This is a genomic window from Bradyrhizobium sp. 1 (assembly GCF_023073315.1).
GTDB lineage: Bacteria > Pseudomonadota > Alphaproteobacteria > Rhizobiales > Xanthobacteraceae > Bradyrhizobium.
Genome location: NZ_JADPJH010000037.1, coordinates 220,642 through 272,237 on the forward strand (window position 1 = coordinate 220,642; position 51,596 = coordinate 272,237).

The 51,596-nt window shown below is 63.0% G+C and carries 70 protein-coding genes, 2 tRNA genes and 1 pseudogene (2 of these 73 only partly in view); 42 read left to right on the top strand and 31 right to left on the bottom strand.

What is annotated here, in order from left to right; all coding sequences use genetic code 11:
- Together IVB29_RS35375 and IVB29_RS35380 are read left to right on the top strand one after the other, a co-directional pair.
- Positions 1-61, top strand: the end of a protein-coding gene (locus IVB29_RS35375; protein ID WP_247508050.1) for a lysine-2,3-aminomutase-like protein. The gene continues 1,034 nt to the left of window position 1, outside the view; only the last 61 of its 1,095 coding nucleotides appear in the window; its start codon lies beyond the left edge, outside the window; the stop codon is at positions 59-61.
- Positions 62-100: 39 nt separating this feature from the next.
- Complete coding sequence (locus IVB29_RS35380) at positions 101-352, top strand: hypothetical protein (protein ID WP_247508051.1); 252 nt, start codon at positions 101-103, stop codon at positions 350-352.
- 55 nt (positions 353-407) lie between these two features.
- On the opposite strand, the gene IVB29_RS35385 is transcribed toward IVB29_RS35380, so the two are convergent.
- The 8 genes from IVB29_RS35385 to IVB29_RS35420 form a co-directional block, all read right to left on the bottom strand.
- A complete protein-coding gene (locus IVB29_RS35385; protein WP_346731325.1) occupies positions 408-1,493 on the bottom strand; it encodes a 3-deoxy-7-phosphoheptulonate synthase in 1,086 nt (361 codons plus the stop codon).
- A 236-nt stretch (positions 1,494-1,729) separates the two neighbouring features.
- On the bottom strand, positions 1,730-2,308 hold the full coding sequence (locus tag IVB29_RS35390; RefSeq protein WP_247508052.1) for an HdeD family acid-resistance protein: 579 nt from the start codon (positions 2,306-2,308) through the stop codon (positions 1,730-1,732).
- Positions 2,309-2,377: 69 nt separating this feature from the next.
- On the bottom strand, positions 2,378-3,418 hold the full coding sequence (locus tag IVB29_RS35395) for a PrsW family glutamic-type intramembrane protease (protein WP_247508053.1): 1,041 nt from the start codon (positions 3,416-3,418) through the stop codon (positions 2,378-2,380).
- Positions 3,419-4,031: 613 nt separating this feature from the next.
- Positions 4,032-4,289 (bottom strand): hypothetical protein, encoded by a 258-nt coding sequence (locus tag IVB29_RS35400; RefSeq protein ID WP_247508054.1) that lies wholly within the window; start codon positions 4,287-4,289, stop codon positions 4,032-4,034.
- Positions 4,290-4,384: 95 nt separating this feature from the next.
- On the bottom strand, positions 4,385-5,398 hold the full coding sequence (locus IVB29_RS35405) for an acyl-CoA desaturase (protein ID WP_247508055.1): 1,014 nt from the start codon (positions 5,396-5,398) through the stop codon (positions 4,385-4,387).
- Positions 5,399-5,521: 123 nt separating this feature from the next.
- On the bottom strand, positions 5,522-6,148 hold the full coding sequence (locus IVB29_RS35410; RefSeq protein ID WP_247508056.1) for a PilZ domain-containing protein: 627 nt from the start codon (positions 6,146-6,148) through the stop codon (positions 5,522-5,524).
- Between the two features lie 165 nt (positions 6,149-6,313).
- Positions 6,314-6,961, bottom strand: a complete 648-nt coding sequence (locus IVB29_RS35415) for a hypothetical protein (protein WP_247508057.1) — start codon at positions 6,959-6,961, stop codon at positions 6,314-6,316.
- Between the two features lie 100 nt (positions 6,962-7,061).
- Positions 7,062-7,136, bottom strand: a tRNA-Glu gene (locus tag IVB29_RS35420).
- A gap of 227 nt (positions 7,137-7,363) precedes the next feature.
- On the opposite strand from IVB29_RS35420, the gene IVB29_RS35425 reads away from it, so the two are divergent.
- Genes IVB29_RS35425 through IVB29_RS35435 form a run of 3 tightly spaced genes read left to right on the top strand, consistent with a single transcriptional unit; the run spans position 7,364 to position 8,082 of the window.
- Complete coding sequence (locus tag IVB29_RS35425; RefSeq protein WP_247508058.1) at positions 7,364-7,618, top strand: PilZ domain-containing protein; 255 nt, start codon at positions 7,364-7,366, stop codon at positions 7,616-7,618.
- Positions 7,619-7,663: 45 nt separating this feature from the next.
- On the top strand, positions 7,664-7,909 hold the full coding sequence (locus IVB29_RS35430; RefSeq protein ID WP_247508059.1) for a hypothetical protein: 246 nt from the start codon (positions 7,664-7,666) through the stop codon (positions 7,907-7,909).
- 5 nt (positions 7,910-7,914) lie between these two features.
- Positions 7,915-8,082: a hypothetical protein gene (locus IVB29_RS35435; protein ID WP_247508060.1), complete on the top strand. Its 168-nt coding sequence runs from the start codon at positions 7,915-7,917 to the stop codon at positions 8,080-8,082.
- A gap of 128 nt (positions 8,083-8,210) precedes the next feature.
- On the opposite strand, the gene IVB29_RS35440 is transcribed toward IVB29_RS35435, so the two are convergent.
- From IVB29_RS35440 to IVB29_RS35450, 3 genes are all read right to left on the bottom strand, one after another.
- Complete coding sequence (locus IVB29_RS35440; RefSeq protein WP_247508061.1) at positions 8,211-8,849, bottom strand: glutathione S-transferase; 639 nt, start codon at positions 8,847-8,849, stop codon at positions 8,211-8,213.
- Positions 8,850-9,151: 302 nt separating this feature from the next.
- Positions 9,152-9,604 carry a VOC family protein gene (locus IVB29_RS35445; protein WP_247508062.1) on the bottom strand — a complete coding sequence of 151 codons (453 nt, stop codon included), beginning with the start codon at positions 9,602-9,604 and terminating at the stop codon, positions 9,152-9,154.
- 437 nt (positions 9,605-10,041) lie between these two features.
- Positions 10,042-10,440 (bottom strand): VOC family protein, encoded by a 399-nt coding sequence (locus tag IVB29_RS35450; protein ID WP_247508063.1) that lies wholly within the window; start codon positions 10,438-10,440, stop codon positions 10,042-10,044.
- 338 nt (positions 10,441-10,778) lie between these two features.
- Between IVB29_RS35450 and IVB29_RS35455 the strand changes: the two genes are divergently transcribed.
- The gene (locus IVB29_RS35455) at positions 10,779-10,985 is read left to right on the top strand and encodes a hypothetical protein (protein ID WP_247508064.1); all 207 of its coding nucleotides are present in this window, start codon (positions 10,779-10,781) and stop codon (positions 10,983-10,985) included.
- A 512-nt stretch (positions 10,986-11,497) separates the two neighbouring features.
- Here the strand turns inward: IVB29_RS35455 and IVB29_RS35460 are convergent.
- Positions 11,498-11,707: pseudogene (locus tag IVB29_RS35460) on the bottom strand (VOC family protein); the annotation flags it as partial.
- A gap of 193 nt (positions 11,708-11,900) precedes the next feature.
- Between IVB29_RS35460 and IVB29_RS35465 the strand changes: the two are divergent.
- From IVB29_RS35465 to IVB29_RS35490, 6 genes are all read left to right on the top strand, one after another.
- Complete coding sequence (locus IVB29_RS35465; RefSeq protein WP_247508065.1) at positions 11,901-12,326, top strand: hypothetical protein; 426 nt, start codon at positions 11,901-11,903, stop codon at positions 12,324-12,326.
- Between the two features lie 290 nt (positions 12,327-12,616).
- Complete coding sequence (locus IVB29_RS35470) at positions 12,617-13,093, top strand: hypothetical protein (RefSeq protein ID WP_247508066.1); 477 nt, start codon at positions 12,617-12,619, stop codon at positions 13,091-13,093.
- A gap of 5 nt (positions 13,094-13,098) precedes the next feature.
- Complete coding sequence (locus tag IVB29_RS35475; protein ID WP_247508067.1) at positions 13,099-13,362, top strand: hypothetical protein; 264 nt, start codon at positions 13,099-13,101, stop codon at positions 13,360-13,362.
- Between the two features lie 365 nt (positions 13,363-13,727).
- Complete coding sequence (locus tag IVB29_RS35480; RefSeq protein ID WP_247508068.1) at positions 13,728-14,033, top strand: hypothetical protein; 306 nt, start codon at positions 13,728-13,730, stop codon at positions 14,031-14,033.
- A gap of 157 nt (positions 14,034-14,190) precedes the next feature.
- Positions 14,191-14,397, top strand: a complete 207-nt coding sequence (locus IVB29_RS35485; RefSeq protein WP_247508069.1) for a hypothetical protein — start codon at positions 14,191-14,193, stop codon at positions 14,395-14,397.
- A 6-nt stretch (positions 14,398-14,403) separates the two neighbouring features.
- Positions 14,404-14,568: a hypothetical protein gene (locus tag IVB29_RS35490; protein WP_247508070.1), complete on the top strand. Its 165-nt coding sequence runs from the start codon at positions 14,404-14,406 to the stop codon at positions 14,566-14,568.
- 38 nt (positions 14,569-14,606) lie between these two features.
- On the opposite strand, the gene IVB29_RS35495 is transcribed toward IVB29_RS35490, so the two are convergent.
- The gene (locus IVB29_RS35495; RefSeq protein ID WP_247508071.1) at positions 14,607-14,909 is read right to left on the bottom strand and encodes a hypothetical protein; all 303 of its coding nucleotides are present in this window, start codon (positions 14,907-14,909) and stop codon (positions 14,607-14,609) included.
- A gap of 341 nt (positions 14,910-15,250) precedes the next feature.
- Between IVB29_RS35495 and IVB29_RS35500 the strand changes: the two genes are divergently transcribed.
- From IVB29_RS35500 to IVB29_RS35520, 5 genes are all read left to right on the top strand, one after another.
- Positions 15,251-15,547, top strand: coding sequence for an HU family DNA-binding protein (locus IVB29_RS35500; protein ID WP_092031633.1), 297 nt, complete (start codon positions 15,251-15,253; stop codon positions 15,545-15,547).
- Positions 15,548-16,037: 490 nt separating this feature from the next.
- Entirely contained in the window at positions 16,038-16,175 is a 138-nt protein-coding gene (locus IVB29_RS35505) for a hypothetical protein (RefSeq protein WP_247508072.1), read from the top strand.
- 364 nt (positions 16,176-16,539) lie between these two features.
- Positions 16,540-16,680, top strand: a complete 141-nt coding sequence (locus IVB29_RS35510; protein WP_247508073.1) for a hypothetical protein — start codon at positions 16,540-16,542, stop codon at positions 16,678-16,680.
- Positions 16,681-16,907: 227 nt separating this feature from the next.
- Positions 16,908-17,303 (top strand): hypothetical protein, encoded by a 396-nt coding sequence (locus IVB29_RS35515; protein WP_247508074.1) that lies wholly within the window; start codon positions 16,908-16,910, stop codon positions 17,301-17,303.
- Positions 17,304-17,435: 132 nt separating this feature from the next.
- Positions 17,436-17,633, top strand: coding sequence for a hypothetical protein (locus IVB29_RS35520; RefSeq protein ID WP_247508075.1), 198 nt, complete (start codon positions 17,436-17,438; stop codon positions 17,631-17,633).
- Here the strand turns inward: IVB29_RS35520 and IVB29_RS38460 are convergent.
- Both IVB29_RS38460 and IVB29_RS35525 read right to left on the bottom strand, forming a co-directional pair.
- Positions 17,630-17,755, bottom strand: a complete 126-nt coding sequence (locus IVB29_RS38460) for a hypothetical protein (RefSeq protein ID WP_256466931.1) — start codon at positions 17,753-17,755, stop codon at positions 17,630-17,632. The genes IVB29_RS35520 and IVB29_RS38460 overlap by 4 nt on opposite strands.
- 89 nt (positions 17,756-17,844) lie before the next feature.
- Positions 17,845-18,075 carry a hypothetical protein gene (locus IVB29_RS35525; RefSeq protein WP_247508076.1) on the bottom strand — a complete coding sequence of 77 codons (231 nt, stop codon included), beginning with the start codon at positions 18,073-18,075 and terminating at the stop codon, positions 17,845-17,847.
- A gap of 278 nt (positions 18,076-18,353) precedes the next feature.
- On the opposite strand from IVB29_RS35525, the gene IVB29_RS35530 reads away from it, so the two are divergent.
- Entirely contained in the window at positions 18,354-18,641 is a 288-nt protein-coding gene (locus tag IVB29_RS35530) for a hypothetical protein (protein ID WP_247508077.1), read from the top strand.
- Positions 18,642-18,710: 69 nt separating this feature from the next.
- Here IVB29_RS35530 and IVB29_RS35535 read toward each other — a convergent pair whose 3' ends face one another.
- Entirely contained in the window at positions 18,711-18,875 is a 165-nt protein-coding gene (locus tag IVB29_RS35535) for a hypothetical protein (RefSeq protein WP_247508078.1), read from the bottom strand.
- Positions 18,876-19,159: 284 nt separating this feature from the next.
- Here IVB29_RS35535 and IVB29_RS35540 point away from each other — a divergent pair, with 284 nt between their 5' ends.
- The 4 genes from IVB29_RS35540 to IVB29_RS35555 all read left to right on the top strand — a co-directional run bounded on the left by IVB29_RS35540 (position 19,160) and on the right by IVB29_RS35555 (position 21,504).
- Positions 19,160-19,921 (top strand): Sir2 family NAD-dependent protein deacetylase, encoded by a 762-nt coding sequence (locus tag IVB29_RS35540; RefSeq protein ID WP_247508079.1) that lies wholly within the window; start codon positions 19,160-19,162, stop codon positions 19,919-19,921.
- A gap of 199 nt (positions 19,922-20,120) precedes the next feature.
- The gene (locus tag IVB29_RS35545) at positions 20,121-20,753 is read left to right on the top strand and encodes a cold-shock protein (protein WP_247508080.1); all 633 of its coding nucleotides are present in this window, start codon (positions 20,121-20,123) and stop codon (positions 20,751-20,753) included.
- Between the two features lie 114 nt (positions 20,754-20,867).
- A complete protein-coding gene (locus IVB29_RS35550; RefSeq protein ID WP_247508081.1) occupies positions 20,868-21,353 on the top strand; it encodes a DUF192 domain-containing protein in 486 nt (161 codons plus the stop codon).
- A gap of 74 nt (positions 21,354-21,427) precedes the next feature.
- Positions 21,428-21,504 (top strand) — tRNA-Pro (locus IVB29_RS35555).
- Positions 21,505-21,729: 225 nt separating this feature from the next.
- Here the strand turns inward: IVB29_RS35555 and IVB29_RS35560 are convergent.
- The gene (locus IVB29_RS35560; RefSeq protein ID WP_247508082.1) at positions 21,730-22,392 is read right to left on the bottom strand and encodes a hypothetical protein; all 663 of its coding nucleotides are present in this window, start codon (positions 22,390-22,392) and stop codon (positions 21,730-21,732) included.
- Between the two features lie 253 nt (positions 22,393-22,645).
- On the opposite strand from IVB29_RS35560, the gene IVB29_RS35565 reads away from it, so the two are divergent.
- Entirely contained in the window at positions 22,646-22,819 is a 174-nt protein-coding gene (locus IVB29_RS35565; RefSeq protein ID WP_247508083.1) for a hypothetical protein, read from the top strand.
- A 249-nt stretch (positions 22,820-23,068) separates the two neighbouring features.
- Positions 23,069-23,794, top strand: a complete 726-nt coding sequence (locus IVB29_RS35570; protein ID WP_247508084.1) for an outer membrane beta-barrel protein — start codon at positions 23,069-23,071, stop codon at positions 23,792-23,794.
- Here IVB29_RS35570 and IVB29_RS35575 read toward each other — a convergent pair.
- Positions 23,745-24,182 (bottom strand): hypothetical protein, encoded by a 438-nt coding sequence (locus IVB29_RS35575; protein ID WP_247508085.1) that lies wholly within the window; start codon positions 24,180-24,182, stop codon positions 23,745-23,747. The two genes, IVB29_RS35570 and IVB29_RS35575, sit on opposite strands and share 50 nt — an antisense overlap.
- Between IVB29_RS35575 and IVB29_RS35580 the strand changes: the two genes are divergently transcribed.
- Both IVB29_RS35580 and IVB29_RS35585 read left to right on the top strand, forming a co-directional pair.
- On the top strand, positions 24,172-24,351 hold the full coding sequence (locus IVB29_RS35580; protein ID WP_247508086.1) for a hypothetical protein: 180 nt from the start codon (positions 24,172-24,174) through the stop codon (positions 24,349-24,351). The genes IVB29_RS35575 and IVB29_RS35580 overlap by 11 nt on opposite strands.
- 851 nt (positions 24,352-25,202) lie before the next feature.
- Positions 25,203-25,394, top strand: a complete 192-nt coding sequence (locus IVB29_RS35585; protein ID WP_129275724.1) for a hypothetical protein — start codon at positions 25,203-25,205, stop codon at positions 25,392-25,394.
- 23 nt (positions 25,395-25,417) lie between these two features.
- Here the strand turns inward: IVB29_RS35585 and IVB29_RS35590 are convergent, their stop codons facing one another.
- Entirely contained in the window at positions 25,418-26,593 is a 1,176-nt protein-coding gene (locus IVB29_RS35590; protein ID WP_247508087.1) for an OpgC domain-containing protein, read from the bottom strand.
- A gap of 283 nt (positions 26,594-26,876) precedes the next feature.
- Between IVB29_RS35590 and IVB29_RS35595 the strand changes: the two genes are divergently transcribed.
- From IVB29_RS35595 to IVB29_RS35605, 3 genes are all read left to right on the top strand, one after another.
- The gene (locus tag IVB29_RS35595; RefSeq protein WP_247508088.1) at positions 26,877-27,182 is read left to right on the top strand and encodes an ETC complex I subunit; all 306 of its coding nucleotides are present in this window, start codon (positions 26,877-26,879) and stop codon (positions 27,180-27,182) included.
- A 186-nt stretch (positions 27,183-27,368) separates the two neighbouring features.
- The gene (locus IVB29_RS35600) at positions 27,369-27,863 is read left to right on the top strand and encodes an Lrp/AsnC family transcriptional regulator (RefSeq protein ID WP_247508089.1); all 495 of its coding nucleotides are present in this window, start codon (positions 27,369-27,371) and stop codon (positions 27,861-27,863) included.
- A gap of 238 nt (positions 27,864-28,101) precedes the next feature.
- Positions 28,102-28,407 carry a DUF3551 domain-containing protein gene (locus IVB29_RS35605; RefSeq protein ID WP_247508090.1) on the top strand — a complete coding sequence of 102 codons (306 nt, stop codon included), beginning with the start codon at positions 28,102-28,104 and terminating at the stop codon, positions 28,405-28,407.
- Positions 28,408-28,481: 74 nt separating this feature from the next.
- On the opposite strand, the gene IVB29_RS35610 is transcribed toward IVB29_RS35605, so the two are convergent.
- The gene (locus IVB29_RS35610) at positions 28,482-29,510 is read right to left on the bottom strand and encodes an AraC family transcriptional regulator (protein WP_247508091.1); all 1,029 of its coding nucleotides are present in this window, start codon (positions 29,508-29,510) and stop codon (positions 28,482-28,484) included.
- Between the two features lie 110 nt (positions 29,511-29,620).
- Between IVB29_RS35610 and IVB29_RS35615 the strand changes: the two genes are divergently transcribed.
- From IVB29_RS35615 to IVB29_RS35630, 4 genes are read left to right on the top strand one after another with little or no spacing between them, the layout of a single operon-like run.
- Complete coding sequence (locus IVB29_RS35615; protein ID WP_247508092.1) at positions 29,621-30,793, top strand: isovaleryl-CoA dehydrogenase; 1,173 nt, start codon at positions 29,621-29,623, stop codon at positions 30,791-30,793.
- 24 nt (positions 30,794-30,817) lie between these two features.
- Positions 30,818-32,422, top strand: a complete 1,605-nt coding sequence (locus IVB29_RS35620) for a carboxyl transferase domain-containing protein (protein ID WP_247508093.1) — start codon at positions 30,818-30,820, stop codon at positions 32,420-32,422.
- 4 nt (positions 32,423-32,426) lie between these two features.
- A complete protein-coding gene (locus tag IVB29_RS35625) occupies positions 32,427-34,430 on the top strand; it encodes an acetyl/propionyl/methylcrotonyl-CoA carboxylase subunit alpha (RefSeq protein WP_247508094.1) in 2,004 nt (667 codons plus the stop codon).
- Between the two features lies 1 nt (position 34,431).
- A complete protein-coding gene (locus IVB29_RS35630; RefSeq protein ID WP_247508095.1) occupies positions 34,432-35,340 on the top strand; it encodes a hydroxymethylglutaryl-CoA lyase in 909 nt (302 codons plus the stop codon).
- Positions 35,341-35,443: 103 nt separating this feature from the next.
- Here IVB29_RS35630 and IVB29_RS35635 read toward each other — a convergent pair whose 3' ends face one another.
- The 4 genes from IVB29_RS35635 to IVB29_RS35650 all read right to left on the bottom strand — a co-directional run bounded on the left by IVB29_RS35635 (position 35,444) and on the right by IVB29_RS35650 (position 39,338).
- Positions 35,444-36,370 (bottom strand): dihydrodipicolinate synthase family protein, encoded by a 927-nt coding sequence (locus IVB29_RS35635; protein ID WP_247508096.1) that lies wholly within the window; start codon positions 36,368-36,370, stop codon positions 35,444-35,446.
- An 86-nt stretch (positions 36,371-36,456) separates the two neighbouring features.
- The gene (locus IVB29_RS35640; RefSeq protein ID WP_247508097.1) at positions 36,457-37,440 is read right to left on the bottom strand and encodes a TRAP transporter substrate-binding protein; all 984 of its coding nucleotides are present in this window, start codon (positions 37,438-37,440) and stop codon (positions 36,457-36,459) included.
- Between the two features lie 24 nt (positions 37,441-37,464).
- Entirely contained in the window at positions 37,465-38,730 is a 1,266-nt protein-coding gene (locus IVB29_RS35645) for a TRAP transporter large permease (RefSeq protein ID WP_247508098.1), read from the bottom strand.
- A complete protein-coding gene (locus IVB29_RS35650; protein WP_247508152.1) occupies positions 38,730-39,338 on the bottom strand; it encodes a TRAP transporter small permease in 609 nt (202 codons plus the stop codon). Before IVB29_RS35650 ends, IVB29_RS35645 begins: the two co-directional genes overlap by 1 nt.
- 232 nt (positions 39,339-39,570) lie before the next feature.
- On the opposite strand from IVB29_RS35650, the gene IVB29_RS35655 reads away from it, so the two are divergent.
- The 4 genes from IVB29_RS35655 (at position 39,571) to IVB29_RS35670 (ending at position 43,567) form a co-directional block, all read left to right on the top strand.
- Positions 39,571-40,260 carry a GntR family transcriptional regulator gene (locus tag IVB29_RS35655; RefSeq protein WP_247508099.1) on the top strand — a complete coding sequence of 230 codons (690 nt, stop codon included), beginning with the start codon at positions 39,571-39,573 and terminating at the stop codon, positions 40,258-40,260.
- Between the two features lie 195 nt (positions 40,261-40,455).
- Entirely contained in the window at positions 40,456-41,745 is a 1,290-nt protein-coding gene (locus IVB29_RS38335; RefSeq protein WP_247508100.1) for a tyrosinase family protein, read from the top strand.
- The gene (locus IVB29_RS35665) at positions 41,742-42,461 is read left to right on the top strand and encodes a HEAT repeat domain-containing protein (protein ID WP_247508101.1); all 720 of its coding nucleotides are present in this window, start codon (positions 41,742-41,744) and stop codon (positions 42,459-42,461) included. Before IVB29_RS38335 ends, IVB29_RS35665 begins: the two co-directional genes overlap by 4 nt.
- Complete coding sequence (locus IVB29_RS35670; protein WP_247508102.1) at positions 42,458-43,567, top strand: SCO family protein; 1,110 nt, start codon at positions 42,458-42,460, stop codon at positions 43,565-43,567. The genes IVB29_RS35665 and IVB29_RS35670 overlap by 4 nt, the downstream gene beginning before the upstream one ends.
- A 5-nt stretch (positions 43,568-43,572) precedes the next feature.
- On the opposite strand, the gene IVB29_RS35675 is transcribed toward IVB29_RS35670, so the two are convergent.
- From IVB29_RS35675 to dctP, 3 genes are read right to left on the bottom strand one after another with little or no spacing between them, the layout of a single operon-like run.
- A complete protein-coding gene (locus IVB29_RS35675; protein ID WP_247508103.1) occupies positions 43,573-44,931 on the bottom strand; it encodes a TRAP transporter large permease in 1,359 nt (452 codons plus the stop codon).
- Complete coding sequence (locus tag IVB29_RS35680; protein ID WP_247508104.1) at positions 44,928-45,482, bottom strand: TRAP transporter small permease; 555 nt, start codon at positions 45,480-45,482, stop codon at positions 44,928-44,930. The genes IVB29_RS35675 and IVB29_RS35680 overlap by 4 nt, the downstream gene beginning before the upstream one ends.
- Positions 45,479-46,501: a TRAP transporter substrate-binding protein DctP gene (dctP, locus tag IVB29_RS35685; protein ID WP_247508105.1), complete on the bottom strand. Its 1,023-nt coding sequence runs from the start codon at positions 46,499-46,501 to the stop codon at positions 45,479-45,481. The genes IVB29_RS35680 and dctP overlap by 4 nt, the downstream gene beginning before the upstream one ends.
- 351 nt (positions 46,502-46,852) lie before the next feature.
- Here dctP and IVB29_RS35690 point away from each other — a divergent pair, with 351 nt between their 5' ends.
- Positions 46,853-47,095: a pentapeptide MXKDX repeat protein gene (locus IVB29_RS35690; protein ID WP_129275707.1), complete on the top strand. Its 243-nt coding sequence runs from the start codon at positions 46,853-46,855 to the stop codon at positions 47,093-47,095.
- A gap of 122 nt (positions 47,096-47,217) precedes the next feature.
- Here IVB29_RS35690 and IVB29_RS35695 read toward each other — a convergent pair whose 3' ends face one another.
- A complete protein-coding gene (locus IVB29_RS35695; protein ID WP_247508153.1) occupies positions 47,218-47,565 on the bottom strand; it encodes a DUF6481 family protein in 348 nt (115 codons plus the stop codon).
- A gap of 266 nt (positions 47,566-47,831) precedes the next feature.
- Here IVB29_RS35695 and IVB29_RS35700 point away from each other — a divergent pair, with 266 nt between their 5' ends.
- From IVB29_RS35700 to IVB29_RS35710, 3 genes are all read left to right on the top strand, one after another.
- Positions 47,832-48,059 carry a hypothetical protein gene (locus IVB29_RS35700; RefSeq protein ID WP_247508106.1) on the top strand — a complete coding sequence of 76 codons (228 nt, stop codon included), beginning with the start codon at positions 47,832-47,834 and terminating at the stop codon, positions 48,057-48,059.
- A gap of 89 nt (positions 48,060-48,148) precedes the next feature.
- Entirely contained in the window at positions 48,149-48,373 is a 225-nt protein-coding gene (locus tag IVB29_RS35705; RefSeq protein WP_247508107.1) for a hypothetical protein, read from the top strand.
- A 175-nt stretch (positions 48,374-48,548) separates the two neighbouring features.
- The gene (locus IVB29_RS35710; RefSeq protein WP_247508108.1) at positions 48,549-49,334 is read left to right on the top strand and encodes a hypothetical protein; all 786 of its coding nucleotides are present in this window, start codon (positions 48,549-48,551) and stop codon (positions 49,332-49,334) included.
- 336 nt (positions 49,335-49,670) lie between these two features.
- Here the strand turns inward: IVB29_RS35710 and IVB29_RS35715 are convergent, their stop codons facing one another.
- Positions 49,671-49,832: a hypothetical protein gene (locus tag IVB29_RS35715; RefSeq protein ID WP_247508109.1), complete on the bottom strand. Its 162-nt coding sequence runs from the start codon at positions 49,830-49,832 to the stop codon at positions 49,671-49,673.
- 657 nt (positions 49,833-50,489) lie between these two features.
- Here IVB29_RS35715 and IVB29_RS35720 point away from each other — a divergent pair.
- Positions 50,490-50,708 carry a hypothetical protein gene (locus tag IVB29_RS35720; RefSeq protein ID WP_247508110.1) on the top strand — a complete coding sequence of 73 codons (219 nt, stop codon included), beginning with the start codon at positions 50,490-50,492 and terminating at the stop codon, positions 50,706-50,708.
- Positions 50,709-50,856: 148 nt separating this feature from the next.
- Here the strand turns inward: IVB29_RS35720 and IVB29_RS35725 are convergent, their stop codons facing one another.
- Both IVB29_RS35725 and IVB29_RS35730 read right to left on the bottom strand, forming a co-directional pair.
- Entirely contained in the window at positions 50,857-51,075 is a 219-nt protein-coding gene (locus tag IVB29_RS35725) for a hypothetical protein (RefSeq protein ID WP_247508111.1), read from the bottom strand.
- A 252-nt stretch (positions 51,076-51,327) separates the two neighbouring features.
- Positions 51,328-51,596, bottom strand: the 3' end of a protein-coding gene (locus tag IVB29_RS35730) for a hypothetical protein (protein WP_247508112.1). 1,276 nt of this gene lie beyond the right edge of the window; the window shows 269 of its 1,545 coding nt (coding positions 1,277-1,545); its start codon lies beyond the right edge, outside the window; it ends in the stop codon at positions 51,328-51,330.

The window sequence follows — 51,596 nt, forward strand, 5'->3', positions numbered from 1 at the left end:
AACGCGCTATCGTATCGTGGATTATTGCGGCGACGTTCATCTCTATCCGCCCGAGACCTGAAGGCTGAGAGAACGCCGGTTTGAGAATGGAGGATCGGACATGAAGAAGATCATGGTGGCAGCAGCGCTCGTGGTCTTGCTTGGCGGCGCGGCGGTCGCGCAGACCGGCACCAAGGGATCGACATCCAGCGGCGCGAGCTCTGGATCGTTGCCGCAGGCTCCCGTCGGCCATCGACAGCCGCGCGCCGGCGAGGTGCCGAACGAGAAGAATCTGAGCGACCCGAACAATCCCGTGAACAAGGAAGACGCGGCGCTCGACAAGAAGATCAAGAGCATCTGCCGCGGCTGCTAGAGCAGGATAGTTGCGGGCAGGGCGCGACAGCTCGCCCCGCCCGCGTTTTTCAGGCTTACGCCGTCCGCTCGTGCAGGCCCGCGCGCTGGGTGTTGCGCCGAATTTCGACCGCATCAGCAAGCTGCTTGAGCACGGTTTCGGTCGTAGCCCAGTCGATGCAGCCGTCGGTGATGCTCTGGCCGTAGACGAGCGGCTTGCCCGGGACCACGTCCTGGCGGCCGGCGACGAGATTGCTCTCGATCATCACGCCCATGATGCGGTTTTCGCCGCCCGAGATCTGCCCGGCGATGTCGGCCATGACCAGCGGCTGGTTCTCCGGCTTCTTGCTCGAATTGGCGTGGCTCGCATCCACCATCACCAGCGGCGCGACGCCGGCTTTCGCCAGATCGTTGCAGGCCTCCGCGACGCTCGCCGCGTCGTAGTTCGGCTTGCTGCCGCCGCGCAGGATGATGTGGCAGTCCTCGTTGCCTGCGGTCGAAGCGATCGCTGAGCGGCCGAGCTTCGTCACCGCCATGAAATGATGCGGATGCGAGGCTGACTTCACGGCGTCGGCAGCGATGCGCACATTGCCGTCGGTGCCGTTCTTGAAGCCGACCGGGCAGGACAGCCCCGAGGCCAGCTCGCGATGGATCTGGCTCTCGGTCGTGCGCGCGCCAATCGCGGCCCAGGACACGAGGTCGGCGATGTATTGCGGCGTCGTCATGTCGAGGAATTCGGCACCGGCGGGCAGGCCGAGATTGTTCACGGCCGACAGCACGTTGCGCGCGAGACGCAGGCCCTTGTTGATGTCGAAGCTGCCATCCAGATCAGGATCGTTGATCAGTCCCTTCCAGCCGACAGTGGTGCGCGGCTTCTCGAAATAGACCCGCATCACGATCTCGAGCTGGTCGGCGAGGTCCTCGCGCAAGCTTGCAAGCCGCTCGGCATAGTCGAGCGCGGCCTTGGGATCATGCACCGAGCACGGGCCGACCACGACCAGCAGGCGGTCGTCCTGGCCATTGAGGATGGCGTGGACGGCGTTGCGTGCAGCCATCACCACTCGCGTTGCGGTGAGCGTGCGCGGGACCTCCCGCATCACCTCATCCGGCGTGCTCAGCTCTTTCAGTTCGCGGATACGAAGATCGTCTGTCGTGCTCAGCACGGCGGGCTCCTGTCATTTTGAGAACCTGCCGGCCAATAAAAAAGCCGCCAGGTCTGGCGGCTGTTCGGACTAGATGCTCCAATTTGTCAGATTGAGCGTGATCCTCCCACCGCCAGCGAGCTGTCGTAGCTAAAGTACCAATAAAAGCTGGTGGCGACGGTGATCATGGAGCGTCATATAGCGCGCCATCGGCGGGTTGTCACCCCCCTAATCGGCGCAGGACGCGACGAGGCGTCTCAACTGTTGCTGTTGCGTGCCGCCAGGGCCACGCCGATCAGGGTGGCACCGCCGAACAGCAGGTTGATGCCGACGAGGATGCCGATCGCCCAATCTGCCGAACTCGGCAATCCCGTGATCACCATGAAGGAGATCGCGATGTCGATGAGGCCCGAGATCAGCAACCATGACCAGCGGCCGCTCGGCTCGCGGCGGTGCTCCAGTGCGTACATGATGGTGGCGACGCCCTCAGCGAGGAAATAGGCGCCGAGCACGATGGTCAGCGTCAGCACGGCCTGCATCGGCCTCGCCAGCAGCAGCATGCCGGCAAGCACGGCGAGCGCCGCCGAGATCAGCGACCACCAGAAGCCCGGCGTGCTGCGCGCCCAATAGGTCACGATCAGCCCGCCGATGCCGCTGATCAAAAACATCCAGCCGAGGACAATCGCGATGGCGAGACTGGCGAGCGGCGGCACGATCAGCGCGGCGATGCCCAGCACGGCAAGCAGGATGCCTTCGAACAAAAAGGCCTTCCAATGCGCTTTCACCGTTTGGCTCATGGCGGATTGCAGCCGTGTGAAATCTTCGGGCGACGGCATGGTGGGGCTCCGGATCGAGAACTGTGTGCTCAGTCTAGTGCGCGCACAGCGCGCTTGCCATCCCGCGGCTCAACCGCCGCCGTGCGCTGACGAAAAACCTTCGCCACTGGTGCGAACGCGGTTACGGCCGAGAATGTAGATCGCGATCGTGACGATCAGAAGCGCGAGACCGAGCAGGATCGAGACGAAGCCGATCGGGATCAGCGCCAGCGTCAGGTTGCGCTCCGGGTTGATCAGCCAGTGATGGATCGAGGTCAGCACGAAGGCGAGGCCGAGGAAACCGACGCCGCCGCCGGCGAGCAGCAGCGCCCACATCCGGCGCAACTGGCTGAGCCGTTCGCGTGCGATTTCGGTTCGGGGCGCATGGTGGCGCGCGACGCGGCGGACCAGGCGGATGGCGAAGGCGATCGAGCTGAAGCCGATCAGCAGGCTCGCGCCGCCCAGCCACATCCGCAAACTCGGATCGAGATCCGGCATGCGCTGGAGGGTGAGCAGCGGGAAGTCGAAGGCCGCATGCAGCGCCAGCGGACCGGCGAAGATCAGCAGGCGGCTGGACAAGCGGGCCCAGTCGCGATGATGGCGGTTCGCGCCCAGCGCCGTGCCGGCACGGGCGATCGTGAGGTAGGCGCCCGCGATGATGCCGAGCGCGCCGTGGAACGGCACCGTCAGCACGCTGCGCAGCGCCGCCAGCGAGCGCCACATCTCGGCATGCTGGACGAGGTAGGCGAGGTTCTCGTAGGCGGCGAAGCCGAGGCCAACCGCGGCGCCATAGACCACGGTGTCCATCGGATTGGCAAAAGTCCGCCGCTTGGTCGAGGAGATCAGCACGATGGCGATCACCTTGACGGCTTCCTCCGGCAGGGCGACGCCGAAGATCGAATGCATGGCCAGCGCTGCCCAGGGATTGTCGGGAGCAGCCACCATCTTGGCGAAGGGGGCGCGGGCGAGGCCCAGCAGCGAAATGCTGGCCGCGCCGAGCAGGAACGCAGTCCAGACCTGGGCCGGCGGCCCCGGGCGCTCCTCGGCGGCAATGACAAGCCACAGCATCAGCAGCGCCGGGGCGATGGCTGCAGTTCCGATGACGGTGGGTAATGCTTCAATCAGGTACATCGGCGTCGAAATAGGTTCCCTGGCCCGGCTTATCTACGTCTGCCGATGCGACCATGTGTCATGCGCTTGCTGTCGCCTCGCTTAACAGCCGCGACAGCTTCCGTTCATCTGCGCGGCCAATGCCGTGGAGAATACGAGCGCAATCAACGGCATGACGGGACGTGCTCGCTGTCAATGGGAACGATCGCGCTGCCGACACGCGGCCGCGATTGGCTAACTGGATCAAGGGAATGCGAAGGTTTCTTCGATTCACGATGCACGTGTCCCGGCGGCGAGTCCAGAGGCGGCATTCGCCACCCTGGCGCCGCGGCCGGCGGCTGCCTAGTCACGCTTCGTTGTGCGCCTGCGCTGCGCCGAGACACGCCGGGCGCGGGCCTGCTCCAGCTCCCAGAAGGCGCGGATCAGGCATGAGCCGAGACAGGCGGAGATCAGCAGCAGCAGAAGGGCTTGGTCCAGGGGGGCGAGATGGGTCATGGCGAGGATTAAGCAACGCTCATGCCATGCGTTCCGCGGCGGCCCTGCGGTTTGCGCAATCGCTCCTTACGCGAAATGAGCGTTGTGGCCCCTCGAATCTGAGAGCCGTAGAAGGCTCTGGAGCGGCCGCGTCACGGCCTCAGTGGGTCGTGAACGGCGGCCGCGGCCCGGGCGCAACGTCGAAGGCGCCGAGATGATACTCCTCGCCGGTCGCCTGATCCGGCAGCGGATACTGCGCGAGCAGAGTGAACGCCGCCTGCGGATACTGCTTCCAGATATCGAGATCGCCCGCGGTGATGGTGAGCCAGCCGAACGTGTACATGTAGCGTCCGGGCTCGGTAACCCGGCCGACCCTGTCCCAGGTGATCTTATCAACTCTGATTTTGTCGACTGCCATCCGGTCCCCCGATCGCAAGTCTGCAAATGACGTCCGGCCTCGAGGCACAGACGTTCAAAAGCTGATCCCGCAATGGGGCCGCGATAGGGCGGCGTTCAGCGCGCCGTCGAGGCCGCCTGCGCCTCCGCTTCGGACGCCAGCTCCAGCTGACGGTGCGAGGCGTGGAAGACGTCGCGGACGAGGCCGATCTTCTCCAGGCCCAGAATGATCAGGCCGTTGAGATCGATCTCCCACCAGGCGTGCGAGATATAGGCGTCCCGCGGGAAGCGGTGATGGTTGTTGTGCAGACCCTCGCCGAAGGTGAGGATCGTGGTCACGAATTCGTTGGTCGAGGCGTCGTCGACCTTGAAGCGGCGATAGCCGTAGGCGTGGCAGATCGAGCCGGTGAACTGGCTGACGAAGATCAGCAGATAGGCGCGGAGCAGGCCGGAGAACAGCACGCAGCCAATCATGGTGTGCACGCCGCCGAAGGTGTAGCCGACCACGCCGGGGATGAAGACGCCCGACATCCCGTACCAGACCCAGCGCGTGCGCACGAAGAACATCGCGATGGGATCGGCGAGGATATCCTTGGCGTAGTATTCGTTATCGGTGGTCGCATGGTCGAATACCCAGCTGCCCTGGGCGTGCAGGAAACCCTTCAACGCGCTGACATAGCGATTGCCGAAGCCGTCGAATTGCGGGCTGTGGGGATCGCCGACGTCATCGGCATAGAGATGGTGGCGGCGGTGGTTGGCGACCCATTTCGCGATCGAGCCCTGCACCGCCATCTGTGCGATGGCGCAGAAGAACACGCGCATGATCGGGCCGGTGCGGAAGCTGCGATGGACGAACAGGCGGTGCATGCCGGCGCCGATGCCGAATGTCGTCAGCGCGAACATCCAGACGAACGTAAACAGCTCGACCTTGCCGAGGCCCTGGGTGATGGCCCAGATGATGCCGGCGACAGCACCGACATAGAGGATGCCGAGGAGGAGATAGCTCTCGCGCAGCTTGGCCTGCACGAGCGGTCCCTCGGTGATCACACCGGGTGGAAGCTGCGGCTTGGCCGCGGTCTTCGTGCTCTGGGCGATCTCTGCCGGGGTGAGCCCGGCATCAGCGATAGACATTCCAGGACTTCCAATACGCTTAAAGCCCGCAATGATTGCGGACGTACTGGGTCACACCCTATCGCGCCGGGGCCGTTCCCTCCAGCCTTTAGTTAAGAAAGAGTTAAGATCGATCCGGCCGGATCAGGCCGATTGCAGCAAGGGCGTGCGGACAATCAGCCGGACCAGGTCGTCCCGCTGCTGCTTCTCGGCGAATTTGACCGCAAAGCCGTTGTCGAATTTGCGGATGACACGCCCGACACAGGCGCCGACCGCAAGCGCGGTTCCAATCGGCGGATCGTATTCGCAGGATATCGCGACCCCGGCCGTGGAGACGTCGATGATGAAGCAGGCATGAGTGCTGCCGTCAGCAAGCGTCAGGAAGGTGTGCGAGACCTGCGGAACGAAGCGCGCGTCATTGCGGTGCTCCAGGACGCTGGCGTCCTTCTGCTTCTTCTCCAGCCAGGTCAGCTTTTCCGACATCCAGGCGCGCCGTGCCCGCGTCATGTCGAGTTCCATCAGGAAGCCCGCCTTCAGCGTCGCGCTGATGGTGCACTGGAATTCGCCAAAGTCCTGGAAATAGGAGGTGACGCGTTCGCCGACCTTCCCGACGACAGGCACGTCCACCATCATGCGGAACGGCGAGACGCGGCTGGTGCGGCAGGCGAAGGTGCGGAGCTTGCCCTCGCAATCATACCAGCGCGGCAGCGAGTAGCTGCCGCTCACGGTGACCGTCACTGCTCGCTGCCTGAGGAACTCGGAGACGGACATGGGGGCCAATCGTGTTTCGGAGTGTTTCCGTAATTCCACGGTAGCAATCAAATTCTAAGCAAATGATACGCGCTTCAAATAGCAGGGGTAAATTTCCGGTAAACGCGCGGGCCGGAGCGGGCGGCATAGCGCCGCGTTCAGGCGGCCTGCGCGCTCACGATCGCGTCATCCGAGCAGCACCAGCAGAGCCAGTGCGCCAACGGCTAAGGTGAATTTGATCGCCGTCCAGGTCAGGTTGTTCGGCCTGGCCTGAAATCCGAACCACGGCATTGCGCGCCGCATCGCCAGCGTTGCGAGCGCCTCGACGATGGCGAGCGCCAGCGCGATGCCGGCGATGAAGGACCACGATGTGTCCGGAGGCATCCACGCGGCGAGCCAGGCGGGGGCGGGCGCTCTCAACGCCGCGAGCAACGCGAACCATCCGAACAGCGATGCGAAGGCCTTGACGATGTCGGGGCCGATCGTATCGGGCTCGAACCGGATGCCGATCCTTGCAAGCGAAAGCTCGATGCGGTCGCCGTCGTCGAGGAAGAGAAAGGCGCCGAGGTAGAGAGGGATGCGCGACTGGAACACCAGGGCGACGGCGCCGAACAGGACCGCGTAGCCGAACGCATCGCCGAGAAGGTCCATGCTGCTCGTGCGCGACGCTGCCGTTGCGGCCTGGCGCTGCGGAAGCGACCTGGCGCGCGCCATGTGCTCGAGCATTCTGGCGCGCCGCTCCGGTGCGTAGGGCGTGGCACGCTGCATCCAGGGCGGCGGCGCCGATGCGGGAGCGCCGGTCTCGCCGTCCGAGGGGGATTTGCGCTGCGCCATAGGTCCTGCACCAGTTCCAATGGGCATTGGTCGGCCGTCAGGGGCAGGGAGGTTCATGTGGGGCGGCGGATTTCGCTGCGTCATCCGGTGGCCCGGATGATGGCGCTCCCTAGCGGAATCGAACCGCTCTCTCCACCGTGAAAGGGTGGCGTCCTAACCGATAGACGAAGGGAGCAAACGCGGGGCCCGGCCGCATTTGGCGGCAAGCCCGCGGGCCGGCCGAGTCGTGCCCGGCGGCCTGCAGCGGGCGAACGTATAATGGCCTTTCGGGCGCCGGGCAAGCCGTTCGGGAACGGTCTTTTGGCACCGGTGGACAGCCGGCTCCCCGTGACATTCGAACGGCCGTTTCAACGGTTTCTTAGGCTCCCTGAGCTAGCGCTGGAACCGGAGACATTTGAGCCAATGCCACAGCCCAAGAAACGCGCAGCGCGCAAATCGCTGTCGCAGCACGCCTGGATCACGCTCGAGGGCGGATTCGCGGCGCGGCATTGCCTGGTCCAGGACATCTCGGCGACGGGCGCCAAGATCACCATGGACGACGACGCCAGCCAGTTGCCGGGCACCATCCGGATGGCGTTCGCGCGCGATGCCCGCACCGGGCGGAGCTGCCAGGTGGTCTGGCGCCGCGGCAAGTCGGCCGGCGTCAAGTTCGTCTGATTGGCGCGGATGGCGCGTCGCGCCGGTCCGGGCTAGAACGGCGGCATGCGTGCGCCGCTCCTCATCCTCATCTCGCTATTGGCGACGTCGGCTGCGGCCGCCGAGGGCCTGCGCCTTCCGGCCGCCGAGCCTGCGCAGGCGGGCAAGACGTTACCCCTGAAGGGCGCGGCGGGGACCGCGAAGGCGGGCTCCTGCGCGTCCTATGGCCGTGGCTTCACTATGGTCGAGGCGACCGGCACCTGCGTGAAGATCGGCGGCTCGATCAGCGTCGAGACCACGGTCAGGCGCTGACGCCCGTGCCGCCGGACCTGATGCGGCCCGACATCATCGTCCCCTTCGTGATGTATTGCGCGCTGCTGTGGTGGGTCGGGCGTGGCCTCAGCTGGACCGCAAAGCTCGCGACTGCAGTGGTGACGCTGGTGCTGATCATCTGCGTGCTGCTGGTCGAGCGTGGCTGGCACTAGGGCCCCAAACAAAAACCGCGAAAACAACCCCATGCACAGTAGCCGTCAAGTGCGGCGGCGATCATTTTCGCTCGCGCCAGAACGGCGATTCATCGCGCGCTTCAAAGAGCTTATGCCACGCCAGTGGCTCACGACATCGGCGGTGCGACGAATTGTGCAAATCCGGGGCGTTTGGCCAACTCGGCGAGCCAGCGCGTCAGGTGCGGCTGGGCCGGACGGGTGATCCCCTCGACGCCGAGCCAGCGGCGCGCATAGGAGCCAACAGCGATATCGGCGAGCGTGAACGCATCGCCGTCCATGAACGGCCGCGTGGCGAGCAGGCGGTCGGCGATCGCCCAGACCTCGGCGGCGGCGTCCGCATCGCGCTGCACCTGGACCATGTCGCGCTCAGCGGGCGCCGTGCGCACGATGCCCCAGAACACCGGGCGGTCGACCGGCTGCACCATCGACAGCGTCCAGTCGAGCCAGCGATCGACGCTCGCGCGCAGCTTCGGCGCTTCGGGATAGATCGTCGTACCGCTTCCATGCGCGAGGCAGAGATAGCGCAGAATCGAGTTCGACTCCCACAGCACGAAGTCGCCCTCGACCAGCGTCGGGATCCGCGCATTGGGGTTCATCGCGAGATAGTCGGCCTCGCGGGTCTTGCCGAACGCCATGCCGGCGTCGATGCGCTCATAGGCGAGGCCAAGCTCGGTCAGGCACCACAGCACCTTCTGCACGTTGACCGAATTGGCGCGGCCCCAGATCGTGAGCTTTTGGTCCGGCATGAAGTCCTCCCGCGGCATTTTTTGTTCGCGCGGGTGATAGCGGAATTCGTTTAGCTGAGCGATGCGCGATTGCACCTAGCCCTTATGCAAAAAGCTCCGCCATCGGCGGAGCTTTCGTTGCAGGCGAACTCGTTGAAAGCGAGCCTGTCGATCAGCGGCCGAAGAACAGCCACAGCAGCAGGATCACCGGAATCGGCACGCCCAGCATCCACAACAACAATCCACGTCCCATGTCGTCCTCCTCAAATTGCATTGTCGAGGAGTGAACGCACGCGGCGGGGGCTTGTTCCAACGGCTGGTGCTTACCAATGGCCGGTGTTCGGCATCGACAACCACGGCTCGGCCGGCGCCTTCGGCTCGCCCTTCTGCAGCAGCTCGATCGAGTGCAGATCGGGCGAACGGACGAAGGCCATGTTGCCGTCGCGCGGCGGACGATTGATGGTGACGCCGGCCTTTTGCAGCTGCGCGCAAGTGGCGTAGATGTCGTCGACCTCATAGGCGAGATGGCCGAAGAAGCGGTCCTCGCCGTAGGTCTCCTCGTCCCAATTGTAGGTGAGCTCGACCAGCGGCGCGCCGCGCGACTGCGGCTGCTTCTTCAGCGCCTCGAGATCGTCCGTCGCGCACAGAAAGACGAGCGTGAAGCGCGCCTTGTCGTTCTCGATCCGCCGCACCTCCTTCAGCCCCAGCGCATCCTGGTAAAACTTCAGCGCGACATCGAGATTGCGCACGCGCAGCATGGTGTGGAGGTATCGCATGGGTGGGGCTCCCTTGAACGGATGGGGTTTTGCTTTGGGCCGGGACGGCGGGGGTAGAAGATAGCAGGAAAGCGGGAGGAGGGGCAGGGGGCAACACGACGAGGAGAAGCAGGCCGGCCAAGCATCGGCTCGAGATATTGGGAGATTCAGCCGCGGATATTTCTATCTTGCCTCTCCCAAAAGCTTTGAGCTGACATTAGAGCTGAGCAAAAGGCTGATTGGGACTTCTGGGCGCAGAGGGTAACGCTATCCCTCGCGCTCATTGGCAGCATTTTCGGTGTTCTGGCATTCTTCAAGAAGTAGCAATTACGGTGACAGTGCTGGACTGTCACGTGATCAAGTACGTCAGCCCGCGAACTGAATGCACTTTCAATGCAGATCCAGTGCCGCACACGCGCCACCGGAAACATTGTGCGAGCCGATCTGCTGCCACCTCCCTATCGCGCAGCGAAGCGCTTTCCGGCCTCCTCGCTCGGCGGCATGAAGAGTGATACTGCGGTCCCCTCGGGGTCACGAAACTGGAACGTCCTGTTACCCCATGGCATCGTCTTCAGCTCATGCACCAGCGTAACCTTGTCTTTCAGGCGCTGATAATCCGCATCGATGTCTTCAACCTGAAACTCGATCACGGCGGTGCGGTTGGCGCCGGGCTCGGCACTCTTTTCTTTCCAGAGCGCGACCGTCTCGGCAGCGCCGATGGCAAGGTTGGCGCCCGGCGTTGCGATCTTGGCGAACACCGGCGCGAGCCATTCGGCGGAAACTCCGGTGACCATTTCGTAGAACGAAACCATGATTTTGATGTCGTTGGCGATCAGGCGAGTGGAGGCGAACTTCATGGCATGTCCTGTGGTTGGCCGCAGATTTGAGCGGTATGGCGTGGCTGGTCGCACACCGATGCTGCCACCCTGATGTCAGCAGTCACGATGCCGCGCCGACCGCGCAAACGGGCATGACTTGCGATGACAGGGCCGGACTGTCGCCGTCATGCTCTCGGCAATGACCTTCGATTACATTTCAGTAACTGAATTGAACATCAGTGCCTTACCATTATCTCTCGGTCAGGCGGCAGCGTAACAAGCCGCTCCTCAACTGACCCGGCCTAACAGCCCCGGAGCTGGGTCCTTCCTATTCCCCGAGAACCAGGCCTGCCTCATTGGCCACAGAGGCAATGCGAATGGCTGCCCGAACGTATGACAAAGCCCGCTGGTCGGAAGACGACGACCGGACGCTCAGGAGCATGGCGGAGGCAGGCAAGAGTCTGACCTTGATCATCGTCAAGCTGAAGCGCCCGATGGCGTCGATCCGATCGCGCGCGCACGAGCTCGGGATTCACTTGCCCGGCACGCGCATCGGCCTTCGACATCCCAAGCAAACGGCCTGAATTTTCGATTGCTGCACAGCTTGTTCGGACGATGAAAAGTGAAAACCCCGCCTTGGGGGGAGCGGGGCTTTCTGATGGGGTGAAGCTTAGGGACGCTTCCACGATAAAACGCCCCATCGCGGAAAAAGTTCGAAGCCTCTAAAACGCGAACCACGCCAATACCGCAATCATCGGAATGATTGCCAATCCGAAAAGCAGCAGGGGTGCAGGTTCATTGCCGGTCCGGTCGCTCATGCTGGCCTCCTCGAGAAAAGCCCCGCGGCGGGCGGCGCCACGAGGCTTTCAGCGTCGGCATGCAGGGGGGGAATGCCGACACCTCAGACCGGCAATTCCGACAGCCGGGAGTCGTTCCCAATGAGGGCGGCCCTTTTGGATTCACGCTCCTGGAGTCGCTGCGGCATTGCGGTTCTTGCTAGGCTTAAAATTACGTTGGCAGTGCACTCAATTGGCTCTTGCCCGAGCTTCGAGGCACGCGATGCCGATTAATTTAATGCACTGTCACCGTAATTTCAATTGTAAGTGAGCTCGACCAGCGGCGCGCCGCGCGTCTGCGGCTGCTTCTTCAGCGCCTCGAGATCGTCCGATGAGCACAGGAAGACGAGCGTGAAGCGCCCCTTGTCGTTCTCGATCCGCCGCACCTCCTTCAGCCCCAGCGCATCCTGGTAAAACTTCAGCGCGACATCGAGATTGCGCACGCGCAGCATGGTGTGGAGGTATCGCATGGGTGGGGCTCCCTTGAACGGATGGGGTTTTGCTTTGGGCCGGGACGGCGGGGGAAGGAGATAGCAGGAAAGTGGGAGGAGGGGCAGGGCACGTGTGAAGCACGGACTGGACCGTTGTGCACCTAGAAGTTGGGCGTTAGTACTAGTAACACTCAATCAAAAGCTGCATTGTAGGACAACGGACGGGCGAGAAATGGATAAGGCACAAGCCGAGCGGCGGCTCGATGAGCTTCACAAATACATCCAGCATATATTTACGCTCTTCATTGGCTGGTTTACGTTTTTCGGAACGGTCAATTTTGCCGCCATGGGCTGGATGGGAGCGTCAACGTCGATCACTGGAACGTTCAACGGCATTGCTTGGCTAGTGCCGGTAATGTTCATTACCCAGAATATATGCGGATTGGCGGCGACATACTTTGTTTGGCGGCACGTCAAGGACTACGACATTAGAGTCCTAAAGCTGGAACAGCGATTGGTACCCGGTAAGGAAGTTTACGACCGTCCATCGTCCGTGCCCATTAGGCTTTATACGCAAGTGATGTGGCTAATCGGATTAGCCTTGATCGTCATTGCGGTGGTGTGGGGCGGCGTGCTTAAAATATTACTGGGCCTGTAGTCCTAAAACGGAAGTTACGGTGACAGTGCTGGACTGCACCCCTCAAGTGAGACACGATAATTCCAGTGACAGTGCACCAAATTTAGATGGCCCGCCGGATCGGTGATGGACTCCATGCGTGGCGCTTAAGCGCGAGTTGAGTGCACTACACCGCAATTCGGCCTCGACCGGTGAGCGGCGCTTGCGCCTGAACCTCCGCAAAGCCGGCTGCGACCAACCGCCATGCTCGAAGGCTTGCTGAGCGCGATCGGCTCTGCGGACGCTTCACCGGGGCATTGAGGAGGAGTGCCGTGACGACGATCATACTGCTCGCAATCGCGGCCATGCTGACACTGGAGCGTTTCGGGCCGGGGTCCAGCGTCGGGGGGCCGATGAGCATGTTGCTCGTCCTTGTCCTGATCATACTTGGCGTGACGGCTCACGAGGCGAAATCTAGGGAACGTGACGAGATGCGGCGTGGCATCTGCATTGTCGTTTCGATCATTGGCGGCGTGGCTGCGTTCATTCTCATTGCACTGTCCATTGACGCGATCGAGCCATATCTGCCCATCGAAGGGCCGCTCGACTCGTCGGAGGATCCCGTGAAGTATGCGCTGGTCGCAGCCACTGCGATCGTCGTGGTGCTCGGATCGTGGCTTCCGTTGCGGGCGATGAACCGCTTGCGCTCACACGAAAAAGCAGCCCCGGGATTACGATGCAGTGCAGTCCACCACACCGGCAGCGTACCCCCTTCGGCAGTTGAACCCCGCCGACGCCGACACGACTAAGCTGCATGAAGCACACCATCATCATCGCATTGGCCATCGGGGCGCTGATCTCGGCGGCGCTCCTCGTCATCGAGCCGCTCACCGACTTCGCTTTTCTGTCGCTTGAGTGGCCCGGCATCAGCGCGGCGTATGTGTTCTGGGGAGCGGTCGGGGGCCCCGCCTTCATGGGCGTCGCTCTTGCGTGGGCCGTGAATGCGCTCGCTTACGGTCTGGGGACCTTCGGCCTTTTCAGCGCGCTCATGCCGCTGATGAGCCCGAGGACTTGCTGAAGCACATTCGGTGGCACGATGCGCTGGCTCCAAAGGCTCGGAAAGATTGCGAGGGTTTTGGCGCTTTGCGGGACCGTCGCGTGGCTCGTGCTTCTGACAAGCTCTCCCGAGCTGCCTGATGCCGCGCATCCCGTCCGTTACAGCCACCGACACGACGTCCGCTATGTGAGCGAGCAGACGGAATTGGTTTTGCGAGTTCTGCTCGGCTCGACGTTTACTCTGGTGCTGGTGGCGGTTGGATGCCACTTCGCGACCAGGGACATGCGGGAGCGAATGTAGTCGCAATCTGGGTTTGCCCGACCTTGAGGGCTTGACTTTTTGTTCATGATTTGTTCTTATGCTGGCCGTCCAGCAAGGAGCAAGTCATGGACAACCGCATCAGTGAAATTCGGCGCGTGATCAGGGCGTTGCGTGTCAGCATGCGTGGGGCCGAGGCCATCATGCATGAGCAGATCAACCGGGACGAGGACTGCACCTTCGTGGCGGGAGAGGTCCTCAAGATGCGCACGGTCATGAGCGGCCTCGCTCAGGAACGGGCGGCGCTGGGCGATACCGACCCCATTATTGTCGCGAGCCTGTTCGTCCCACGGCGGCGGCCGACACCTTCGCGCGTCGCGATGCGTCCCCCAGTCTCGACTATCGCGACGGCGCGTTCCGTCGAGGCCGTCTAGGTTTGCGATGACGCCGGCAGCGCATGCTGTCGCCACCGCAAGGTGCGGGCGGCGCAGCGTGATCGTCGGGAATTTCCTGACGACGCGGGGATGACCGGCCTGATGAACCCGGGTGAAGGCTGAGGCGACGAATGCCTGGAAACGAGGGCATTTCGCCATGACATGGTTCAAACGATATCTGGTCGGCGGTCTGGTCGCGGTGCTCGTCCTCGCCGGCCTCGATAGCTATAAGCATCCGGGCGAGGGAATGCGCTACGACGCCATCCTCCTGGTGTCGGCCGGCTGGCCTGTCGTCGCGGCGATGGTGGTCGGAAGCACCATCGGCGATGTGGTGCACGATGTGCGCCACGGCAAGGCCGGATGAGCGGCCATGCTTGATACCTTGCTCGGCGTGATCTTCGAGATGGTCCTGAGCGCGGTCGGGACCTTCATCGTCAAATTGTTCAGCGTGGAGAACGCGGCCGAAATCGCGACCGTCATCATCGGCCTTGGCTTCATCGCGCTTGGTTTTGCGCTCGCCTTGTGGGGGCACTGAAGAGGGACCCTCGCGACGACGAAAGGCGTCGCCTCGCGCTAGGCCGCCATCCGCTGTTCGGCGGGGATCGTCAAATATTTGAGCGCTTCCGCATGCGCGAGATCGGGGACCGCGATGGCGGTGTGGCTGTACGTCGCGTGCGTCCGTGACGTCGCAATCCCGTCCAAAACCTCTTTGCCTTTGATGACGTGAAGGCCCATGCCCTGTTGCGAGGGGAAGATCGCGAGCACGACGTCATAGGCCGCGACGACCGCTTTCAGCGCTTCCGCCTTGTCTTCGGCAAGGTCGACGAAAACGCGAACATCCGCTGCGAGTTCACGCAGCTCGTTAAAATCCAGCACTGTGGTCACACTCCAACGCAACGATACTGAACGGAGCTTGGCGGCGTTGGGTTACTGAAGTCTCAACAGCGCAGGCCCGGCCACAAGTTTCACCAACGAAGTGACGGGATGGGCCAGGGGGACCGGCGCACCCGTCAATTCCGCCAACAACTCAAGCCCGGTCGACGCCCCGGCCTGGTGATAAAACCACGGAACCCGCGTTGACCGCGGCTTGTGTTTTGGGCCTCGATGGGTTTTAAGCCCCGTGACTTCATGACCTCCGGCATGAATCGGCAGCGCGCTGCGTGGTTCAGCCGCGTCCTGAGCAGAAATTTGCTCGCTCGCACAAAGGGATTCCAGACATGGCGAAGATGACGAAGACACAATTGATCGATGCGATCGCCGAGGGCACGCAGCTCTCGAAGAACGACGTCAAGTCGGTCGTCGAGTACATGGCGACGGTCGGCTACAAGGAGCTCAACGAGTCCGGCGAGTTCGTTATTCCCGGTTTCGTGAAGATGTCGGTCGTGAACAAGCCGGCGACCGAAGCCCGCATGGGCGTCAATCCCTTCACCAAGGAGCCGATGCAGTTTGCGGCCAAGCCCGCCAGCAAGTCGGTGAAGGCCTCGCCGCTGAAGGTCGCCAAGGACTCGGTCTGATCCAGACCATCGCGCATCGCCTGAGCATGCCCAGAGCCCCGTTCCGATCGCATCGGAGCGGGGCTTTGTTGTCTGGCCAAAAAGCGAAAACCCCGCCTGGGGGGAGCGGGGCTTTCTGATGGGGGAAAGCCTGGGGGAGGCTTCAATGATAAGACGCGCCGGCGTCGAAAAAGGTTCATCGCCCGCTCCCTCAAGAGAAAACCCCGCGCTTTCGCACGGGGCTTTCCAAACTGACGGCAATGGGATTTCAGCGCCTGGCCGTCAGCCGTGACGTCTAACTTAAGGTTGAAAATCCAAAAAGCAACAGCGCCGCGATGACGGAATATGTTCGTCAGGCGGCGCTGCGATAAGACTGGGCGCTGAAATCCCCAGCCTCCATGGGTCTGTGCGCTGCTCAAAAGGTTCAGGACGATTTGCGCTGGAAATCGCGCGCAAGGGGCTGGACTTTTTGTTCTCATTTTGTTCTTATGAGCCACCTTGGAGGTGACCCATGTCCATCGAGAAACAGCGCGAAGTGATCAGGCTCTGGAACCAGCTCAGGAAGGTCGAGGGCCCGGCAGCGGAAGAGCTGCGCATCCAGATCCTCGAATGCTTCTCCGAGAAAGACAAAGTGAAGAAAGCGGCTTGACGAGCGCCGGCGGACATCGGCGGCACGCGGCAACCGGCGAGCGCGATCCTGTTTCGAGTTGGCGCCTCGCCGGACCTCTTCACGAGACGCACGTGTAGCGGCGCTGTCTGTTTGCAGTCGCCCCACGGTTCTTGTCGTCGATGATGTCTGTCGCCGAAGCCATCACAATGATCGATTTCATCGATCATTAGGAATCGCTTCGCGCTGATTTTTTCGACTCCGATTCGTTCTTTGGGAACGGAATGGAGTCGGATGCAGAACAAGCCGTGGCTTCTGTGTCGATGCGGGACATCGGCGCACATCCGTGATTCCCGGCACAGTCCTTCTCTCCCGTCCTCGTTACACAGTGACGAGGGAGAGCGACATGGATACGTGCTGGTTTCTCGAGATGTTCCTCGAGATCGCGAAGCTGTTCTGGTACGGCCGGCACCCGCGCTTGCACAAAGCCAGGCCGTCGGTGCCGCAAGTGCCACCGCCGCGATCGCGCTCCGACGGCGCGATGTGATCGTGCGCTTGTCGTGATCTTCGCGTTCGTTTGCTCGCGTTCGTTTGCGTGCAAACAATTTGTTAAGAGGTGCTCCGCGCCGATTTCTTCGAGTCCGATTCGTTCTGCGAGAACGAAATGCGGGCGAAGCTGGAACAAAGCCGGTTGGCGAACGCCATCACCGTCGCATCACCGTCTCGACGCTCGCCGTCGCCGGCGCTATCGTCGCGAAGAGCGGCGGACGCGACATGAAGAACGGCCTTTATTCCATCCACATCCACATGCTCGACGGCGTGAAGGGCCGCGACAGCGGCGTGCTGATCCTGCGCGATGGCGTGCTGCTCGGCGGCGGGCCTTACTTCTGGTCGCGCGGCTCGTACACGATCGGCAATGGGACTTCGGAGAAAGGCACTTCCGAGAAAGGCACGTCCGAGAAAGGCACTTGGAAGGGCGAGCTTGCCACCAACCAGCACACGCCGTTCGCCGATAGCTTGGTTCGGCCGCTGTTCGGCGGCGAGGAAGTCACGAGCGGCTTTTCGGGCACGTATCGCGACGAGGAGGCCGAGGTGTTCGGCACCGTGCTGGTGGCAGGCCATCGCAGCCTGAGTTTTCGCGCCACCTTGAAGCGGCTTGCAAACGCCTAACGAAAGCTTGCGCGGATCCCGATAACCCTATTCGGTTAGGTTAAAAGCCCAATCGCGTTGCGCTTGCAGCGGATTGGGATAGGTGTCTGGCAAACACAAGCAAGAAACGATTTTGCCAGAAGCGATTTTGCCATGACGCCTTTTTCAGAACCGTCCTTTTATCAAGGCGACCGCCACACCTACCGGCGCGTCGCCATCGTCGGCACGCTTTTCTGTCTCGCTTTCGTGGTGATCAGCTTCTCGCTGCGGCCGCAGTTCGAGGACACGCGCGTTGCGGTCAAGGCGGACCGGCTGGTGCGCACGGCCGGCCAGGCGCCGCACACGAACTAGCGTTGGTCCAAGTAAGCCTGATCGTCGGCGGGCGCAGCGGGCCACGAGGCGCCGCGGCGCGCGAGCGCGACGAAGCCGGCATAGCCGGACAGGTTGAGCAGTATTTCGAGCCAGGCAGGCATATCGGATCTCACAGGTCGGGTCTCGCTTGCGCGAAGACGACCTCAACGTGGGCGCGAAACGCTTGTTCCCGGCCGTGACAGAAACCCGCCTACAGCGGAGAGGACGGATCGAGCCGGCGGCCGAGGGTCGCAACGGACTTGCTCGACGGCGCCTCTTTGAGGAACTCGGCGATGGCGCGCGCCAGTTCGCCGTCAGTCATCGGCGTCGGCGGCGGGCGCAGCGCGCCTACGCCGAAACTGCGGACGATCTCGTCGTAATGCTCGTCGCCGGATCGGGGGACGAGCCGGCGGATGCGGGCCAGCAACGCAGATATCGGCAATCTCTCCTCCTCGCGTCTCCGTCCCGCTGGCAGCAATTGATGCCTGCTGCCATTTGCTCCCGCTCAACTTAAAACCCCGCCAGCATCGCGGAGGATACTGACGGGGCTTTGGTGCTGTCGCCTCTACCGGATAGCGGAGGCTCCGCACTCGTAAACCCAATCCGGCCCGCGCGCTTTCGTTCCCCTGCAGGCGCGTTTTTTTGACGGCCTTCGGTTCCGCCCGCGCGCAACCATCGCCAGTGGGGTGCGTTGTCTCGCCAGATATGAAGGAGAGGATCATGAAGAAGACATTGGCTGTCCTGGCTACCGTTGCGGCGGTAGGCGTAACCGCAATCGCAGCGCCGGCTCCTGCCGAGGCGCGCGGTCGCGGCATCGGTCCGGGCCTCGCATTTGGTCTGGCCGCCGGCGCGATCACCGCGGGTGCGGTCGCCGCGTCGCATCCGTATGGATATGGTTATGGACCGGGCTACGGCTACTACGGCGGCCCCGGCTATGGTCCTGGCCCTTACGCCTATTATGGCGACGGGCCGTACTACGGACACCGCCACTACTACCGCCGTTGGTAACGGCCAAACAAACGAAAAGCCCGGAGCGCTGCTCCGGGCTTTTTTCATGTGTGCCGATCGGAACTGGTCTTACGGCCAGAGCGAGGGCCGTTCCACCTTGCGGGCATTCTGAAGTGTCGACACGAAATACTCGTCGCGCTCGCGCTTGAATTTTTCTTGCGTGGCACGGAAGGCGGCGACACGGGCGGCAATCTCTTCGCGTTCGCGGATCTTGCGTTGTTCGTCCTCGGTCATATCAAATCCCCTCTACACGTGAGCATGTGTGCACTACTGAACTCACGCACTGCCGCCGCAATCACGTTGAGTCGCGTCAACACATGCATTGGCGCTTCTGATTGGGGCGTCAATGGGGAGGCGGCATTGCAGGATTGTGATAAGCGAAGATCGGAAAAAATTGCCGCCCCATGTCCTGCTCGCGAGTCCTGCTTCGTGAGTTCTTTGGCAGTGGATAACAGCGTCAATAATCTTGTCGCTTGTGCGCGACGCAGCTAGCGCAAAACCAAATCGGGAGGCCGCTCATGATTGCATCGGATCTTCGCAGCGGCGTTGAACGTCTCGGCGACATGATCGCCGAAGCGAAGACCATCGTGCCGTTCACCGGCGCCGGCATCTCGACCGAATGCGGCATCCCCGACTTCCGCTCGCCGGGCGGAATTTGGACGCGCTACCGGCCGATCGAGTTCGGCGAGTTCGTCGCGAGCCAGGAGGCCCGCGATGAATCCTGGCGCCGGCGCTTTGCGATGGACGAGGTGTTTGCGGCGGCAAAGCCCGGCCGCGGCCATCGCGCACTCGCCTCGCTGTACCGCGCCGGCAAGATTCCGGCCATCATCACCCAGAACATCGACAACCTGCACCAGGCCTCGGGCTTCGCCGCGAAGCACGTGATTGAACTTCATGGGAATACAACTTTTGCGAGGTGCATCGGATGTGGGCAGGCCTACCAGCTGGACTGGGTGAAGCGCCGCTTCGATGACGACGGCGCCGCGCCTGACTGCACCGTGTGCGACGAGCCGGTGAAGACCGCGACGATTTCGTTCGGTCAGATGATGCCCGAGGATGAAATGCAGCGTGCAACGGAACTGTCGCGGCATTGCGACCTCTTCATCGCGATCGGTTCCTCGCTCGTCGTGTGGCCGGCGGCGGGATTTCCGATGATGGCGAAGAACGCCGGTGCACGTCTGGTGATCATCAATCGCGAGCCGACAGAGCAGGACGATATTGCCGACCTCGTCATCCGCCACGACATCGGCGAGACTCTCGGACCCTTTGTCGGGAATTGAGGCGTTAATTTGATTCGCGGCTGTGCAAGCTGTTCATAGGTTCCGGCGAATCTCTTTTTTGTCTATGCGTCGCAACCGGGAGTGTTATCTTTTGAGTCGAAAGATTCGCGTCGCGTCGAAATGAGAACATTCTCTTAAGACGCGTGATTCGAGCGCCGCCAATGTGGCGGGTTGCATGGCAGGTGTGGGGTCCGGGGTTATGGGGTCGTCGGACGGATTTGAGTCCAAGAAGATCGGAGTTCCCGCGGTCGGCGAGCACGGCGGCGGTCGCGACAGCGCGCTCAGCCCTTTCACCGGGTTAGGTGAGGCCAGCGCCAACCTCGTCGAGGTTCACGGCGTCATCAAATGGTTCGACGCCTCAAAGGGCTACGGCTTCATCGTTCCCGACAATGGCTGGCCCGACGTGCTCCTGCACGTTACCGTGCTTAGGCGCGACGGCTTCCAGACCGCCTACGAGGGCGCCCGCATCGTCGTCGAGTGCATCCAGCGCGCCAAGGGCTACCAGGCCTTCCGCGTCGTCTCGATGGACGAATCGACCGCGATCCATCCGGCGCAGATGCTGCCGCCGCGCACCCATGTCACTGTGACCGCGACCAGCGGGCTCGAGCGGGCCCAGGTGAAATGGTTCAACCGGCTGCGCGGCTTCGGCTTCCTGACCTGCGGCGAGGGCACGCCCGACATCTTTGTGCATATGGAGACGTTGCGTCGCTTCGGCATGACCGAATTGCGCCCCGGCCAATATGTGCTGGTCCGCTTCGGGCCCGGTTCCAAGGGCATGATGGCGGCCGAGATCCATCCCGAGACCGGATCGCCGGGACTGCAGTCGCACTAGCGCATCCCAATTCCCGCAATCGTGAGCAGAGGCGCGCCGGCTGGTCCGCGCGCCTCTGGCTTTTCCGGCGGTCGCCGCGTAGGACTGTTCCGTTCCCACGCCTTGAGTGCCCCCATGAATTTCAATCGAACGGCCGCCTGGTGCTTTGCCCGGAGCTGGCTTGCCGCCTTCCTCGTCATCGCAGGCCTGACCGTCGCCAGCGCGCCTGTTGGCGCCGCCGACTTTCAGCCCCTCGAGATCGTCACGAAGAACGGGGTGCAGGTGTTCTCGGTCGAAATAGCGACGACCGAGCAGGAGAAGCAGACCGGCCTGATGTATCGCAAGGAGCTGGCCGACGGCAAAGGCATGCTGTTCGACTTCAATCCCGAGCAGGAAGTGTCGATGTGGATGAAGAACACCTATGTCTCGCTCGACATGATCTTCATCCGCGCCGACGGCCGCATCCTGCGCGTCGCCGAGAACACCGAGCCGCTGTCGACCAAGATCGTCTCGTCCCGGGGGCCAGCCCGAGCCGTCCTGGAGGTGGTGGCGGGAACGGCGCAGAAATACGGCATCCGTGCTGGTGACCGCGTCGGCCACCCGCTGTTCGGCAGCAAATAGGGCCAGCCGGCGGGGGCGTTGCCAGCCTTGCTGGCCCGCCTGGAAGCGTGTATCGACGGGGCTCGCCGGACATTCGGGGTATAGCGCAGCCTGGTAGCGCGGCAGTTTTGGGTACTGCAGGTCGTTGGTTCGAATCCAGCTGCCCCGACCAGCCTTTTCAAAGAGTTACGACAGAAAAGACCGGTCCGACTTTCCCAGAAATTTGAATTGGCAAGATCATGGAAGGTGCGGGCAGGGCGCAACTATCCGTTGCAGCTCTAGCGTTCGCCGCCATCTCAAGCAGGCCGGCGCGCTCCCCGGCGTCGCCGTGCGAGGTCATCGATGTGGTGCTGACGTCGCCCCATGCGGTCGATCAGATTGGAGCCGGCAAACAACTTCAATCGCTGGCGAGCACGAAGCTGAACTCTTGAGTGCCCCGCTCGCGAGGATCCGGTCCGCTCTCGCTCAGCCGGTATCCCTTATGAGCCGCGATAAAGGGTGCTGCTGGAATCCAATGGCGCGCATACTTGACCAGCTTGTCACTCCCCAGTTCCAGCTCACCGGGACCATTGTTGCTGAGCAGCGAGGTCTGCACCTCGACTTTCGAAGCGTCACCGATCGGCACGCGATACCAGACCATCCTGGCTGGCCGCGTCGCACACAGCGCCTTCACGGTTTCGAGTGCATCCCCGACATACTGGATCGCGCCGTTCGAATGCATCAGGTCGATGCTTCCAAGCCAGTCCGCAGCTTTCTGGATGTCATCGAAGAACATCAACTGGTCGGTCGCCAATTGACTGGCCCGATCAACCATCGCCGGCGTTTCTACAACGGCCCAACGGATACCCGGCGATTGCAGTCGCGCGAGCTTGTAGTGGATGCCTGCGCCACCCCCGAAATCGAGCACGGCCGTCGAATTCGCGACGAGCGGCCAATTGCCCTCCGGCCGATAGGCAACCGTCTTATGATAGATGGTCTCTATCAGTTGTTGGTTTTCGTAGCCTTCGATGACGTCTCGGGGCGGGAAAAGCCGTCTACGCAGTCTTTGTATCAAACGCATGAGCGGGTTCGTCCCGATGTTTCTGGTTGTACCACGCGACGGACACAGCCAGAAACATTTGGAATTGTATAGCCCGAAAAGAGAACAATTTTGGTTGATCAACCAAGGCGACGCCCTGCTACGCCGTTGAAACGCGTTGCTCTGCGGATATCCGCAAGGTGACGTCGCGTCCCGAGGCAACTTGACGCATTTCAACTTGTTAGTTCGGGAAATGCTTGGTACGTGCCGTCACAGCAGGTGGGGCGGGACCACTATGGATAAAACGAAAAAGCCGAACAAGGGCTTGAAGGATATCCATGCAGAGGCCGATGCTGAGAGGCTGCAGGCCCATTTGAAGCTGATCGACGATCTCGCATTCGACGCGAACAAGGCGGGACCGCGTAGCACCGATCCCCCCTCTGATTCAGACGATGCCGCGACCGACTGACATGACCAAAGCAAAGAAGGCCAAGGTGATCCGCGGGGGTATCCACTCCCACGACGTGCAATAGCGCGCGCGTTCCGCGGCCCGGATCGAGAATTTACCTCTGCTTCGATTCGTGGACTCCCCCGCGGTCGTCGCGGCTGATTGCGATCAAGCCGGCAGATCGTCCCCGCGACATCTTGTCCTCCACACAACCTCCGCGTCAGCCTCGCGTGCCAATGTCTCCGCGCGTGCAACGGGGAATGTCAGGACATGTTTAGAGCTCTATGCGGCGCGGCGATTCTCGCCCTGTCCGCGACGACGGCGTCTGCGGCTGATTATGCGCAGGTGCCTGTTGCGCCTCCAGTCACATTCAACTGGACCGGTTGCTATGTCGGCGGTCATCTCGGTGGTGCCGCGAGCGACGATCGCACGATCAACAGCGCCGGGGGGACACTCGATTTCGGCGCGGCCGGCTTCGTCGGCGGCGGACAGATCGGCTGTGACCATCAATTCGCATCGAACTGGGTCGTGGGCGCCGAGGGCCGTGCCGCAGGTGCGAGCTTGTCGAGCCACCATGGCAGCAGTGTCAGATTTCCCGCGCTCGGCAATCTCGCCGTGCCGTCGCAGTTCGGCCTCAAGAACGATTTTCTGGGCTCGGTCACAGGCCGGCTCGGCTACGCCTATGGCCTGGGCTGGCTGTTCTATGCGCGGGGCGGTGTCGCCTGGACTCACGAGAAGGTCGATGATGCCTACATCAGTCCGGCCGCAGGTTTCGCGATCGATCCCAGCGCGTCGGTGATGCGGACCGGCTGGACATTGGGCGCCGGCGTCGAATGGGCGTTTGCGCAAAATTGGTCGGCCAACGTCGAATACAATTACCACGACTTCGGCACCAAGGGCCCGATCCAACTGATCAGCCCCGTCGAAGGCGTCACCGTGGCCCATCTCAAGGATACGATCCATGCCGCGACGGTCGGCGTGAACTACCACTATTGATGTGATCGGGGACTGCCGGGACGAAGCCTGGACACGGAAATACCTGGCAATCGATATTTCCGTACCGCCGTCGCCTGCTTTGCAGGGCTGCCGCGTTGAAGGGGAGAATAGGGCGCGCAACCGTCGCTGCGCCCGGGGCTCCCTCAGGCGAGGCTTTCATGTCTATCAGTGCGATTGCATCAACCAGCGCGGCGGCGACAACGTCCACATCGACCGCCACGTCATCATCATCAACGGCATCATCGACGTCGGCGACGACCTCGACATCGGCCACGTCGTCGACGTCAGCGACATCATCCTCGCAATCGGCGGGCGGAAGCTCGAGGTCGGGCGGCGGTGGCTCGGCCAAAACCGTCGTCAGCGAGGTCTCCATCACGATGGGCGGCATCACCACAACGACGATCACCTATTCCGACGGCACCACCGAGGTCGAGACGTCGGGGAGCGCGCAAAACAGTCAAGGTAGCCAAGGCAGTCAGGCGGGACAGACTTACAACGCGCAGGGCTCGCTCGGCTCGAATGCCCAGAGCGCATCCAGCGCCAGCGTCGGCATGTAAAGCAGAATGAGCCTGGGTTGAATGATTGGCCGCGGGATCGGTGCACCGCTCCCGCTCGCGGGAGAGGTCGGCGCAACGCGCCGATCCGGAGCGGGCACACGGCCTATTGCGTCCCGGGACGTTTGCGTGAACCCGGCCCGGGCCTTGCAAAGCCTGGGCGCTCATCCCCTGCACGACGCGACTTCTGCGCGATTTTTCAAGGCATTGGCGCTGTTCGACGGGCGCAGAATTCGCACGGATTCATCGAACCTTTGGCTGTCGCCGTAGACATATGAGTGTTGGGGATTTCAGCGCCCAATACCTAAACGGACGCCGCCAAGCGATGATATTCCGCTTGCGCGGCGTTGCGCTTTTCCGGAGCGTTTTCGAGCGAAGCTCGATTAGTTCGTCGCGTACCAGCCGAGCGGAAACGGCAAATACGGCCAGACCAGATGATTGTCGTTGGCGGCCTTCGGCGGTTCTTGAATGGCCGTCCGGATGAGCGGTGCAGGCGGCGTCGATCGCACCGCCAGGCGCAAACATGCACATTGCAAATTCATTGTGGTCGCCCCCGGCCGGTCAACACTTTTGAAAAATTCGCGTCAGTTCAAAATTGCAAACGCGCGCCAAAAACGGCACGGACATTCTCAAATTGTGCATGCACTCTAGAAAAATCGGGGCCGGTTTTCAACCGCTCTGGCCACCCATACAGGAGAAGTAAGGTTGATCAGTTAGGTTAAGGGCAAGCCGTGGTTGCGGCTGCCTCGATGGCTGTGATCAGGTCCGCAAGGCGCGCGACGGGCTGCCTGTTTCAGGTGCTCACACAGGGATCACAGTTCGTCGCGGCGCGCGTATCCTGTGAGTTTTGCGTCATGTCTTTCGATCGCAACGTCAAAACCGTCCATCCGCAATCGAGCTGGACCGAGATCTGGCACCTCTGGACCGTGATCGTGCCGCGCCGCTCGATCAACGGGCAGCTCGTGGTCGGAAAAGTCTGGCGCCGCCACGACGGCCGCGACTGGATCTACAAGAAGTTCACCGAGTACGACAGCGAAGCGGCCTGAGCCGGGTTCGCCGCCGCGCGGGATCAGGCGGCCTTTGCGGGCGCGCTCGCCGCGGGCTTGGCCGGCGGCTTCAGCGGCTTGTCCTGCTTCTTCGACCACGAGATGTAATAGGCCACCGTCGTCATGATCGCGATGCCGGCGATGCTGACGAAGAGCTGCGCGAACAGCGAGCCCGAGCTCATCGACAGCTCGAAATGGCCGACAAAGGACAGGAAAACGCCGACGCAGAACACGGCGAGCGACTGCTGGCCACACACGATCACCGGATCGAACACCTTCCACTCCAGGCCCGGCCATTCCTTCGGCACGAAGCGGATCACCAGGATCACGATCACGACGAAGTGGATGAAGCGGTAGGGCGCGAGGTTGGTCTTGTCGTTCGGGTTGAAGGCCGAGAACAGCCATTCCGGGAACATGGCGGCGAGGGTCGGGAAGCGGCCGGCCATGGTCATGACCAGCGCGAAGGCGAGATAGGAGAGGCAGAACCACAGCGTAATCGGCGAGTTGATCACCGCCCCCGAGCGCCGCGCCCCGCCCAGAGCGCACCAGGCGCCAAACACGAACAGCACCTGCCAGGCATACGGGTTGAAGTACCACTGGCCGGCCGGGTAGGCGTTCAGATTCCAGCCGAAATGGCGCGCGCTGAGCCACAGCACGATCGACAGTGCCATGGTCAGATCGGGCTTGCGCAGCATGAACCACAGCACCGGCGGAAACAGCCCCATCAGCACGATGTAGAGCGGCAGCACGTCGAGATTGAGCGGCTTGAAGCGCAGGAACAGGCCCTGGCGCAGCGTCTCGGTGGCATTGTCGACGAGGCCGGCGACGTTGAACTCGTTGATCATGTCGGAATCGCCGAACCGCAGCGCGAGATAGCTGATCGAGGCGATGTAGATCACGAACAGGATGATGTGGGCGACGTAGAGCTGCCAGACCCGCTTGGTCAGCCGCGTGGCGCCGACGATGAAGCCGCGCTCCAGCATCATCCGCGCATAGACGAAGGAGGCGGTGTAGCCGGAGATGAAGACGAACAAATCGGCGGCGTCGGAAAAGCCGTAATTGCGCGTCGTGATCCAGTTCACGACGTTGTCGGGGATGTGGTCGAGGAAGATCGCCCAGTTGGCGACGCCGCGAAACAGGTCGAGCCTGAGGTCGCGGCCTTTCTCGGGGAGCGTTGCGCTGACGTTCAAAAAGGCCATGCGACGGGAGCTTTCGAAGGGGACGGACGCGTGAGGGGCGGATTCTTGGGGAACGGATTCTTGGGGGCGGTGAGGCGGGGGTGCCGGGCGGGATCCCCCGGGCGGACGGCGGGTACGCAATTGTCACGGTGCAGCATAATGACTATACCCGTCGACGAGGCATCCGGGGGCCCGGAATCACCGATCAGTTCCCGAAAGGTGTCTCTATACTATGCCCGCGGTTTCCACCAACCGCTACCGTGACGCATCGAATTCGAACGAAAAGACGAGGCCCGGACCACCCATGACCGCACGCATTTTCAAGCCCGCCAAGAACGCGATGCAATCCGGCCGGTCCAAGACCAAGGAATGGCAGCTCGACTACGAGCCGGAGCAGCCGCGCTCGGTCGAGCCGCTGATGGGCTGGACCTCGTCGGGCGACATGAAGCAGCAGATCACCCTGCACTTCCAATCCAAGGAAGAGGCCGTCGCCTATTGCGAGCGCAAGGGCATCGCCTACCAGGTGATCGAGCCCCAGGATTCGATCCGCCGCCCGGTCGCGTATTCCGACAATTTCTCGTTCCGGCGCGGCGAGCCCTGGACGCACTGAAGATCATTCTCGTCCGAGACATCGTCATGCCCGGGCAAAAGCGCGAAGCGCGTCTTCGCGCAGATGTCCCGGGCATCCACGTTTGGCCGGCCAGGACGGAGAAGGCATCCAGCGCCGAGACCCTTGGCAGCGTTTTCACCCCGTGCTTCGTTGGCGGTCATGACACGACCATGACGAGGTGGGGGAATGGCCGGGCGTGACCAGCTCGACGGCGTCGATCTGAAGATACTGTCCGAGCTCCAGCAGGACGGGCGTATCCGCAACAACGAGCTGGCGCTGCGCGTCGGCGTCTCCGCACCCAACTGCCTGCGGCGGCTGAAATCGCTGTTCAGCCGCGGCGTGATCCGGGCGATCCGGGCCGTCATCGACGAGCGGCTGCTCGGCTACGAGGTGGTGTCGTTCGTCTCGATCCAGCTCGGCAGCCAGGCCCAGCCGGTGCTGGAGGCCTTCGAGAGTTCGATATCAGCGATCCCGCGCATCCAGCAGTGCTGGCGGATTTCGGGCGACACTGATTATCTGCTGAAATGCGTGGCGCCGAGCGTCGAGAGCATGCGCCAGCAGCTGCTGCATTTCGCCGCGATGCCTGATGTGAAGAACGTCCGCAGCTTCCCGGTGCTGGGCGTCGCGAAGGATGTGCCACTACCGTTGCAAGAGGGCGTGGCGGCCGTGTCGGCGAGGTAAAGCGACTGCGCGCTTCCCGATATGGATAGGGCAGGAATTTCCGTAAAACAGAAGTATTGAACGATCAAATACATTAGTAACTCATATAACTGAGATATGTTATTTAGACAGTCCTGCAATGCGCTGAACCGCGATTGTCGGCCTCCGTGCCCCGCCTACATGCAAGGTGTAAATGAACCTTGGCGTGCGCCGCCTGCCGAGGACTCTTCCGTGGGACTCCGAAGCAGGAAAAGACAACATGATTTCGACCTCGAAGACGTTCGCCGCTTCCGCCGCGACGCTGTTCGCCTCTGCGTTTCTCATGGTGACGGCGCCGGCTGCGAAGGCCGACGACTACTGCATCATCAACGGCAACCAGGCTGCCCACGGCTGTGGCTATCCGACCATGGAAGCCTGCCGTCAGGCGTCCGCCGGCATCGGCGGCATGTGCTCGCAGGCGGGCGGCGCGAAAACCAATGAGAAGACCAATAGCGACGCGCTCGCATTCCAGTCGAAGCAGACCCGCGCGAAGACGCGTCCGGCCAGGGACACGTCCTCGAACTAAGCCGATATCTCCAGTTCAGGCGTAACGATGCGGCCTCTGCGTTCGATCGCGGAGGCCGTATTTGTTTGTCGGCTTCACCGATACCGGCCGCGAAATTCGCGAGGGGAGGCGCCGGTCCAGGTGCGGAAGGCGCGCGAAAAACTCTTTTCGTTGCGGAAGCCAGCGATTTCCGCGATCCGCTTGATCGGCGCTCGCCCGCGCATCAGCTCCTGCTTGGCGAGCTCGAACTTTGCCTCTTCCTTGAGGTCGCGCAGCGAGGTCGCTTCCTCGCGCAGGCGCCGGTGCATGGTGCGGGTGGAGAGCGCCAGCTCGCTTGCGACATCCTCGGCGCCGAGACTGCGTCCGCGCGCATCGCGCAGCACGCGCCGCACGCGCTCGACCAGCAGCCGGTCGCGCCGATAGGGCAGCACGGTCAGGCGCAACGCGCCCTTGAGCATGCTGTCGAGATCGGCGGCGCTGCGCGTGAGCGGCAGCGACAGATAATGCTTGTCGAAGGTGATGGACGCGCGGTCCGCATCGAAGCGGATATTCCGGCAAAAGATGGTCGGGTAGACCGAGACATGGCCTGGCTCTGGGTGGGGGAATTCCGCGGTGCGAAGTGCGATCCTCGAGTCCACCGCCCAACAGGAGAAGCCGAGCGCATAGCGGAGCAGGGTGACCAGGCAGAATTCGCGCAACGGTCCGAGGTCGCGCAGCTCGCGGATCGACACGGTCGCGGCCTCCTCGCCGACCGCGAGGTCGAGCAGCACGTCCTCGGTGAGCAGGCGATGATGTCGGCACCAGCGTTTTAGCGCGACTTCGAGCGTCGGGGCTGTGATCGAGGCGCGGCACAGCATGCCGTAGCTGCCCCATGGCAGCCGGCGCGAGAACCAGCCGAGTGCCTCGTCGTCGAGCTCGCGCATGGCGTGGCCGGCCAGAGCCTCGAACTGGGCGGCCGTCACCCGCCCGTCCGGAGAATTGACAAGGTCTGGCGCTACCTGACCCCGGCTCAGCGCCTCCTGCGGATCGCGGCCGTATCTGGCATAGGCGGCCACCACGCCGCGGACGAAGGCGGCGGGGGTCACGGCGCGGCGTGGGAGCGCGGTTGCGGTCTGAAAAGGCATCGGATTCCTTTCGGAAATCCTCGCCAAGTTTGGCGGAAAATGCAACCTTTTCGACTGCAGAAGGGCCGTGATGCCGTTAGGTTCGGTCCCCAAAATACGGAGGAATCGCCTTGAACATCCCAAGCATCGATTTCGATCTGGGCGAAGACGTCGGCATGCTGCGCGACACGCTGCGCGCTTTCGTGGAGGCGGAGATCGCCCCGCGCGCCGCCGAGATCGAGAAGGCCAATCTGTTCCCGGCCGACCTCTGGAAGCGCCTCGGCGACCTCGGCCTGCACGGCATGACCGCGCCGGAGCAATATGGCGGCTCGAGCATGGGCTATCTCGCCCACATCGTCGCCATGGAGGAGATTTCGCGCGGCTCGGCGGCCGTGGGCCTGTCCTACGGCGCCCATTCCAACCTCTGCGTCAACCAGATCAGCCGCAACGGGAACGACGCGCAGCGCCAGCGCTATCTGCCGAAACTGATCTCCGGCGAATATGTCGGCGCGCTCGCGATGTCCGAGCCCGGCGCCGGCTCCGACGTCGTCTCCATGAAGCTGCGGGCCGACAAGCGCGGCGACCGCTACGTGCTCAACGGCTCGAAAATGTGGATCACCAATGGCGGCGATGCCGACGTGCTGGTGGTCTACGCCAAGACCGATCCTGAGGCCGGCCCGCGCGGCATGACCGCCTTCCTGATCGAAAAAGGCTTCAAGGGCTTTACCCACGGCCAGCATCTCGACAAGCTCGGCATGCGCGGCTCCAACACCTATCCCTTGTTCTTCGACGAATGCGAGGTGCCGGAGGAGAACGTGATGGGCAAGGTGGGCGAGGGCGTCAAGGTGCTGATGTCCGGCCTCGACTATGAGCGCACGGTTCTCTCAGGCGGCCCGCTCGGCATCATGGCGGCGTGCATGGACGCTGTGGTGCCCTACATGCACGAACGCAAACAGTTCGGCCAGCCGATCGGCGATTTCCAGCTGATGCAGGGCAAGCTCGCCGACATGTATGCGACCTGGCAGTCGGCGCGCGCCTATGTCTATGCGGTCGGGCGCGCCTGCGACCGCGCCGACCATGCCCGCAGCTTGCGCAAGGACGCTGCGGCGGCGATCCTCTATTCCGCGGAGAAGGCGACCTGGATGGCGGGCGAGGCGATCCAGGCGCTGGGCGGGGTCGGCTATACATCCGAATTTCCGGTCGGCCGGCTCTGGCGCGATGCAAAGCTCTACGAGATCGGCGCCGGCACCTCGGAGGTGCGGCGCATGCTGATCGGTCGCGAGCTGATGGCGGAAACGGCTTAAGACTCTCACCTGATTGGAATCCACATGTCGCTCCATTCCAGTATCGATCCGTCTTCATCTGATTTTGCGCGCAATGCCGAATCCATGCGCGGGCTCGTCGCGGATCTGCGCGAAAAGCTCGCCCAAGTCGCCGGTGGCGGCGGCGAGGCCTCGCGCAACCGCCACACCTCGCGCGGCAAGATGCTGGCGCGCGAGCGTGTCGACCTCCTGGTCGACCCCGGCACCTCGTTCCTGGAGTTGTCGCCGCTTGCGGCCTATGGCCTCTATGGCGGCGACGTGCATTCGGCGAGCGTCGTCACCGGGGTGGGACGCATCGCGGGCCGCGAATGCGTAATCGTCGCCAACGATGCCACCATCAAGGGCGGCACCTATTACCCCATGACCGTGAAGAAGCATCTCCGCGCGCAGGACGTGGCGCGGCAGAACAATCTGCCCTGCGTCTACATGGTCGATTCCGGCGGCGCCTTCCTGCCGCTGCAGGATGAGATCTTTCCGGACGAGCGGCACTTTGGCCGCATCTTCTACAACCAGGCGCAGATGTCCTCCCAGGGCATTCCGCAGATCGCGGTCGTGATGGGCTCCTGCACCGCAGGCGGCGCCTACGTGCCGGCGATGTCGGACGAGAGCATCATCGTGCGTAATCAAGGCACCATCTTCCTCGGCGGCCCGCCGCTGGTGAAGGCCGCGACCGGCGAAGTCGTGACCGCGGAAGAGCTCGGCGGCGCCGACGTGCATTCGCGCCAGTCGGGCGTCACCGATCACTACGCGCAGAACGATGCCCATGCGATCGGCATCGCGCGGCGCATCGTCGGCACGCTCAAGCCATCGACGCGGCCGAATCTCAACATGCATCCGCCACGTGATCCGCTGTTCGCGGCGGAGGAGATCTACGGCGTGGTGCCGGTCGATGGCCGCAAGCCCTTTGACGTGCGCGACATCATCGCCCGTGTCGTTGATGGCTCCGAGTTCGACGAGTTCAAGAAACTCTACGGCACGACGCTGGTGTGCGGCTTCGCCCACATCTGGGGTTATCCGGTCGGCATCATCGCCAACAACGGCATTCTCTTCAGTGAAAGTTCGCTGAAGGGCGCGCATTTCATCGAGCTGTGCTGCCAGCGTGGCATTCCCCTGGTGTTCTTGCAGAACATCACCGGCTTCATGGTCGGCAAGAAGTACGAAGCTGGCGGCATCGCGCGCGACGGCGCAAAGCTCGTGACGGCGGTTGCGACCGCTTCTGTGCCGAAATTCACCGTCGTGATCGGCGGCTCCTACGGCGCCGGCAATTACGGCATGTGCGGCCGCGCCTACTCACCGCGCTTCCTCTGGATGTGGCCGAATGCGCGCATCTCGGTGATGGGCGGCGAGCAGGCCTCGATGGTGCTGAGCCAGGTCCGCCGCGACAATATCGAGGCCAAGGGCGATAGCTGGTCGAAGGATGAGGAAGAGACGTTCCGCAAGCCCATCCGCGCGCAATATGACAGCCAGGGGCATCCCTATTACGCGACCGCGCGACTGTGGGACGACGGCGTGATCGACCCCGCCGACACGCGCCTCGTGCTCGGTCTTGGCCTCTCGGCGGCGTCGAATGCGCCGATCGAACCGACGAAATTCGGCCTGTTCAGGATGTGATGCGATGGACCGCCAAAAACTCTACCGCCGTTTTCGCACGCTCCTGATCGCCAACCGCGGCGAGATCGCCTGCCGCATCATCCGCACCGCCCGCGCGATGGGCCTGCGCACGGTCGCGGTCTATTCCGAGGCCGACCGCGACGCCATGCATGTCGCGCTCGCAGACGAGGCGGTGCTGCTCGGGCCCGCGCGGGCCCGCGACAGCTATCTCAATGTCGAGCGCCTGATCGAAGCCGCGCGGAAAACGGGTGCCGAGGCGGTGCATCCCGGTTACGGTTTCCTGTCGGAGAATGCAGAGTTCGCACAGGCCTGCTACGACGCCGGGCTCGTCTTCGTCGGTCCGACCGCCGACATGATGAATGCGATGGGCTCGAAGTCCGGCTCGAAAGCGCTGATGGAGAAGGCCGGCGTGCCGCTGGTGCCCGGCTATCACGGCGAAGCCCAGGACGACGCCACGCTGGCGAAGGCCGCGGACAAGGTCGGCTTTCCCATTCTGGTGAAGGCCTCTGCCGGCGGCGGTGGCCGTGGCATGCGCGTCGTACGGTCTGCAGACGAACTTGGCCCCGCGATCATCAGTGCCAAGCGGGAAGCAAAAGCCGCGTTCGGCGACGACCGCATGCTGATCGAAAAATATGTCGACAATCCCAGGCATATCGAGGTGCAGATCGTCGGCGACAGCCACGGCAATCTGCTGTCGCTGTTCGAGCGCGAATGCACCTTGCAGCGCCGGCATCAGAAGGTGATCGAGGAGGCGCCGTCGCCGACCCTGAGCCCGGCCCAGCGCGAGACGGTTTGCGCCGCCGCGCGAAAAGCGGCGGGCGCGGTGAGCTATGTCGGCGCCGGCACCATCGAGTTCGTCTCCGACGGCAAGGACGTGTTCTTCATCGAGATGAACACCCGTCTCCAGGTCGAGCATCCCGTGACCGAATTGATCACGGGGGTTGATCTCGTCGAATGGCAGCTGCGCGTCGCCTTCGGCGAGGCGCTGCCGTTGAAGCAGGATGAGATCCGGCTCCATGGCCACGCGGTCGAGGCGCGTGTCTACGCGGAAAACCCGACCAAGAATTTCATGCCGTCGGTCGGCAAGATCTCGACCTGGCGCTTGCCGGCCGAGACGGGCGGCTTACGCATCGATGCCGGCTATCGCGAGGGGGATACCGTCTCGCCCTACTACGACGCCATGCTCGCAAAGATGATCGCATGGGCGCCGACGCGGGATGTCGCGATCGAGCGGCTGAACCGCGGGCTTGAGGAGTCCGACGTCCGCGGCATCGTCACCAACATCCCGTTCCTCTCCGCGCTGATGACGCACCCAAAAGTGCGGACCAATGCGATCGACACCGGCTTCATCGAGCGCGAGCTGGCGGTGCTGACTTCCGCGACGCCGGCGCCCGGCGAGCTCGAGCTCTGCGCTGCGGTCGCCGCTGTTATCAATGACGAGCGGCAGGCCGCGCAAGCGGGCGCGAATTCGCCCTGGCAGACTTTTGGCTGGCAGCCGGTCGGCCGCCGCCAGCGCAGCTTTGCCTTCCGCGTCGGCCACGGGGGCGAGCAGAAGGTGTCGCTGTACTACGGCAGCGGCCCGTCGACGCTGGTCATTGGCGAGCGCGAGCTGGCGTTTGCCGTCGTGCCGAAGGACGGCGGATTCGATCTGACGCTGGATGGCGTCAAATCGTCAGTCGCGGCTGTGATCACCGGCCACGAGCTTTACTTGCGCACGCGCAACGGCCGATTCGACCTGCACTGGGTCGATCCGTTCGGCGGCGAGACCGAGGAGCAGACCGGCGCGGACAAGATCGCAGCGCCCTTGCCGGGCACGGTCGTCGCCGTGCTGGCCGAGGAGGGAGCAAAGCTCGAAAAGGGTGCGCCGATCCTCACCCTGGAAGTGATGAAGATGGAGCAGACGCTGCGCGCGCCCTATGCCGGCGTGCTGAAATCCATCAAATGCAAGGTCGGCGACATCGTGCAGGAGGGCGTCGAACTCGCCGTGGTCGAGGCTTCCGGTGAGTGACATGAGCGATCCCGTTCGCATCATCGAAATGGGGCCGCGCGACGGCCTCCAGAACGAGAAGACGCCGGTCAGTGTCGAGGCCCGCATCGCCTTCATCGAGGCGCTGGTCGGAGCTGGCCTCGATACGGTCGAGGTCGGCGCCTTCGTCTCGCCCAAGGCGATCCCGCAGATGGCAAGCTCCGACGCCGTCTTGCGCGGCGTCAGCCACGTCAAGGGTGCCGAATTCCATGTGCTGGTGCCGAACGAGAAGGGCTATGACGCCGCGTGCGCGGCGGGCGCGAAAGTGGTGTCCGTGTTCGCTGCGGCCTCCGAGGGCTTTTCGCGCGCCAACATCAACTGCACGGTCGCGGAGTCCATCGACCGGTTCAAGCCGGTTCTCGCGCGTGCCAAGGCCGACGGGGTGAAAGTGCGCGGCTATATCTCCTGCGTGCTGGGCTGTCCGTTTGACGGCGAGATCAAGCCGAAGGCGGTTGCCGATCTCGCCAACACGCTGTGGGAGCTCGGCTGCTACGAGATATCGCTTGGCGACACCATCGGCGTCGGCACGCCTGCTAAGGCCAAGGAAATGCTGCGCGCGGTGGCCGCCAACATTCCGGCGGCAAAACTCGCGATGCATTTCCACGACACCTATGGGCAGGCGCTCGTCAATCTCTATGCCGGCCTCGAGGAGGGCGTCCGCGTCATCGATGCAGCCGCCGGCGGCCTCGGCGGCTGCCCCTACGCGCCGGGCGCGACAGGTAACGTCGCGACCGAGGATGTCGTCTACATGCTCGAGGGCATGGGCATCAGGACCGGTGTCGATATGGAGAAGCTGCTGGCTGCCACGAACGTGATGAGCGGCGTGCTGGGCAAACCGCCCGTCAGCCGCGTGGCGTCCGCGCTGAATGCGAAGAAGCGGTCCGCTTCCTAGCTTTGTAGGGTGGGTTAGCGAAGCGTAACCCACCACTTCTCTTTCCGCGGTGGCAAAGTTGGTGGGTTACGCCTTCGGCTAACCCACCCTACGAGACCTTTGTTCAAGCCGCCTTCAGCCCGACATCCGGCAAACGTGGCCGGTTCTTGAGCGCCTTGACCATCATGGCCTCGACCTCGGCCTTCTCCTGCGGCAGCAGCGCGAGACGGGGCGGGCGGGTCAGCGCGGTGCCGCGGCCCATGATGTGCTCGCACAGCTTGATGCACTGGACGAGGTCGGGGCGCGCGTCCAGATGCAGCAGCGGCATGAACCATTCGTAGATCGGCATGGCTTCGGCAAAACGGCCCGCCTTGGCGAGGCGGAACAGCGTCTCGCCCTCGCGCGGGAAGGCGTTCGACATGCCGGAGACCCAGCCCACGGCGCCCATGGCGATGCTCTCGACGATGACGTCGTCAAGGCCCGCGAACAGCACGAAGCGGTCGCCCACCATGTTCCTGGTGTCGATGAAGCGCCGCGTATCGCCGGAGGAATCCTTGAAGCAGACGACGGTCTCGACGTCGGCGAGCGTGGCGAGGATGTCGGGGGTGACGTCGTTTTTGTAGATCGGCGGGTTGTTGTAGAGCATCACCGGCAGGTCGGTTGCGGTGGCAACCGCGCGAAAATGCGCGGCGGTCTCGTGCGGCTTCGACGAATAGACCAGCGCAGGCATCACCATCACGCCGTCGATGCCAACGCGCGCGGCTTCCTTCGCCGTCTCGACCGCGAACGCCGTGGTGAATTCGGCGATGCCGCACAACACCGGCACGCGGCCGGCGGCGACGGACTTCGCCGTCTCCATGATCGCGACCTTCTCCTTGCGTTCCAGCGAGGTGTTCTCGCCGACCGAGCCGCAGACGATCAGGCCGGAGACGCCGTCGCGGATCAACCCATCCATCACCTTCGCGGTCGCGTCGATGTCGAGCGAGAGGTCGTCGTGGAATTGCGTGGTGACGGCCGGGAAGACGCCTTCCCAGGTAACGCGGCGGCTCATGAGTTCACTCCAGGTGACTTGTGACAAGTGTATTGCCGGCGGGGGGCTGGGTCCGCCGTGCGTTGTGAAGAGGATGGCGGGCGGGATCAGAGCGTCGCGCCGACCTTGCGCAGTTCGGCGAGAACGGGGGCCTTGGGCAGCCAGATCTTGTCGAACTCGGCGATGACGGCCTCGGTGTCGCCGGCCGGGACCTGGCGGATGGGGATCGGCGCGTTCTTGAAATTCTCGATCAGCGCGGGCTCGTTGGAGGCGAGCTCGTCGATCTGCGCGTCCAGCGTCGCCTTCACGGTCTTGGCGATCAGCTCGCGGTCGGCTGCTGGCAGCGTCTGCCAGACCCGGCCCGAGACCACCGCCGCCATCGGCATGAAGACGGCGTTCATCTGCAGGATCACTTTCGACACCTTGTCGAAGCGCTGGTTCCAAGAGAATTCGAGATCGGCCTCCAAGCCATCGACCTGGCCGTTGGCCATGGCGTCGAACACCTGTGGTGTCGGGATCGGCGTGGGCGCAGCACCCAGCGAGGAATAGAAATCGCGATAGACCGGCGTCGGATTGATGCGCAGCTTCATGCCCTTGATGTCCGCGAGCGTCGTCAAATCCTTGGACGAGAACACCGCACGCATGCCGGTGATGCCCCAGCCGAGACCGATGGTGCCGGTCTCCTGCGGCAGCACCTCGAACAGTTTTACCGCCGCCGGATGCCGCACGAATTTTGCCACCGCCGGCGTCGAGCGGACGATATAGGGCGCATTGATCGCGGCGATGTGGGGCACGCGCGAGCCGAGCTCGGCGGCCTGGATGAAGCCCATGTCGAGCGCGCCGGACTGCAATTGCTGCATCATCGCGGGCTCGTTGCCGAGCTGGCCGGAGTGGAACACGGTCATGGTCAACCGGCCGTTGGTCGCAGCCTTGAGTTCGTCGCCGAATTTGATCGCGGCCTTGTTCCAGGAATGGCCGTTGGGCGTGATCAGGCCGAGGCGGAATTCCTTGGCCTGGGCGAGCGCCAGCGACGGCGCAAACACCGATGCGGCAGCACTGGCGGCGAGAAAGCGGCGGCGTGAAAGCGGCATGGTCGGGCTTCCTTTTGGACGGGTCTATTTGATCAGGATCAGCGAGAGCGAGGGATAGAGCGAGAGCAACACCAGCAGGACGCAGGAGATGACGAAGAATGGCAGCGTCACGATGAACATCTTGCCGGGCTTGGCGCCGGTGACGGCGGCCGCGACGAAGAAGCAGAGCCCGACCGGCGGCGACAGCAGGCCGAGCACGAGGTTGATCACCACCACGACGCCGAAATGCCGGGGATCGATGTGATAGACATCGGTTGCGACCGGCAGCAGGATCGGCACCGTCATGATCAGTCCGGGAATGCCGTCGATCACCGTGCCGATCACCAGCAGGATGACGTTGCAGATCAGCATGAAGCTGATCGGGTCCTTGGCGGCCGTCTGGATCCACGCGGCGGTTTGCTGCGGCACCTTGCCGAAGATCAGGACCCAGGAGAACACGGCCGCGGCTGCGACCAGGAACAGCACGATCGCCGAATAGATGCCACTGCGCAGCATCATCTGCGGCAACTGCGAGAACTCGAATTCCCTGGTCCAGTACTTTCCGACCAGAGCCGCGGCGACTGCACCGACAGCGGCGGATTCTGTCGCATTGGCGAGGCCGCCCAGAATCGTGCCGACGATGACGATCGGGATCAGCAGGGTCGGCGATGTCCGCAGGATCGTCATGACGCGCTGGCGCGGCGTCTGATAGTCGGCGCGAGGATAATTGTAGACGTATCCCATCAGCGCGATGACGAGGCAGAACATCACGGTGAGGATGACGCCCGGCACGATGCCGGCGATCAGCATGTCGCTGACCGAGACCTGCGCGAGCACGCTGTAGACCACGAACATCACCGAGGGCGGGATGATCGGGCCGAGCATGCCGCCATAGGCGGTCAGTCCCGCCGCGAAGGTCTTGTCGTAGCCCTTCTTCTCCATCTCCGGCACCATGATCTGGGCCATGATCGCGACCTGCGCGGTCGCGGATCCCAGGATCGAGGAGATGAACATGTTGGCGAGGATGTTGACGTAGGCGAGCCCGCCCTTGAGCGAGCCGACGAACGCCATCGCCATGTCGACGATGCGCCGTGTGATGCCCCCGCCATTCATGATCTCGCCGATCAGGATGAAGAGCGGGATGGCGATCAACCCGTAACTGTCGACGCCGCCGAACAGTTGGAGCGGATAGGACTGGAATAGCACGGGATTGCCGGACGCTGCGATGTAGACGAGGCCGGCAAGGCACAGGCAGAGCCCGATCGGCACCCCGACCAGCATGATCGCGAGAAAGGCCGCTGACGTGATCATCAATTGACCCCGTCGAGTTCGGAAAGCTGAAATCCCTTCGGCGGCGTGCGCGGAACCAGTTCCAGGTCTTCCAGCAAATTGGCGAGGCCGTGAATGGTCATCGACACCGCGAAGATCGGCAGCGTCAGATAGAGCACCCAAGTCGGCCAGTTCAGCGTCTGAGTGTGCTCGGTGTAGAGGAAGTTGAAGGTTTCGGCGGCGAGCTTGCGTCCGTCGAAGCCGGCGCGCGCGAGCCCGATCGGGTCCATCCAGAGCATGCAGGTGATGATCAGGGCGACGCCGAACACGACGACGAGGACGGTCGAAATCACCTTTGCGATCTTCTGGTGCCGCAGTGAGAGACGCTCCGTCAGCATCGTCACCGCGAAATCGAGCCGCAGCCGTGTCATCGCGGAGGCGCCGACGAAAGTCAGCCAGACCACGCAATAGACCGCGGATTCGTCGATCCAGTAGATCGGAAAGTGCGCGTAGCGGGTGACGACATTCACCAGGATCAGGCCGGTGAGCAGGTACATCAGGCCCATCAGCGCGATGCGCTCGACGGCGAGCAGGGCACTGGACGCACAGATGACCATGCGTCGAACGCTGAACGCACGCGTGGCCGGCATCGTCTGCTCGATCATGAAAGAGGGCCCCAACCCCGGAAATTTATCGTGCTATCGTCAAATGTATAATTTATACATTTTTGGTGTCAAACGGAGATTGCGGTCATTTCGGCGGCAGGACGCGCGTTTGCTGGGCAGCGGGCTTGTGTGGCTATTCGGCTTTTGCCGGGCGCCCCACCATGCAAGAGAGAGACCGCTTCGCGCCGATGAGTCGGGAAGGACAACGGAAGGTCAGATGAAACAGCCTCTGAAGCATCGCACGCTGTCGGCTGCGATCGTGGACCAGCTCAGGCAGGCGATCCTCGACGGCACCTATCCGGCCGGATCGCAGTTGCGCCAGGATGCGCTTGGCGAGACCTATGGCGTCAGCCGCATTCCTGTGCGCGAGGCGCTATTCCAGCTCGAGGCCGAAGGGCTGGTGCGGATCGTTCCGCAGAAGGGCGCCATCGTCTCCGAGCTGTCGCTGGACGAGATCAACGACGTGTTCGACCTGCGTTGCATCCTGGAGCCGCGGCTGCTGGCACAATCGGCGCCGCATTTCTCCGCGGACGATCTCGATGCGCTCGACGACATCCACAGGCAATTCGAGAAGGCAATCAAGGCGAAGAATGTCAGCGACTGGGGGCAGCTCAATGCCGACTTCCATCTCGCGCTCTATATGCACGCCCCGCAGCCGCGCACCCGCGCGATCGTGCTGTCTCTGCTCCAGACCAGCGACCGCTACACGCGCCTCCAGCTCTCGAATACCAAGGCGATGGGGATTGCCGAGAAGGAGCACGCCCATCTGATCGCGCTTTGCCGCGCGCAGAAGGTCGAGGAAGCCTGCCGGTTTCTGGAGCGGCACATCGAAGCCGTGCGCAAGGACTTGCTTCAGGTCGTTGGCGGCGGGGCGATGACGCCACGGTCACGGCGAAAGAGCCACTAAACGAGGTTTTCTCGAGCCACTGCGACAACTTACTCGTCCAGGACAGGCATCTGACGTTTTACCTGCGTCGAGAATCCGGGACAGAGCTTGCGCGAAATTGCCTTGCTTTTGTCACACGTCAAGGTAGCTTAGAACGATATATTCTAGGTTGCCAATATTGATCGTGTCTACTGCATCCGATTGCTGGAGGCTGCCGTGCGCGTCGACATTCAACTCCCAACGACGGATCCTCAGGGCCATACGTTCCTGACATGGGTACCGGTCAAAGCGACGGCCCGTATGGCTGACGCGTCAGGCGCATCCAATCCGGCACGCGTCACGCTACAGAACGGAGGAGTGAACGGAGGCGGTCGCCTGGCGTTCGATTCGGTTCGCACCGATGCGGGAGCGGCCGAACTCGATCTTGAACTACCTACTGATGGCACCGCCGTCGAGTTCTGGGTGGCGGGCGAATTCCAGCATCCCAGCAGTGCCTATGGGGATGTCGCAATCGATGTGATGGCGTCCGGCACCCAGGTCGGCCGGCGTGAAATGATGGTGCGTATTCGCAAGAATGCGGTCAATCTCTCTGCGGCGGAGCGCGACCGTTTTCTGCTGGCGTTGGGCAAGCTGAACAACGCCGGCCACGGTGTATTCCAGGGCTTTAGAGACGCGCATGTGACGGACTCGCTGGACGAAGCGCACGGTTTTCCTGGTTTTCCAGCGTGGCATCGCGCTTATATGCTCGATCTGGAGCGCACGTTGCAGGAGATCGATTCGAGCGTCACCTTGCCCTATTGGCGCTTCGACGAACCCGCTGCGGCGCTTTTCGATAGGGCGTTCCTCGGCATGCCGCCGGTCAACCCGGCTCAAGGTGACACGATCCAGTTCCCCCACGGTCACGCGCTGGAGTTTTGGAAGACCGACACCCTCGACTCCATTGATCGACGTCCGACCTTCAACATCAATGGAGCTCCGCCGGCGCAGCTACTCGGACGGCCGAACGTCATTTCGCAGGCCGAGACGATGTTGCTCGGTATGCAATACGACCGATTTCGCCGCATGGAAGGCGCGCCCCACGGACGGGCGCACACCAGCTTTGACGGTCCCATCAACCTCCCCGCCACGGCTCCGAAGGACCCGCTTTTTTTTCTGCTCCATGCAAACGTCGATCGGCTCTGGGCGTTCTGGCAGTGGTTCAACCAGCGGACGGATTCACCTAACTCGGCAACCTATTCAACTGCTGGTGCGCCCCCCGGACGGCCCGGTCTGATCGGACATAATCTCGGCGACACGATGTGGCCATGGAACCAATCAACTACGCCGCCGCGACCGACCTTTCCGCCGCCGCGAGGACAATTCCCGACGTCTCCGACCACGCCGCGTCCCGGACCTCAACCAACGGTCCGGGATATGATAGATTGGCAAGGAATCCACGGGGGTGATCCCTTGGGTTTCGACTATGATGACGTTCCATTCGAACTCCACGCTGGAGGCGTCGCATGAAGGCCAAGGACTATCGAGAGCAGGTCGCCGCCAGGCTCCGGGCTACGACGTTTGCTGCGCCGACCACGCCCGAGCCGCCCGTGGTGGCGTGGAGAGCAGCCTTAACATCGTTGTCGAGTCCATCCAGCTCTGCCGATACCCGCAAGGAGGCCTTGCAGTTGCTGCAGTCGGGAACCTTTCTCGTGCGTGAGTTCGATCCCGTGCGTGCCGAATATGTCGACGCCCTGCGGCGGTCCGCGAGCGACCCGAGCGAAGACGTCCGTCGTTACGCCTTGGGCATCCTGATGAGCCAGAAGGACGATTTCGCGCGAAGCAGGCTGGTCGAGGGCCTGCAGGGCACTGCCGCGGCGCTGCTTCCGCCGGCCGCTGCGTTGTCCCTCCTTGCGAGGGATGATCACGCCTCTATCGGCGCCGTGGCAAATCAGATCCTCAAGAGCAATACCGATCCCGCTGTGCGTATGCAGGCCGTTCGCGTCCTGGCCAGAGACCCGAGCTCTGTTCAGGGCCTGGAAGAAATTTTGCACAACAAGGAGGAGTTCAGGGAGGTCCGCCGTGCCGGAGCGGTTGCTCTGAAGAATCTGGATCCCAATCGTTTCGTTCGGAGCGCCACGACGATCCTGAACGACGAGAACGAGTTTCCGGATATCAAGTCGACGGTCGGCGGCGCTCTGGAGCTCGACGGCATCGTGCCTAATGCCACGCGGCCCGGACCATGATCGAATCCACGCGTCTGCCTGACGATGTTGCGGCAGCCTTGCGCGCCGCCACTCGAGCGGACCGTGATCTGCTTGCACTGCTCCACGAAAATGCCCCGCTATATCAGGGCAAGGCTTCTTCCGAGGTCGAGCGCCTTCGGGCGCTTATTATGGTCGGACTGGTCAAGGCGGGCTTCGCAAGCGAATTGCTTCCTTATGCGATCGAGGAGTTTGAAACCGGGACCGACGCTTATGCAATCGCCGCGGCCGCGCGCGTCGTTCGTGCGGCACCGAACCTGCCGAACGGTATCGGGGTGTTGATCAATCGTGCAGTCGAGCGAGTTCGTCGGCGCAATCAGTTCGTCATTTTTGAGGACGGGGCGTCGGCTCCAGAGCATCCGCCCGTGACGGCGGTCGATGAGGTGATGGCGGCCTTGTCGGCTCTCAATCCGTGCCGTTGCGCCGCGCCAGGCTCCGGAGAGGACATGCTGGTATCGGCTCGGCACCGGCCGGTCCCGGAGCAGGTGCATGCTGCGTGCTGCCACCAAGGCCGGGCCAGCGAAGCGGTAGAGCGAAGCCCAAGGCCCATCGTCGGTACGGTTGCTGGGGTCAGCGATATCGAGATGCAAGATCAAGATGGACGGTGCACGCAGTTTGGAGATCTGTTCGGGAAGCGAGTAGGACTCGTCGCATTCTTCTACACACGTTGCATGACCCCGGAAAAGTGCTCACGAACCGTGAGCCAACTTGCGGAGGTGGCAAGGTTGATGCGCGGGACCAAGGCCGATGGATCGGTGATGATTGCCGGGATCACTTACGATCCAGCATATGATTTGTCCGAGCGGCTTCGACGATATGGCCGGGAGCGGGGACTGACATTCTCTCAAGACTGCCAGCTTCTGCGCACGACCGGGTCCTTCGACGCATTGCGTGATCGTTTGCAGCTGGGCGTTGGCTACGGTACATCCACCGTCAACAGGCACCGCATTGAACTGATACTGATCGACTATTCAGGCGACATCGCGCAGGCGCATGTGCGTCGTCTTTGGGACGCGCGGGACATGGCAGACCAGCTTCTGTCCATGCATGATGAAGCCAAGCATCGCGCGCAACCTCAAGCTACCTGAGCGATTCACCTGCTCCCGTCCGGCCCCATCACCAGGTCCGGCAGCGCGGTCGATATCCCCGGCACGAAGCACAGCAGCAGCACCGCGAGCATCATCAGCAGCACGAACGGCAGGGTGCCCCAGATCACCTCGCTCAAGGGGATGTCGGGTGCGACGTTGCGGATGACGAAGATGTTGAGGCCGACAGGTGGATGGATCAGCCCCATCTCCATCACGATGGTCATGACCACGCCGAACCAGATGATGTCGAAATTGGCGGCGCGGAGCGGCGGCAGGATGATCGGCGCGGTCATGAGAATAATCGAGACCGGCGGCAGGAAGAAGCCGAGCACGACGACCATGACGAGGATCGCGAACAGCAGGCCCCAGCGCGGCAGGTGCATCGCGACGACGGATTCGGCGACCGACTGCGAGATGTGCAGATAGCTCATCACGTACGAATAGAGCAGCGACATGCCGATGATCATCATCAGCATGGTCGATTCCCGGATCGTCGATTTCAAGATGGGCGCAAGGTCGCTCGGCCGCCACACGCTGTAGATCACCGCGATCAGCGCGAGCGCGAGCAGGCCGCCGAGGCCGGCGGTCTCCGACGGGGTGGCGTAACCGCCATAGAGCGCGATCATGACGCCGGTCAGCAACAGCACGAAAGGGATCACGCGCGGCAGCACGCTGAAGCGTTCGGCGAGCGTATACTCGTCGCGGGCAAGGATCGCCGCCTCCGGGCCGCCCTTCTTGTAGATCGCTTCGGCCGCCGCATATTCCTGGCGGAAGCGGATCACGGCATAGGTGCCGAACAGCGAGACCAGCAGCAGGCCCGGCCCGATGCCGGCGAGGAACAGCCGTCCCAACGATTTTTCGGCGGCGACCGCAAACAGGATCATGGTGATCGAGGGCGGCAACAAAATGCCGAGCGTGCCGCCGGCGGCGATGATGCCGGCCGCAAAGCCGCCGGAATAGCCGCGCTTTCGCATCTCGGGGATGCCGGCCGAGCCGATCGCCGAGCAGGTCGCAGGGCTCGAGCCCGCCATCGCCGCAAACAGCGCGCAGGCAAACACGTTGGCGACGCCGAGGCCGCCGGGCACGCGATGCAGCCAGGCATGCAGGGCCGAATAGAGATCCTGACCGGCGCGCGACTTGCCGATCGCAGCGCCCTTCAGGATGAAGAGCGGGATCGACAGCAGCGTGATCGAGGCCATTTCCTCGTAGACGTTCTGCGTCACCGTATCGAGGGACGCCGCTGGCATGTAGATGCCCATGAACACGACCGCGACCGCGCCGAGCGCAAACGCAATGGGCATGCCCGAGAACATCACGACCAGCGTCGCGATTCCGTAGGCGATGCCGATACCGAAAACGCTCATGGACGCTTGGCTCCCGCGAAAGGCAGCGCAAGCTGCACGAGGATCTGGACGCAGAGCAGGCTCATCCCGAGCGCCATCAGCGAATAGGGAATGGTGAGCGGCGGCGACCACATCGAGTTGGAGACCTGGCCGTCGACATAGGCCTCATGGGCCAGTGTCCAGGACTTCCAGGTGAAGAAGGCGCAGAACAGGAACGTCACGACATCGACCAGCCAGAGCCGGATCTTGTTCGCGCGCGGCGACAGCAGGCCGACGAAGGCCTCGATGCCGATATGGCCGCGGTTCTGCTGCACATAGGCGGCCGTCATGAAGGTGGCGCCGACCAGCAGGAACACGGCGGCCTCGTCCTGCCAGTAATTGGCGGCCTTGAACAAAGCGCGGCTGAGCACGCTGTAGCTCAGGATGGCGCAGGCCGCGATCAGCGCGATCGCGGCGAACACGACGATGATGGTGTTGAGGATGGCGAGACCGCGATCGATCGCTGCCGCGAGGCCGGTCCTTGCGGCAGCGTTGGTCTGGTCGTCACGATCCGGAAGCGGACCGTGGCTCATGCGGCGACGTCGGTCGCGAGCTTGAGCAGGTTGGCCGCGGTTGCGGTCTTGGCGCCGTAATCCTTCCACGCGGTGTCGCGGGCGATGTCGCGCCACTTGCCGACGGTCGCAGCATCCAGCACCGAGACTTTTGCGCCGGCCTTCTCGTAGACTTTGGCGACTTCGACGTCGTCGTCCTGCGCGCCCTTGCGGCCGAAGGCCTCGAGCTCGGTGCCGACCGTGAGCAGGACCTCCTGCTGGTTCTTCGGCAGCTTGTCGAAGATCGCCTTCGACATCATCAGCGGCTCCAGCATGAACCAGTAGGAGGCGCCCGCGCCAGAGGTCAGCGACTTCGCGACCTCTTCGAGACGGAAAGAGATCAGGCTGGTCGAGGAAGTGATGCCGGCGTCACAGGCACCGGTCTGCATCGCCGCGTAGATTTCGTTCGAGGGCACCGACAGCACCGAGGCGCCGGCGGTCTGGAGCACCATGTCCATCTCGCGCGAGCCGCCGCGCACCTTCAGACCCTTGGCGTCCTCCGGCGACACGATCGCCTTGGAGCGGCTGGCAACGCCGCCGGCCTGCCAGACCCAGGAGAGCAGGATGATGCCTTTGTCGGCGAGGAAGTCGGTCAGCGCCTTGCCGACCGGCTCCTTCTTCCAGCGCATGCCCTGGTCGTAGGTGGTGACGAGGCCCGGCATCAGGCCAATATTGGTTTCCGGCAATTCGCCGCCGGCGTAGGGCATCGGATAGAGCGAGATGTCGAGCGCGCCCTTGCGCATCGCGGAGAACTGCGCGTTGGTCTTGATCAGCGAGGAGTTCGGATAGATTTCCGCGGCGATGTCGCCGTTGCTGCGCTTGCTGACTTCGGCGGCGAACATGCGGCAGAGCCGGTCGCGGAAATCGCCTTTGTCGATGGTGCCGCCCGGGAATTGATGCGAGATCTTCAGCGTGGTCGCGGCATGCGCGGTGCCGGTGCTGAAGCGGAGAATGGCGGGTGCGGCGACGGCGGTCGCGATCAGTTGGCGGCGCGTGAACATGGTGTGATCCCCTTGAGCGGTTCTTTGGACGGTTCTTGTTGGGTGATTTGGGTGAGGTCTTGTGAGACCGGCGTTGAGGCCCATTCTAGCCGGTCTTTCAGGCGAAATTCTCTCATCTGATAGTTCGAGACCGAATGCCGCGGCAAGGGTCGGCCTTGCTGCATTGCACACTGCCGTCCATCCTGCTGCGGATGGGCGCGCCATGCGCGGACGCGATTGCGGCGAATACGTGGACGGCAGCAGCCCGCAGAAATTTATCGGTCGCGGCGTAACAACGCTGCCGGTCAATCCGTCGAGATTGAATAGCGGCGTCCGTCGCTGACAAACACCATCTCGAAGGGAAGTTGATCCATGACCATTCGTACCCGCATCGCGCTCGGCGTCTCGGCTGCCGTTCTCTCGCTTGGCCTCGCGTTCGCGCCGGCCGCTTTCGCCCAGGACAAGATGGGCAAGGACGACGGCATGATGAAGAAGGACACGATGTCCAAGGACGGCATGAAGAAAGACACCATGTCCAAGGACGACGGCATGAAGAAGGATCACATGTCGAAGGACGGGATGAAGAAGGACGACGGGATGATGAAGAAGAACTGATCTTCTCCCGGCGGCGCGTAGCGTTCGCGCCGGTAGGCGCGCGCAGATGTCCGGGGCGGTCGCGTGGACCGCCCCGGACATGGCGCTTCAGTTCAAATTCAATCGAACGTTGCTGGAGAACGTTACTTGCGCTTGGCCTTGCGAGCGGCGTAGCGGGCATCGCGCTTGGCCTTCTGATCGGCCTCCTGCTCAGCCAGTCTGGCAACCGACTCTTCCGCTTCGCGGGCGATCCGTGCAGCCTCAGCGGCTGCAGCTTCTTCCGCGAGGCGCTTCTGCTCGGCCTTTTCGGCCTCGCGCGCGGCCTTGGCCTCGGTGCGCTTGGCCGCGAGGGCCTCGCGCTCGGCGCGACGTGCCGCCACCGCCGGATCGTCCAGGCCCGGCTGCGACTTGAATTTGTTCAAAAGATTTTTGCGTGCTTCCTGCGCGGCTTTTTGCCGGTCGGAGAATCCTGGTTCCCTGAATCCACTCATCGAACGAACCTTGTCATCCTCGCTTTCAGTCCTACATAACTGCGTGTTGGTACGTCGGCTGGGCATAGCGGGCGCTGCGCGACGAGATGCGTGTACATCCACGCGCGCCGCAAAGCCATAGATATTGCAGCCGATCAGGTAGACGAAAAATCGCCACCCCCGACGATCTCTCGTAGCCCGGAAAAACTGCCGAATTGTGATGTCCCTCATAAGGGAGCACAGGGGCGGGACCTAGCGTCCGTCCCGGTACGAGACGGAGCACGGGCATGACGATCTCACGACTGAGCCTGAAGGCGCTCGCAATCGCCGTCGCGGTGGCCGCGGTGGCCGGCGCTGCGCTGCTGCTTGCCCGTCCCCAGCCGATCGACAGTGCCGTTCTGGGCGCCGATTGGGAGTGCACCCAGACCGCTTTCGTGCTCACGACCTGCGCGCCACGGGCGACCCCGGCGGTCGAAACCTCGCGCAAGGACCTGATCCGGCCGACCCGGGGTTGAACGGGCGGATTGGCCTGGGAAGACCGAACGGGATGTGACGCCACGTCGCAGAGGTGATAAAGCCGGCTCACCTCTGTGATCAGTCAGTCATGCCCGAGCCCGAATCCAAGCCCGAACCGGGCCAGAAGCCAAAATCCTCGCCAAAACCTCAATCCGGTGACAACCGCCGCGGCGCCATCGCCGGCCTGATCATCGCCATTGTAATCCTCGGCGTCGGCTGGTGGCTTGCCCGCGATCTCACCGCCGCCAGCAAGATGCAGGACTGCGTGATGTCCGGGCGTCGCAATTGCAACGTGATCGAGCCGGCCCGCTAGCAGCACTCCAGCGCGGGCCCGCGCAGCCGGAAAATTGCCGTGATCTTAAGCATTTGTAACGGGACTTAGCCTGTCAAAGCAGGTCAGTTATGTCAGCCGGCATCAGCCCAGTGCGAGACGAATCGTCTATCGCGCTGAGGACCACGGCAATCGAGAAGTAGGGGGTTAAGCACGCATGAGTGCGTCCAGCCGCATGAAGATCATCATTCCCTTGGTTTCGGCCATGTCATTGCTTGCGCTCTCGGCGCAGGCGCAGGATTCAGGGCCGCCGCGGCACGACGGCCAGCCGCCGCACGGGCAGGGCGCAGGCGCGCCGCCCCAGAACAATCAGAACATGCGCAAGGGTCCCCCGCCGCAGCAGGCTATCAGGCCCGCGCAGCAGCCCGGCGGCGGCCAGCCTCACGCCGGTCCCGGTCCTGGTCCTGGCCCCCGTGCCGTTGGCGGCCCGCCGCCCGGGCGCAATTACGCCAGGGGCCCCGCACCGGCGCGCGATTGGGGCGGACACGCCTATCGCGGCAATCTCGCCTGGGATGGCGGACGCTGGCGCCACGAAGTCCACAACGGCCGCCCCGGCTGGTGGTGGGATGTCGGCGGCGTCTGGTATTATTATCCGCAGCGGATGGAAGGCCCGCCCGCCTACATTTCGGAGGACTATTACGACGAGGAGCCGGTGGCCTATGCCCCCGGGCCGCCTCCGGTCGCCTACGCGCCGCCACCTCCACCGCCGGCTGATCCCGGCGCAAGCGCGCTTGGCGGCGCCATCGTCGGCGGGGTGCTCGGAGGTCTGCTCTCGGGCAACGCTTCGGGCGCGGCCGCAGGTGCCGTGATCGGCGGCGCCACCGGCGCGATTGCCGGCGCGACGGCGGCCTCACGTCCCGGCTACTATCTGGCCCAGGGCAATTGCTACTACCGCTATCCGAGTGGCCAGTATGTGCAGGCCGATCCGCGGGCGTGCTACTGAGCTTGCGAACCTGAGATCGAGAATGAAGAGGCGGGCGAAAGCCCGCCTCTTTTTTGTTGTGGCGCTGACGCGCCTGTTACGTTCGGCGGTGCACAACAATTGCCTCAAATTAGCGCTGGCGCGCGTTGCGGCTTCAGGCGAATCTCAAAAGAAAAAGTCGGGACAAGATTCGCGGGGACGTGGGACATGCTGGATGCAATCCAGATCAGCGTGGCGTTGTGGGCCATGATCGTTTGCGGTGGAATCAAGCTGGCGCAGGTGGCGCAGTACCTGTTTTAGCGCATGATCCGCGGGGCTAAGCCCTGCGCGCCGAGGAAAGGTTGATCGCCTCGCGCGTTACGACACGAGCCAGTTGAAGAACACCATCGTGCCCCAGACCAGGCCTGCGATCCAGGTCAGCATCGCGATGCCGATGGTCGCAAGCAGCGTGGCGCCGAACAGGTCGGGCCTTTCCCGTGGTGTCGGGACCTGCGTCTCGGCTGCTGCTTCCTGTGTCATGACCGGCTGGACCACTGATGTCTTCTCGCGCCCTTGCGAGGACTAGGCGCTGTTTAGCCGAGACGCCGGACGCAGGCTGTGACGCAATTCACATATCCGTCTGAATGACCTCGGGGCTCACCGGTTCGTGTGCGACATATCCGGATACAATCACGCCATTTACGGCCGTCAGCGGGCGATCAGCTTCAGCTGAATTGGACGCGATGACTGTGTCCGCGTTTGAGGGAAATGACACCGCAATCATACGGACGAAATTGCCATCCGTTTGTCCAGATCGGCCGGTTAGTGTGAGGCTCATGTGTACCAAGTACAATCCACAGCATGAAGCCGAGGCCGCGATGAAGCGGGCTGCAGCCTCCGAAGGCGACGACCGGCAAAGACTGATCCAGCTGGCCCTGGCCTGGCATCAGATCGCCCGCGATCGACGCGACGAGCAGGCGGATTGACCGCAAGAGAAAGCCCCGTGCTCGGGGGGACAAGCACGGGGCCCTTCAAAGCCGACCGGGGCTGGCTGGTCGGCACCACTCTGTTTCGTTGCAGTCAACATGCGGGTCGTGATCTCGTTCCCGCCACTTCAGGCATTTTGTCGTGCCGCGGTTCGTCGCGACTGGGGCGGTGCGGTTAGGAACATCCGTTCCCCGCCGACGTTGGCCGGCCATGACAGACCCCCAATTGCGCGCGCAGTCTTTCGAGATTGCCTGGAAATATCTCGATCATTCCGGGTTGCTCACGGGCGAGCATAGAGAGTCAGCCCGCTTCATCCTCGGCAGGATCGACCGGATGATGTTGCGCGGAGAGCGGCGCAGGCTCTTGTTGTCGAACGCAGCGATTGATGCGTATCGGCTCAGGCCGGTGCTCGTGGACCTGAATGCATGAGCGATCCGGTTAGGTGAAACGCGGCATTAACAAATGCGCCGCGTCGATTTTCGCGGTTACGATTCGTGCTTTGCGAACGAAGCGGAGTCGGACCGTGAACAAACGAAACGCCGGCCGGGTGGCGGGCTGATTTAGTGCCGCGCCTGAATCAATCGATCGCCAGGCACTCTTCCACGGCAGGCTTCTGGTGGCCTCGACGCGCCCACGCCTGAACGGCAAAGGCGAGTTCATGCTGGCTCGCCGCGACGTTCGCGATGGACGCCTGCGCCACCTCGATTCGTTTTGTGACCACACTGGTGTTCACGACGCCCGCATCGATTGCCAAAAACGCCATTGCGATCACGGCAACCGCGGAAGCGATAGCCATTCTCGTCCATTCGTATGGCAGCATCGACAGTCCTTATCGGGCGCACGTCGCCCGGCGCATACATAGGGGGCATATGTGCGGTTGAAAGGGCGGGGCGAGGTGATGCACGCGTTCGTGAAGTACGATTGCGACAGACGATGCAAATGTGCTTCGTGTGATGCTCTTCCAAGGAAGCGCTCGCCCACCATCGCCATCTCACGCAACGGACATCGCGCGTTAACCTCGCGCCAGTCTTTGCATTTTGGGCCCGCGTCAAAACGGCTTGATGATAGCCATGGAAGCCGAGCAGAGCTTGCTTTGATATGGATCTGTGTCGACGTGCACGTCTAGGCAGCTGGCCGGATCAGGGGGCTCGGGCAGCGGCGTGCCGCCGTACCGGATCGACTCCCGATGATAGATCGCGCGCTTCTGAGACGGCTCGTCCGGATCGAAATAAACCGGCGTGTCAGGCATCCGGTGCCGCAGGAACATGATGAGGGAAAGTCTGGGTTCCCATTCCAGCAGCGGTCCTGTGACGATCA

Excerpts from the sequence above, each read along its gene's own strand:
- IVB29_RS35380 (WP_247508051.1), top strand. The coding sequence starts at position 101 with ATGAAGAAGATCATGGTGGCAGCAGCGCTCGTGGTCTTGCTTGGCGGC.
- IVB29_RS35390 (WP_247508052.1), bottom strand. The coding sequence starts at position 2,308 with ATGCCGTCGCCCGAAGATTTCACACGGCTGCAATCCGCCATGAGCCAA.
- IVB29_RS35395 (WP_247508053.1), bottom strand. The coding sequence starts at position 3,418 with ATGTACCTGATTGAAGCATTACCCACCGTCATCGGAACTGCAGCCATC.
- IVB29_RS35400 (WP_247508054.1), bottom strand. The coding sequence starts at position 4,289 with ATGGCAGTCGACAAAATCAGAGTTGATAAGATCACCTGGGACAGGGTC.
- IVB29_RS35405 (WP_247508055.1), bottom strand. The coding sequence starts at position 5,398 with ATGTCTATCGCTGATGCCGGGCTCACCCCGGCAGAGATCGCCCAGAGC.
- IVB29_RS35410 (WP_247508056.1), bottom strand. The coding sequence starts at position 6,148 with ATGTCCGTCTCCGAGTTCCTCAGGCAGCGAGCAGTGACGGTCACCGTG.
- IVB29_RS35415 (WP_247508057.1), bottom strand. The coding sequence starts at position 6,961 with ATGGCGCAGCGCAAATCCCCCTCGGACGGCGAGACCGGCGCTCCCGCA.
- IVB29_RS35425 (WP_247508058.1), top strand. The coding sequence starts at position 7,364 with ATGCCACAGCCCAAGAAACGCGCAGCGCGCAAATCGCTGTCGCAGCAC.
- IVB29_RS35430 (WP_247508059.1), top strand. The coding sequence starts at position 7,664 with ATGCGTGCGCCGCTCCTCATCCTCATCTCGCTATTGGCGACGTCGGCT.
- IVB29_RS35440 (WP_247508061.1), bottom strand. The coding sequence starts at position 8,849 with ATGCCGGACCAAAAGCTCACGATCTGGGGCCGCGCCAATTCGGTCAAC.
- IVB29_RS35445 (WP_247508062.1), bottom strand. The coding sequence starts at position 9,604 with ATGCGATACCTCCACACCATGCTGCGCGTGCGCAATCTCGATGTCGCG.
- IVB29_RS35450 (WP_247508063.1), bottom strand. The coding sequence starts at position 10,440 with ATGAAGTTCGCCTCCACTCGCCTGATCGCCAACGACATCAAAATCATG.
- IVB29_RS35455 (WP_247508064.1), top strand. The coding sequence starts at position 10,779 with ATGGCTGCCCGAACGTATGACAAAGCCCGCTGGTCGGAAGACGACGAC.
- IVB29_RS35465 (WP_247508065.1), top strand. The coding sequence starts at position 11,901 with ATGGATAAGGCACAAGCCGAGCGGCGGCTCGATGAGCTTCACAAATAC.
- IVB29_RS35475 (WP_247508067.1), top strand. The coding sequence starts at position 13,099 with ATGAAGCACACCATCATCATCGCATTGGCCATCGGGGCGCTGATCTCG.
- IVB29_RS35480 (WP_247508068.1), top strand. The coding sequence starts at position 13,728 with ATGGACAACCGCATCAGTGAAATTCGGCGCGTGATCAGGGCGTTGCGT.
- IVB29_RS35485 (WP_247508069.1), top strand. The coding sequence starts at position 14,191 with ATGACATGGTTCAAACGATATCTGGTCGGCGGTCTGGTCGCGGTGCTC.
- IVB29_RS35490 (WP_247508070.1), top strand. The coding sequence starts at position 14,404 with ATGCTTGATACCTTGCTCGGCGTGATCTTCGAGATGGTCCTGAGCGCG.
- IVB29_RS35500 (WP_092031633.1), top strand. The coding sequence starts at position 15,251 with ATGGCGAAGATGACGAAGACACAATTGATCGATGCGATCGCCGAGGGC.
- IVB29_RS35505 (WP_247508072.1), top strand. The coding sequence starts at position 16,038 with ATGTCCATCGAGAAACAGCGCGAAGTGATCAGGCTCTGGAACCAGCTC.
- IVB29_RS35510 (WP_247508073.1), top strand. The coding sequence starts at position 16,540 with ATGGATACGTGCTGGTTTCTCGAGATGTTCCTCGAGATCGCGAAGCTG.
- IVB29_RS35515 (WP_247508074.1), top strand. The coding sequence starts at position 16,908 with ATGAAGAACGGCCTTTATTCCATCCACATCCACATGCTCGACGGCGTG.
- IVB29_RS35520 (WP_247508075.1), top strand. The coding sequence starts at position 17,436 with ATGACGCCTTTTTCAGAACCGTCCTTTTATCAAGGCGACCGCCACACC.
- IVB29_RS38460 (WP_256466931.1), bottom strand. The coding sequence starts at position 17,755 with ATGCCTGCCTGGCTCGAAATACTGCTCAACCTGTCCGGCTATGCCGGC.
- IVB29_RS35530 (WP_247508077.1), top strand. The coding sequence starts at position 18,354 with ATGAAGAAGACATTGGCTGTCCTGGCTACCGTTGCGGCGGTAGGCGTA.
- IVB29_RS35535 (WP_247508078.1), bottom strand. The coding sequence starts at position 18,875 with ATGACCGAGGACGAACAACGCAAGATCCGCGAACGCGAAGAGATTGCC.
- IVB29_RS35540 (WP_247508079.1), top strand. The coding sequence starts at position 19,160 with ATGATTGCATCGGATCTTCGCAGCGGCGTTGAACGTCTCGGCGACATG.
- IVB29_RS35545 (WP_247508080.1), top strand. The coding sequence starts at position 20,121 with ATGGGGTCGTCGGACGGATTTGAGTCCAAGAAGATCGGAGTTCCCGCG.
- IVB29_RS35550 (WP_247508081.1), top strand. The coding sequence starts at position 20,868 with ATGAATTTCAATCGAACGGCCGCCTGGTGCTTTGCCCGGAGCTGGCTT.
- IVB29_RS35560 (WP_247508082.1), bottom strand. The coding sequence starts at position 22,392 with ATGCGTTTGATACAAAGACTGCGTAGACGGCTTTTCCCGCCCCGAGAC.
- IVB29_RS35565 (WP_247508083.1), top strand. The coding sequence starts at position 22,646 with ATGGATAAAACGAAAAAGCCGAACAAGGGCTTGAAGGATATCCATGCA.
- IVB29_RS35570 (WP_247508084.1), top strand. The coding sequence starts at position 23,069 with ATGTTTAGAGCTCTATGCGGCGCGGCGATTCTCGCCCTGTCCGCGACG.
- IVB29_RS35580 (WP_247508086.1), top strand. The coding sequence starts at position 24,172 with ATGGGCGGCATCACCACAACGACGATCACCTATTCCGACGGCACCACC.
- IVB29_RS35575 (WP_247508085.1), bottom strand. The coding sequence starts at position 24,182 with ATGCCGCCCATCGTGATGGAGACCTCGCTGACGACGGTTTTGGCCGAG.
- IVB29_RS35585 (WP_129275724.1), top strand. The coding sequence starts at position 25,203 with ATGTCTTTCGATCGCAACGTCAAAACCGTCCATCCGCAATCGAGCTGG.
- IVB29_RS35590 (WP_247508087.1), bottom strand. The coding sequence starts at position 26,593 with ATGGCCTTTTTGAACGTCAGCGCAACGCTCCCCGAGAAAGGCCGCGAC.
- IVB29_RS35595 (WP_247508088.1), top strand. The coding sequence starts at position 26,877 with ATGACCGCACGCATTTTCAAGCCCGCCAAGAACGCGATGCAATCCGGC.
- IVB29_RS35600 (WP_247508089.1), top strand. The coding sequence starts at position 27,369 with ATGGCCGGGCGTGACCAGCTCGACGGCGTCGATCTGAAGATACTGTCC.
- IVB29_RS35605 (WP_247508090.1), top strand. The coding sequence starts at position 28,102 with ATGATTTCGACCTCGAAGACGTTCGCCGCTTCCGCCGCGACGCTGTTC.
- IVB29_RS35610 (WP_247508091.1), bottom strand. The coding sequence starts at position 29,510 with ATGCCTTTTCAGACCGCAACCGCGCTCCCACGCCGCGCCGTGACCCCC.
- IVB29_RS35620 (WP_247508093.1), top strand. The coding sequence starts at position 30,818 with ATGTCGCTCCATTCCAGTATCGATCCGTCTTCATCTGATTTTGCGCGC.
- IVB29_RS35625 (WP_247508094.1), top strand. The coding sequence starts at position 32,427 with ATGGACCGCCAAAAACTCTACCGCCGTTTTCGCACGCTCCTGATCGCC.
- IVB29_RS35630 (WP_247508095.1), top strand. The coding sequence starts at position 34,432 with ATGAGCGATCCCGTTCGCATCATCGAAATGGGGCCGCGCGACGGCCTC.
- IVB29_RS35635 (WP_247508096.1), bottom strand. The coding sequence starts at position 36,370 with ATGAGCCGCCGCGTTACCTGGGAAGGCGTCTTCCCGGCCGTCACCACG.
- IVB29_RS35640 (WP_247508097.1), bottom strand. The coding sequence starts at position 37,440 with ATGCCGCTTTCACGCCGCCGCTTTCTCGCCGCCAGTGCTGCCGCATCG.
- IVB29_RS35645 (WP_247508098.1), bottom strand. The coding sequence starts at position 38,730 with ATGATCACGTCAGCGGCCTTTCTCGCGATCATGCTGGTCGGGGTGCCG.
- IVB29_RS35650 (WP_247508152.1), bottom strand. The coding sequence starts at position 39,338 with ATGCCGGCCACGCGTGCGTTCAGCGTTCGACGCATGGTCATCTGTGCG.
- IVB29_RS35655 (WP_247508099.1), top strand. The coding sequence starts at position 39,571 with ATGAAACAGCCTCTGAAGCATCGCACGCTGTCGGCTGCGATCGTGGAC.
- IVB29_RS35665 (WP_247508101.1), top strand. The coding sequence starts at position 41,742 with ATGAAGGCCAAGGACTATCGAGAGCAGGTCGCCGCCAGGCTCCGGGCT.
- IVB29_RS35670 (WP_247508102.1), top strand. The coding sequence starts at position 42,458 with ATGATCGAATCCACGCGTCTGCCTGACGATGTTGCGGCAGCCTTGCGC.
- IVB29_RS35675 (WP_247508103.1), bottom strand. The coding sequence starts at position 44,931 with ATGAGCGTTTTCGGTATCGGCATCGCCTACGGAATCGCGACGCTGGTC.
- IVB29_RS35680 (WP_247508104.1), bottom strand. The coding sequence starts at position 45,482 with ATGAGCCACGGTCCGCTTCCGGATCGTGACGACCAGACCAACGCTGCC.
- dctP (WP_247508105.1), bottom strand. The coding sequence starts at position 46,501 with ATGTTCACGCGCCGCCAACTGATCGCGACCGCCGTCGCCGCACCCGCC.
- IVB29_RS35690 (WP_129275707.1), top strand. The coding sequence starts at position 46,853 with ATGACCATTCGTACCCGCATCGCGCTCGGCGTCTCGGCTGCCGTTCTC.
- IVB29_RS35695 (WP_247508153.1), bottom strand. The coding sequence starts at position 47,565 with ATGAGTGGATTCAGGGAACCAGGATTCTCCGACCGGCAAAAAGCCGCG.
- IVB29_RS35700 (WP_247508106.1), top strand. The coding sequence starts at position 47,832 with ATGACGATCTCACGACTGAGCCTGAAGGCGCTCGCAATCGCCGTCGCG.
- IVB29_RS35705 (WP_247508107.1), top strand. The coding sequence starts at position 48,149 with ATGCCCGAGCCCGAATCCAAGCCCGAACCGGGCCAGAAGCCAAAATCC.
- IVB29_RS35710 (WP_247508108.1), top strand. The coding sequence starts at position 48,549 with ATGAGTGCGTCCAGCCGCATGAAGATCATCATTCCCTTGGTTTCGGCC.
- IVB29_RS35715 (WP_247508109.1), bottom strand. The coding sequence starts at position 49,832 with ATGACACAGGAAGCAGCAGCCGAGACGCAGGTCCCGACACCACGGGAA.
- IVB29_RS35720 (WP_247508110.1), top strand. The coding sequence starts at position 50,490 with ATGACAGACCCCCAATTGCGCGCGCAGTCTTTCGAGATTGCCTGGAAA.
- IVB29_RS35725 (WP_247508111.1), bottom strand. The coding sequence starts at position 51,075 with ATGGCTATCGCTTCCGCGGTTGCCGTGATCGCAATGGCGTTTTTGGCA.